Source organism: Salegentibacter maritimus (assembly GCF_016236915.1).
Lineage (GTDB): Bacteria > Bacteroidota > Bacteroidia > Flavobacteriales > Flavobacteriaceae > Salegentibacter > Salegentibacter maritimus.
The window spans coordinates 1-57,671 of the sequence record NZ_JAEHOK010000016.1; the positions used below are offsets into that span (position 1 = coordinate 1).

Below are 57,671 nucleotides of genomic sequence, written 5' to 3' on the forward strand. Positions count from 1 at the left end.
GAGAGTGTAAAATAAACTCTGTCTGAATTGAATTATTTATTAATTTCATTCATACAGAATTATGGCAACAAAAGAACAACAAGAATTCGAGAAAAAGGTGCTTGACCAGTTCATGTCAGGCAAAAGCCTTTTTGGTGCAGACGGTGCTTTTGCACCGATGCTCAAGAACGTTATTGAGAAGGCCCTTCAGGCAGAGATGGACTCTCATCTAAGTAGTGATGAACGCTCCAAAGGGAATAAACGCAATGGCAAGGGAAAGAAAAAGCTTAAAAGTGGCTTTGGCTCTTTTGACATTGAAACCCCTGAAGACCGTCAAAGTAGCTTCCAACCGGAACTGGTTAAAAAGCGACAGACGATTCTGGCTGATAATCTTTCAGAAAAAATTATCGGTCTTTATGGACTTGGAATGAGCTACCGTGACATCTCGGGTCATATCAAAGAAATGTACGATACCGATATTTCCCATACGGTTTTAAGCCAGATCACCGATCAGATCATTCCTGATATCAAAGCCTGGCAAAGTCGTCCTTTAGAACCCCTTTACTGTATTGTTTGGCTTGATGCCATGCATTATAAAGTTAAAGTGGATGGAAAGATTGCCCACAAAGCACTTTATAACATCCTGGGTATTACCAAAGAAGGGAAAAAGGAAATCCTGGGGATGTATATCTCTGAGAGCGAAGGTGCTAATTTCTGGCTACAGGTTTTAACCGACCTTCATAACCGTGGATTACAGGATATCTTAATAGCCTGTACAGATAATCTCAAAGGCTTTACACAAGCCATCTTAAGCGTTTATCCAAAGGCTCAGGTTCAGCTTTGTATTGTACACCAAATCCGTAATTCATTGAAGTATATTGCCTCTAAAGATCAAAAAGAGTTTATGAAAGACCTGAAAAAGGTCTATAGGGCTGTCACTAAAGATGTAGCCGAAGATGAGCTATTGAACCTGGAAGGGAAATGGGGTAATAAATATCCTGTAGTTATTGAAAGTTGGCAGCGTAACTGGGAACAGCTATCCCAGTATTTTGAGTATACAGAACCCATTAGGAAGATTATTTACACCACTAATGCCGTAGAGGGCTTCCATCGGCAAATCCGGAAAGTTACCAAAACCAAGGGTGCTTTCACCACTGATATGTCGCTGCTAAAGCTAGTCTACCTGGCCACACGAAACATTGAGAAGAAATGGACCGCTCCTTTGCATAATTGGAGCCTTACGATTCAGCAATTTTATATTAAATTTGGAGACCGGATACCGCTGGACATAAACGCCAATTCCTCTGGGGCTAGCCCCAGAGGAATTGAAACATCAGACAGAGTTTAATTTACAGACCCATTTTGAGATTGTAAAATTTCTATCTTTTACTCTTAAAGTAATTTTGCATCATACTTTATAAAATAAATCCTAACTAAAATTCATCCTTAATTTACAGCTAATAAACCTCAAATACCACTGGGGAAATCCCCCATTTAATACTAGAAAATAGTTTCTTTATAAAAGATTCAACCCTATAATTTTATCTCTTTTCAACCTGATTGTTTATATCATTAATATTGAGCAAAAAACCACACAAAAAATCGATTGAAACCTTTCTGAAAACCTTTTCAATTTAAAGACAAGGCTAAGCACTAAAGCCCCTTCGACTCAAAAAATTCTTCAAAAGAGCTACCTTCTTCCATATTCAGTTTTTTTCTTAACCGATGCCGGGCAACTTTTATAGAGTTTAAGGAGATCCCAAACAAAGTAGCTATTTGCTGCGAAGGAAAGTTTAATTTTATGAGGGCACACAGTCGTAACTCCCTATCGGTAAGCGAGGGATTCTCTTCTTTTAAACTTGGTATAAATCCCGGGTGCACCTGGTTAAAAATGTGGTAAAATTGTTTCCACTCGGTATCTATGGCAAGACTATCTTCTATTTTCTCGATAATATTTTTAAGAAATTCTTTATTCTGGGGGTCTTTTTTTTCTTCGGCGACAAACTTTTCTTTTATTTCTACCAATAAATTGTTTTTATGTACAGTTCTAAGTGTACTGTTGGTAAGTTCTTCGGTTTTAAAATGTAATTCATCACTAAGCCTTTTTTGTTTAAGCAGTTCATTTTGCCTTTCGGTTTCCAATAAATCAAGTTCATTTTTATAGGCTCTGTCTTTTTCTTTTTCAACTTCTTTGGTCCTAAGTGCAACTATTTTTTTAAGCTTATCTCTTTGTTTAATAATATTTCTATGACGCCATTGTGCAATAAAAAGTATTATTAATCCAATAAAAAGCACCAATAAGGCCTGTACTAAACGCCTTTGAAAAAAAGAAGGCAAAACTTTAATTTGAATATTGGCTTCTTCCTGTGATAGCTCACCTGTATCTGTTCGTGCAGCTACGTGTAATGTGTAATCTCCCGGAGCAAGATTAGAAAAAGTAAGTGATTTGCGTTTATTTAATGAATGCCATTGGTTATTGGAGCCCTCTAACTTATAGAAATATTCAGTGCCTTCCTGATCAAAGTAATTAGAACTGGAAAAATTAACAGTAAAAAGACTATAACCTGGCTTAAGCCTTAAAACGCCGGCTTCTTTATTATGTCTAAAAACGGCAGGATCAATCTCTCTTATCCCATCTTCTTCAACTATTGTAAAACTGGTGAAGAAAACCTGTGGTTTAGATATTTCATCTTCCATACTTTCAGGATTAAAATATGATAAACCCTCATTTCCAGCAAAATAAATACGGCCAGTGCTACTATAACTTGCCTGCCCTCCATGAAATGGTGGAATTCCTTCCTGTATTCCAAAATTTCTTATAACGCTATCTTTTATTCTACTTAAACCAAGATTAGTACTAAGCCATACATTTTTATGTTCATCTGTAAGAATACCTCTAACTATTTTTCCCTGTAAACCTTCTTGCTCTCCAATTCTTTCAAAGGTTTTATTTCTTCTGGAATACCTATTTAATCCGAAACCATAAGTCCCTACATAAACCGATAAGTCAGGGCCTTCATTTATGGATAGAATATGATTAGAGCTTAAACTTGTACTATCAGATTTTGAAAACTTAAATACTTGTAGATGCTCCCCCTTTGCCGATAGAAGATTAAGTCCGTTTTGTGTTCCTACCCACATTTCGCCTTTGGCATCTTTATAAATACTAATAACCGTATTGTCGCTTAAACCCTTTGAATTGGAAGTATTTATTTTTTTTAAAACCTCCAGGTCTCTATTAAAAATAAAAATACCGTTTCCAGTACCAACCCACATTCTATTCTTTGTATCTTCCTCAATTGCGTAAATAGACTTTAATTCTTTTTGTTCGGGAAAAGTTAAAAATGCTTTTTTCTTTTTATCGTAGACATTTAAACCTCCCCTAAGCGTACCTACCCATATTCTCCTTTCCTTATCTTCTTTCATAGATAAAACAATGTCTCCACTTAAATCATTCTCGTTTTCCCTATCATCTATAAAAATTTCCAGGTCTCCCGTTCTGGGGTTATATTTTCGTAATCCATTTCTTCCTGCTGATATCCAAAGCATATCTTCTGAATCTTCCAATATTCTAGATCCCTGTTTATCCTTACCGAATGCCAGTTCTTCTGGAGGAACATTATATACCTTAATCCTATCCTTAAAATAGCTAATTCCACCGTGTACTGTACCGGCCAAAACTGTATTATGTAAGCCTTTTCCGAAGCAAATAACTGAATTATCACTTAGCCCCCATTCTCCCGGTTTCTGTTTTAAATAAATAAAGTTATCCTGTTGAGGCTGGTATAAATTAATTCCTCCGCCATCGGTGCCAATATAAATTCTATGGTTTTCCCCCTTGTATAAAGCAAGTATGATATTGTTGTTTACACTCTCCCCTTCCTTTGAATTGGCTCTGTAATGCTCTAGCGTTTCAGACTTTAAATTATATTTAAAAAGTCCATTTCCGCCAGTTGCGATCCATAGCTGTGAAAGGCTGTCTAAAGCAAGATCATTTACAGCAAAAGAGTTATTCAATTTGGGTAATGGCTTTAATTCATTTTCTTTAACGTTAAAATGCCAAACTTCGCCGCTGCTAGTACCTATCCATAAATTGTTATTATCTACCTGTAATAAAGAAGTTAAAATAGTATTGGGAAAATTCTTATTAAGCTTATATGCATCAAAATGGATTATATTTTCGGTGTCCTTTACATAATAAAGCTGATCTCCACTCCCCCCAATCCAAAAATCAAGGGAATCGCTAGTTGAGATACTAAAGATTGCCTGGTTCTTTTTAATTGTACTTCCCTCTGCATCATAATATTCAAAACGATCGTCCTCCCTTTTATGGGTATAGAGCCCGCTACTGGTAGCTAACAGTATTTTGGAATTATCCACAACCTGCAAATCAAAAATTGAAATATTCTCGCCTAAAATATAGGTTCTTATTTTTTCACCATCATACCTGTTTATACCCAACCTTGTAGCTGCCCAAATAACCCCATTCCCATCCTGTACCACGCGGTTTATTCTATTATCAGAAAACCCATCGCTTATATCTAAATGTTTAAACTGTAAAACAGGTTCCTGGGCATACATCATCATTAGATTAGAAAAGAATAAGATGAGAAGCAATAAAAGTCTTAACATTTTGAAAATGTACCCTTTCAATAATATTTTTTTTAAAAGCCAAAAATCAACAAAAATCATATTAAACTTATTTACAGACACTTACAAAAATACGATAACCTAAAAGTAATATTAATGTAACCCAAATGTACTCCTGCAAAGTATAAAATTATTTAACATATTTATAATTTCGTTAAGAAATTGTTATGTACGAAAACGATCTCGTTAAAATATTTAGCATTTAGAAGCAAAAAACACCTTCAAAATCTCTTTTCTAATCTTAAAACCAGTCATTTTTTCACAAACAAAACCAGGCAAATATGTAAACAAAACTCAAGCTATTAAAACTTTACCAACTCTATAAAAAAAGAGTTAACTAACTACAAACCAATAAAAATTAAATAATGAAAAAAATTTTTACTTTTTGCATGATACTCCTATCATGCCAATCGTTTTTATTCGCGCAAGAATCCATAACAGTTAAAGGCATAGTGACCGAAACTGAAACCGGAATACCTATTCCAAGCGCCAACATTATACAAAAAGGAACCAGCAATGGGGTTATGACCAACTTTGACGGTGAATTTAGTATTGAAGTCCCTGCTAATGCAATTTTAAATATTTCTTATATTGGATATGCTACTAAAGAAGTTCCTGTAGAAGGCAGAACCAACCTAAACATACAACTGCAAACAGAAGCCGCTGCACTACAAGAAGTGGTGGTGGTAGGATACGGTACCCAGAAAAAAGCTAACCTTACCGGAGCCGTGACCACAGTTGACTCTGATGTATTACAGTCAAGACCTGTTCCAAAAGTAAGTCAGATGCTTCAGGGAGTTGTACCGGGTCTAAATTTTCAAACCTCAGGTCTTGGGGGAGAATTAAACTCCGGACTTAATTTTAATATACGAGGGGCCGGTACTATTGGTTCGGGATCTAATTCTGCTCCTTTGGTTTTAGTAGACGGGATGGAAGCATCGTTAGACGCAATTAACCCACAAAATATAGAGTCGATCACTGTTTTAAAAGACGCTGCTGCATCAGCAGTTTATGGCTCCAGGGCGGCCTTTGGTGTTATTTTAGTAACCACTAAAGAAGGGCAATCTGGTGCACCCAGAATAACCTACTCAAACAATTTCAGGTTCACTTCGCCCATACAAGTTCCAGAAATGATGGACTCTCATACATTTGCTTTATATTGGAATGAGGCTGCCGGCAATTCAGGACAGGCTCCTCCTTTTTCTCAAGAAGTTATTGACAGAATTGTTCAATATCAGGCAGGAGAAATAGATTTTGGAACAGTACCAAATGCGGCCGGAGACAGATACCAATATTATACCGGATCCAATGCTAATACAGATTGGTTTGATGAACTTTACAAAGATTTTGCCTTTTCCCAGGAACACAACTTAAGCCTTAGCGGAGGTTCTGAAAAAACAACATATTACACTTCAGCAAGATTGGTAGATCAAGGTGGTTTGTTAGCGTATGGCGAAGACAGGCTAGATGAATATGATTTTACGGGAAAATTGAGTACCGAAATATCAAAACACGTCAAGTTTAATTATAGTACTCGTTTTTCAAGAAAAAACTATAATAAACCTACCCAACAAGGTGGTCTTTTCTATCATAATATTGCCCGTAGATGGCCTACTGTTCCTGTAAGGGATCCTAATGGATATTTTACTGATTCCTCTGGAGAAATAATTCAGTTAGAAGATGGAGGAAGAACCGATAATCTCACAGATAAATCATTTATGCAGGGACAGTTCACAATTACTCCGCTTGAAGGCTGGAATATTTACGCTATTGGGAATTATAAAATCACCAATATTAATAACCATGCAGAAGTTTTACCTGCATACGGCTATGATGTTGCAGGGAATCCATATCCAGTTCCGGTAGGATGGAATTCTCCCGGGTACAGTTCTGTATACGAATACAATAGAAAAGAAGATTATTTCAGTACAAATATTTATTCAGATTACGCTTTTGATTTAAATGAAGATCATAATTTTAAAGTGATGGCCGGTTTTAACTCTGAAGTCACTAAATATAGAACCATAGGCGCATCAAGAAGTGGATTGATCACTCCCGACTTACCTACGATAAACACCGCTACAGACGAAAGTAGAGCTACAGAAGGACAGTACCAACATTGGTCTGTAGCCGGATTTTTTGGAAGGTTAAACTATAACTTTAGAGAAAAATATTTATTAGAATTAAATGCCAGGTATGACGGATCTTCAAGATTTATAAATGACAAACATTGGAACCTTTTTCCATCTATCTCTGCCGGTTGGAATGTTGCAAAAGAAGACTTTTGGAAATGGAAGAAAACCATTCAACTTTTTAAGTTAAGAGGTTCATATGGCGAATTAGGAAATCAAAACACCAATAATTGGTATCCGTTCTATCAATCTATGCCAGTAGGTACGGCCAATGGTAGCTGGTTATTAAACGGCGAAAGACCAAACACCGCAAGTGCTCCAGGCCTGGTTAGCTCTTTATTAACCTGGGAACGAGTAACAAGTTGGAATGTAGGGCTGGATATGGCACTATTAAAAAACAGGTTGAATCTAAGTGCTGAATATTTCAACAGAAAAACCATAGATATGGTAGGCCCGGCACCTGAACTACCTGCTATTCTGGGAACTGCCGTACCGCGAATTAACAATGCCGATATGGAGTCTTATGGTTTTGAATTAGAACTTAACTGGAGAGATAAGATTGGTGATTTTAATTATAGCGTTAGAGGAGTTCTTTCTGATTCTCAACAAAAAGTAGTAAGCTATCCAAACCCCACAAATAATATCTGGGATTGGTACAACGGTAGAAAAATGGGCGAAATTTGGGGTTACACCACGCTGGGAATTGCAAAAACCGATGAAGAAATGCAAAATCACTTAGCCAATACCAGCCAAAGTCAACTTGGTAGTAACTGGGAAGCCGGGGATATTATGTATGCCGATTTAAATGGAGACGGAGAAGTAAATTCTGGTAGTGGTACATTGGGGGACACAGGCGACTTAACTATTTTGGGCAATTCTACGCCTCGCTACAGGTTTGGCCTTGATTTAAATGGTGACTACAAAGGTTTTGATTTTAGAGTATTTATGGAAGGCTTCGGCAAAAGGGATTATATGCCAAACGGCCCTTACTTTTGGGGTGCCAACGGAGGAATGTGGCAGTCTGCAGGTTTCAATGAGCATCTTGATTATTTTAGAAATGAAGACTCGCAGATGGTTCAGGCTGGCTTAGCCGATGTTAACCTGGACTCATACTATCCAAGACCAATTTTTGGAAGTGGTAAAAACCAACAAACTCAATCTCGTTATATCCAGGATGCCTCTTATATAAGATTAAAAAATGTACAACTTGGTTATTCTTTTAATTCGTTTAACGACTCGAGAGTTAGAGTATATGTCTCTGGAGAAAACTTGCTTACCCTCTCTAACATGATAGATATTTTTGATCCTGAATCTGTTGGATTAGGAGGTTGGAGCGATGGAAAAACCTATCCTTACTCGCAAGTGCTTTCAGTAGGACTCAATGTTAACTTTTAATCAGTAATAAATATGAAATCAAAAAAATATATAAAATCAGTTTGTTTATTATTCGCAGTTGTTTTTATGACAAGTTGCGAAGTTGATAATTTTTTGGACAGAGAACCACTCTCTGATGTTACACCAAACGATTATTTAAACAGAGAAGCCGACCTGGCTGCTTATACCATTGCGAGGTATAATTTCCCTACTCATGGTGGTTGGAATATTGGAACTTTTGGTAGGGATAATCATACCGACAACCAGGCTACCTCTGGTTATAGTAGAATTTGGGCTCCCGGTGAGTGGCGCGTACCACAATCTGGCGGGGCCTGGAACTTTGGAAACATTCGGCAACTAAATTATTTTTTGGAAAACGCAGTACCAAAATTTGAAGCAGATGAAATTAAAGGTAATCCTGGCAATATTGCACATTACGTAGGTGAAGCCTACTTTTTAAGAGCTTATGAGTATTTTCAAAAAGTTAAAGAGGTTGGAGACTTTCCTATCGTAAAAAACACCCTTGAGGATAACTTAGAGCAGCTTATTGCTGAATCAACGCGTGATCCTAGAAATGAAGTGGCAAGGTTTATCCTTTCTGATTTAGACAAGGCCATTGAGCTATTGCAAAATGAGCCGCCACACGGTAAAAACAGAATTTCCAGACACGCAGCCTACCTCTTCAAATCCCGTGTGGCATTGCACGAAGGAAGTTGGCTTACCTATCATAAAGGCACCCCTTTTGTTCCGGGCGGTGATGGTTGGCCGGGCGCAGGACAAATTGATGGTTTTAGTATAGATATTGACGCTGAAATAGACTTTTTTCTTTCACAGGCGATGGAAGCATCAGCGAACGTAGCAGATGCTATTTCTTTAACCCCAAATATTCCGGCAGAAAACATTGCATTTAATAGCTCCAACAATCCATATTTTACCATGTTTGGATCTGAAAATCCGGGGCAATACCAGGAAGTATTATTATGGAGAGATTACGACCCAAGTATAGGTATTAATCACAACGTTAATCATTATTTAAACCAATATGGGGGTAACTCAGGATATACAAGAAGCTTTGTAGATAACTTCATAATGAGAAATGGCTTACCAATTTATGCTGATGGTTCGGGATATGCCGGCGATGATTATATTGAAGATGTAAAAGAAAATCGCGACTTAAGGCTTCAGCTTTTTATGAAAGCGCCAGGAGAACTTAGGCTTACCGATGCCACCGCCACCAATGGAGACCCTCTTCTTATACAAAAACCTGAAATAACAGACTTACAGGAAACCAAAGATGTTACCGGTTACCCAATTAAAAAAGGTTTTTCCTATCTTCAAAGTAATGTAGAAACCAATAGTGGATCTACAGGAAGTATCGTTTTTAGAGCTACTGAAGCTTACTTAAATTATATTGAAGCTTCCTATTTAAAAGAAGGTAGCCTAAATACCAAGGCAGCCGGATACTGGAAAGCTATTCGTGAAAGAGCCGGTATAGAACCAGATTTCTCGATAACCGTAGCTGCTACAGATATTTCTAAAGAAGCCGAAAATGATTTTGCCGCCTACTCTGCAGGACAATTACTAGATGACCCAGTTCTTTATAATATTAGAAAAGAGAGACGTGGTGAATTAATTGCAGAAGGAATGCGCTTATTCGATCTTAAACGATGGAGAGCCCTGGACCAACTAAAAGAAAACCCACACATTATTGAAGGGTTTAAATTGTGGGGGCCAATGCAGGAATGGTATGTAGACGACGAAGGTAATTCTACACTAATTGAACCGGGGGACCCGGGGGTTCCTAATGTTTCAAGTAGTGAAGAAAGTGATTACCTTATGCCCTACCGAATAAATTTAGGCTCGGGTAACCCTGTAAGTGACGGATATTCATGGGCCTATGCTCATTACTTACAACCCATTGCCGTTGAACACTTTTTGATAACCGAAACTTCAGGTAGTTCCGTAATTTATCAAAATCCAGGTTGGTCTTTAAATGCCGGCTCAGGTGCAGAGTTTTAAATAATAACATTAGGGATTAATCATAAGCTGTGATCTTCTTATGTACAATCTGTAAAAGAGGCTGTCTAAATTAAGTTTAGGCAGCCTCTTTTTATACCGCTACTTCTCAAAAAGCAAGACTTAAAATTTATACACTGTCAAGAAATCCTATCTCCACTTAAGAGCAATTTTTACTATTTCACAATTATCTGCCAATACCACGTCTCTTCTATAATAGAAAATTCAGGTTTTTACGCGATAATCGAGGTTTATCCCAATAGTTATCGTGACTTCTGGTATACCTCATAAATCAAAAATCTATCTATTAAACGCCTCTTTGGCTTACTACGAGTTAATTTAGTTCTTAACTCATAAAACATATTACCCATCAATATTCCACAAATATAAAATTTGAATCTCTCCAGGCATTCTAGATAGGTATCCTTCACATCTTATACATTTCTTCCCCCCGATTATAACATCAGTACAGACATTTCATCTGAGCAAGCTTTTGTCCATTCTACTTCCAAAACCACAAAAGCTATTTTTTCTTCTATACCTCCCTGACTTTAGAGTAATAAATCTAAAAAAGCAATTTACCTAATCAAATAGATGAATGTAACCTATTAACAAAGGATTTAAATAGATATCACACTCTAAACAAGCATTAAAATTTTGACTTACAACACTTTAAACAAAATTTATTAACCCAAAAGTAATATTAATGTAACCCAAAAGTACCCCCTTAAAATCTATAACATATTTAACATACTGCTATATTCGTCAAGTAATTGATCATTATTAAGAAAACGAAAACGATTTAGTGTATAAGGATTTTTAGGTTTTCTGTTCTTCTTATAAATGCTCTCAAAAAATAGAACCATTTGGTTTTAAAAAATTGATTTAATAACAAAATTTCAAAAAGTATGAAATTACAATTACCATTTAAGTTAATTATTTGTCTCGGAATTTCGGGTAGTTTCTTTCTAGCCTGTAGTAGCGACGATAAAGATTCTTCTATATCTCGAGAACCGTTCTTCAATTTTAGTACTCGTTATTTTGATGAGGGAATTCTGGAAAATAAAACCGATTCCCTTAAGATTGATATTGAAACTAATTCCTACTGGAATATAGAAAAGGAGTCTAATATGGATTGGGTATCTATTCAACCTAGCAAAGGTACCGGAAGTGGCGAGGCTACCATTCAGGTTAAAGATAACAATACGGTGGGCGATAGGTCTACATGGGTGTACCTTAATGCATTTGAATTTAAAGATAGCCTTGAAATTAAACAACGTGGAAGGGAATTGTCTATTTCTACACAGGAATTTACTGAGGTTGCTGCCGAAGCTACCGATTTGGAATTTACTCTGGAAGCTATGGAGAAATGGATTTCGAACAAAGCTGAAGACGCAAACTGGCTCAGCTTAGATCCGGAAAGTGGTGATGCCGGGGAGCACGAAATTAAATTAAGTCTTAAAGAAAACCCTACCGACACTATAAGAACCGATTCTATTTCTTTTATGCTGGCCAATGAAAATGCCATAGAAAAAGTATGGCTAAAAATTTCTCAAAAAGCAAAAGAAAAAATAGAGCCGAAACTAAGTTTAGAAAATTCTAACAAAACAGTTGAAGCGAACAAAGGAAGCCTGGAAGTATCACTTACTTCAAATATAGACTGGCAGGCTACTTCTAATATAGAAGGGGTAATATTAAATCCTTCCGAAGGAACCGGTAGTGAAGATATTCAAAAAATAACAGTAGAATATCCGGCCAATACAACAACCGAAAAACGAAATATAGAAATTAGTTTTTCAGGGAAAGAACCTAACGAAGAAGTTACGGCTAGCTATAGCATTGAACAATTAGGGCAAACCGCTTCAGAAATTGCTGTAAAGAATAACATTATAGAAATAGATGGTAAAAACCAGGTTTTTGAAATAGAGCTTACCTCATCTAATGTTGCCTGGAAAGCAGTTTCAAAAGATTCTAGATTTGTAATTATTGAAAATGAAAGCGGAATGGCTACGGCTACTCCAATAAAGATTAAGGTTAACGCAACCGAAAATATGAGTTTTGAATCTGTATCTGGTGTCATTGAAATTCAGAAAGCAGACGATCCCGAAGTAAAAACTGAAATAGCTATTAAGCAAGGTTTACACCCCATGAATGATGAGTCTTTAGTGTATAGCGTTCCTTCTAAAACCGCGGCTCAAATTGGTTTAGATCGTGGTGTAGCACATCCATCTCAGGAAAAATGGACATTTTGGAATGCCCATGAATTTACAGATAATGCTACCGGGTTTTGGAACTTTAATACCAAAGGAGGTATTCAAAATGCTGTCTTTAATGGTGATATGAAAGTAGTAAAAGATGGAACTTTAAAAATTAAAACCAGAAAATTAGCTAGTCCTACTACAAATATTCATGGGGATGTCGCAGAATATGAAACTGCACCATTATATAGTAAACGTTACGACCAGGGTGGTGTGAAATGGGTAAAGTTTACAACCAACATGCGAGTTGAAGTAAGATATAAATCTTCTGGTCACCAGGGATTTAATGAAGCTTTATGGTTTATGGGACAAAGTAACTACGATGGTCAGGGAATTCCTTGGCCAGATAACGGAGAGATAGACCTTATGGAAAGTCCATTCAAAAATCAAGCTCACTTCTCCCTGCACACTAAAAACTTCTCTGCAAAGACCGGTAATGCCGAAACTGCCAGTGTAAACTTACCAGATGAAACCAAATGGAACATTTTCTGGATGGAGGTTTTAGATGATAAAATAATTGGGGGTATTAACGGGTACCAATATTTTGAACACAAAAAAGGAGACGGTGGCAATAACGACTGGCCCTGGGACAACCCGGCCGGGATGATGATGATTATAACTCCCGGTATAGGTGGTTGGTCTGGTGAAATGCCAAATATGGCTGCCGGCGAAGAAGCCTTTATGGAGCTGGATTGGATACGGGTTTACACCAACGATAATTTTAATGCCTCGTCTCAAAACGGGCACGACGGAAAATTCTATTAATAAAAATAAATAAAGAGGCTGTCTATAATATCTAGTTTCGTCAAGCTGAACTTGTTTCAGCTCCTAAGACATTTTGATTATCAATGTTTTATACCCTGAAATAAATTCAGGATGACGATTTGAAGAACTTTTCAGACAGCCACTTTAAAACCATAAAATATTGAAGATGAATTTTAATAAAAAATTATGGCTTACCATGGCCTGTTTTTTCCTGATAGGGCTTTCCTATGCTCAAGATCAAAAAATTAAAGTTTCAGGAACAGTTACCGATAGTGAAGGAATACCATTACCCGGTGTTACCATTATACAAAAAGGAACTAATAATGGGACCAGCACCGATTTTGATGGAAATTACAACATCAATATTCCGGCTGCACAGGATGTTATGCTGGTATTTAGTTATATCTCTTTCGAAACACAATCTACACCCATAAACAGTCAAACTAATGTGGTGCAAAATATTTCCTTGAAAACATCGCAAAGCGAATTAGAGGAAGTGGTAGTAGTTGGTTTTGGCAAAAAGAAAAAGGAAAATTTAACAGGAGCTGTAAGCCAGGTTGGAGAAGAAGTATTTGAATCCAGGCCGGTATTAAATGCCGATAAGGCCTTACAAGGTGCGGTTGCCGGTTTAAACATTAGTACAGATGCCGGAGGGGAATTAGATGGAAACCTGGATATTAATATTAGAGGTATAGGTACCATTGGCGAAGGCTCCTCCGGTAGCCCACTAATACTTATTGATGGCATTGAAGGTGACCTAAATACCATTAACCCTAATGATATTAAGAATATTTCGGTCTTAAAAGATGCTGCAGCAGCTTCTATTTATGGGTCTCGTGCTCCTTTTGGAGTAATACTGGTAACTACAAAAGAGGGAAGCGAAGGCAAAACCCGTATTAACTATGCTACCAACTTTAGGTATAAAGTTCCTGTAAATATTCCGGAACGAATGAATTCTCTGGAATATGCCTATATGCTGAACGACCTTTATGTGAATACAGGTAGAAACCCCATTTATAATGAAAACAGGATAGATCTTATTAAAAGCTATAGAAATGGAGATTTAGCTTTTGGTACCGAACCAAACTCAAGTGGAACCAATTGGACACTAAACAGAGCTGCTTATGGAGATGAAGATTGGTACGATATACATTTAAAAGACTTTAGCCTGGGGCAGGAACATAACTTAAGCGTAAATGGAGGTAGTGAAAAAATAACCTATTATACCTCAGCGAACTTTTTAACACAGGAAGGGATATTCCATTATTCTGATGAAAAGTTTGACCGTTTTTCATTTAATGCCAAAATAAATGCAGAACTAAGCGATAAATTCGATTTAAGCTTAAACACAAGATTCATGCGTAAAAATCAGGATAGACCAACGGCTCAGGGGTCACGTTTTTATCATAACTTATCCAGGTCTGTTCCTACAAGCCCGCTTTTTACTCCTTATGGGGAATACATGGAAAACTCTATGGTACAACAGCTTACCGATGGCGGAAGGTTTAAAGAACAAACCGATTATTTCTACAACACGCTACAGTTAACCTACGAACCAATTAAGGATTGGAAGATTTATGGACAGGTAAATTCCAGGATAGAAAACCACGACGACACCAAACATATCGCAAAAATATCGGTAATTCAACCTACAGGAGAAAGCGAGTATATCCCGGTATTTTCTGGATATGTTCCAAATATCCAAACAAGAGATTGGGGAATAACGGCTATTACAGCACCGGGGCAAAATTACTACCAGGTAAACAACGGCCAGGTAAATTACTATGGTTTTAACTTCTATTCAGATTACGAAACTTCTCTTGGCGATCATAACTTCACCTTTCTTTTAGGAACGCAAAGTGAGCTTTATCAATCGCATTTCACCCAGTTAGGTACCGATAATATTGAGTCTGACGATACTCCTTTTATATCTCAAAACGGCGAAAAATATCTTTTCGAATCTAAAGGCACCTGGAGTAACGTTGGGGTATTTTCAAGAATAAACTACGATTATAAACAACGCTATTTGGTTGAAGCCAACTTTAGGGCAGACGGGGCTTCGCGTTTCCCATCAGACGAGCGTTGGGGTTACTTCCCCTCTTTTTCTGCAGGATGGAATATTGCAAAAGAAGCATTTTGGGGAGACTTTAAACGAAAAGTTTCAGAACTAAAGCTTAGGGGATCATGGGGTATGTTAGGAAACCAAAATACCAATAGCTTCTATCCTTATTTCCAAAATATGAGCATTCAAAATGGTAACTGGATTGTAAACGCCAATGTCCCCTCCTCTATTTACGCTCCAAGGCCTTTCAGTAGTTCTATTACCTGGGAAAAAATTATAAGTTTCAACTATGGTTTTGATATAGCTGCATTTAATAACCGCCTAACGGCCTCTGCCGATATCTTTGAAAGAAAAACCAAAGATATGGTAGGCCCTGCCCCACTTAAACCGGGAACTTTTGGAACCGTAGTACCAAGAACAAACAATGCCGAATTGGTTTCGAAAGGTTGGGAACTTTCTGTAGGATGGAAAGACAGAATTAATGAAGACTTTTCTTATAACGCCAATTTCGTACTAAGTGATGTTCAATCTGAAGTTACCGAATATAGCAACCCAGATAAGATTATTATGGTGAATGGTAGAGATCAGTTCTACAAAGGAAAAACCATTGGTGAGATATGGGGTTACGAATCGGCAGGAATCGCACAATCCGATTTGGAAATGAACGAATGGTTGGCTGGAAACAAACCTAATTTCGGATCTAATTGGGCCGGTGGCGATATGAAATATAAAGATTTAAATGGGGATAACCTTGTAGATGCTGGTGCCCGTAAACTAGACGATAGAGGCGATTTAACCAGAATTGGTAATAGTACGCCCAGATATACCTTTGGTGTTAATTTAGGTTTTCAGTACAAGGCATTCGATTTTAGGGCTTTTGTGCAGGGTGTTGGCAAGCGTGATGTGCTATTATCAGGTGGTGCTTTCTATCCTGGAATCAACCAATGGCAGGTATCTCCTTATGCTTCCCATTTAGATTACTTTAGAGCTTTTGGGGCCGATTTGGGTGAAAATCTAGATGCTTATTATCCCCGCCCCTTTATTGGCGATAAAAACTATAAGCCCCAAACCCATTTCTTACAGGATGCCTCTTACATTAGGTTAAAAAATGTGCAAATAGGATTTAACCTACCAGAGCAAATTTTAAAAAGCTGGGGGTTTCAAAATCTAAGGTTATATATCTCCGGAGAGAATATTTACACCCATACCAATTTACGCATGTTTGACCCTGAGGGCATTCAGGACCTGATTAATGGAAGTGGAAAAACATATCCTATGTCTGCTACTTTTTCAACCGGAATAAATGTGACTTTTTAAATAATGAGGAAAAAGAATCTAGCCTATGCTGGACGCAAAAAAATAGCAACGCGCAGGGAAGTTTTACCCTGTGATGAATTCCCAAATAGGGATTAAAATTATAAACAGATGAAAAGAATATTTTTTGTATTTACTGTACTTGCCACAAGTATATTAACACAAAGCTGCGAAGATTATTTAGAACGCGAACCTGAAGATTTTCTATCTGAAGAAGCTTATTTTAATAAGCCTTCAGACCTGGAACTTTTTGTTAATAAATTCTACACTTCCTTTGATGTAAACTCAGAATACGGTCGAAATTCACTCTATGCTACCGATAGGAATAGCGATGATTTAATTGGCCCTTTTGAAGAAGAGAATTTATTAAAGGATTATAAACTAGTACCTTCTTCGGCCGGAAATGGTTTAAAAGATTGGAATTTTTCAAATATTAGGGAAACCAATTATTTTATTGAAACTATAGAAAAACGTATCGCTGCAAATGCCTTAGATGATGAAAACGCCCAAGTACAGCAATATCGTGGGGAAAACTACTTTTTTAGAGCCTGGTTTTACTTTAATAAACTACAGGCATTTGGGGATTTTCCTATTATAAAGGAAGTGTTACCAGATGATTTGGAGAGCCTTATTTTAGCCAGTGAACGCCAACCCAGAAATGAAGTTGCCCGTTTTATTCTTGAAGACCTTACCAAAGCCATAGATTTACTTCAGGATGGGGTTTCAAAAAACCGAATTTCGAAATCAGCGGCCCAATTATTAGCCTCCAGAGTTGCTTTGTTTGAAGGCACCTGGTTAAAATACCACCAGGGTACAGCAAGGGTTCCCGGAGGCCCAAATTGGCCGGGATCATCTCAACATCCCAACTTTTCATATCCGGCCGGAAGTATTTCGGCTGAAGCTGATTATTTTTTGGGTAAAGCCATGGAATATGCCGATAACGTTGCCGGAAAATATAATTTGTATGAAGACTATCAGAAAATGTTTATTTCTCAAAACCTGGCAAATATAGAGGAAGTACTTTTTTATAAAAGTTATGGAATTGAAAATGTACTGGGCCACGGAGCCACGCATTATTTACAGCGTACCGGTGGCGGCGTAGGTTATACCAGATCTTTGGTAGAATCTTACCTTATGCAAAATGGATTACCTATCTATGCAGCAGGTTCTGGCTATGAAGGTGATGCCACTTTAAAAGATGTAGTTACCGACAGGGATAAAAGACTCCAGGTTTCAGTATTGACTGAAGGCGATGTTAGAAAGGAAAATTCTGATGGATCAAAAGAGTTTTTTGAGTATCCAGATTTAACCTCCGGTTCGGGTTGGCAAAGTGTAACCTCCGGATATCAATTACAAAAATGGATGAGTATAGATCCTACCCAGGCCGAATCTTCTACCTCAGGAACTACCGAAACACCTATTTTTAGGGTAGCAGAAGCATACCTAAATTATATTGAAGCTTCTTACGAAAAAGAAGGAAGCCTAAACGGAAAAGCCATTGCTTATTGGAAAAGCCTAAGGGAAAGAGCCGGAGTAGATACCGATATTCAAAAAACTATTTCCAATACTAATTTAGACAAGGAACGTGATCTTGCTAAATTTTCAGCCGGAAACAGTGTAGATGCCACACTTTACAACATAAGACGTGAGCGCAGAAACGAATTTATAGCTGAAGGTATGCGTTTACTTGATATGTACCGATGGAGCGCTTTTGATACTATGGAAAACTACATTGTTGAAGGCTTCAATCTTTGGGAAAAATATGAGGAAGATTATGGCACACAAATAGAAGAAGGCGAAAATGTATCTTATTCTCCGGAAAATGGCGGCTCAACATATTTTCAACCTTTTAGAATAAAAAGCTCTAACCGTGCTTATGAAGGCTACTCCTTTCCCGAAGCACATTATCTTAATCCGATACCTTTAGATCAGTTTACTTTAACAAACTCGATGGGGGCAGATGGAGTGTTATATCAAAATCCGGGATGGTCTAAATCGGCCGCAATTCCCGCGGAATATTAATAAGATTTTATAAAAATTATAAGTAAAATTTGAATTATATGCTCATTAACTATTAGGTTTGATTTAGTTGGAAAAGACAGGTTTATAATGAGCCTGTCTTTTATTATAAAAAACTCAAATATGAAAATTAACTCAAAAACCGGTATTTATCTCTTCTTATTAACTTTCTTGGGACTTATACCATTGAAGGCTACAAGCCAAAACAACAAAACACCCAACATTATCCTTATTTATACCGACGATCTCGGCTATGGAGATATTAGCAGTTATGGAGGTGAAATCCCAACACCTTACATTGATGATTTAGCGAAAAACGGATTAAAATTTACCAACGCCTATGCTACTGCGGCCACCTGTACCCCCTCTCGCTACGCTATGCTCACAGGGGAATATGCCTGGAGAAAAAAAGGCACCGGTGTGGCACCGGGAGATGCTACCAGTTTAATTTTACCGGGACGTACCACCTTACCCGGAGTTTTACAACAAGCCGGATACAAAACAGCCGCAATAGGAAAATGGCACCTTGGATTGGGGGATAAATCGCCCATCGACTGGAATAAAGAAATTAAACCGGGCCCCTTAGAAATAGGGTTTGATTATGCCTTTCTTCTTCCTGCAACCGGCGATAGAGTTCCTACTGTTTTTGTTGAAAATCACCGGGTAGTCAACCTGGATCCGGAAGATCCCATAAGCGTAAGCTATCGTGAAAATATTAATGATAAACCTACCGGAAGCAAAAACCCCGAACAATTAAAAATGATGTATTCTCATGGTCACAACCAGAGTATTACCAATGGAATAAGCCGAATTGGGTATATGAGTGGAGGTGAAAATGCCCTGTGGCGAGACGAAGATATAGCTGATAAATTGGTGAAAAAATCAGCTGAATTTATTGAAGAAAATAGAGACTCTCCATTTTTCCTTTACCTCTCAACGCATGATATTCATGTACCCCGCGTACCCCACGAACGTTTTGCCGGTGTTACCGGAAAAGGAGCTCGTGGTGATGTAATTGTTCAACTGGATTATACGGTAGGTGCCATCCAGAAGAAACTTCAGGAATTAAAACTAGAGGAAAATACCATGATAATTTTCACCAGCGATAACGGTCCCGTACTGGATGATGGATACGTAGATGGTGCCGCCGAAAGATTGGGTACTCATAATCCCTTTGGAGACTTTAGGGGTGGAAAATACAGCACTTTTGAAGCAGGCACAAGAGTACCATTAATCGTGCAGTGGAAAGGTAAAATAGCAGCGAACCAAACCTCAAAGGCTTTGATGAGCCAGGTAGATTTCCTAAGATCGTTTGCGACTGCAACAGGACAAAAAGTAGCAAAAACCAGTGCAATAGACAGCCAAAATCAATGGCAGGCTTTACTTGGAAATGATATTAATGGCAGAAAATCTCTTGTACAGCAAGCCATTAGAAATGTACTCTCTTATGTTGAAGGCGACTATAAATATATAGAGCCCCATTCAGGACCGGTAATGGTGCCATGGGGTGTAGATATAGAAACCGGGTTTAATAAAGAACCACAGCTTTATAACCTAAAACAAGATCCCGGAGAAACAAAAAACCTGGCTGCTGAAATGCCTGAAAAAACAGAAGAAATGAAACAAAACCTGAAAAAAATAAGGGGTTCTAAAGAATTAAGTTCACACAAATAAAAAAGAATCGGGAAATATAAATCTTAAAATACCTGTAATTAATTTTCAATATTATTTCCTCACATAAGTAAGCGAAAATCTAAATTAAGTTATATGTTAAACTACAAAACACTCCTTTGCTCGCTAGGCATAGCAGCAGCTTTATTCTCCTGTAAAAATCAGGAAACGGAAAAAACAACCGAAACCAAACGCCCCAATATTGTTTTTATGATGTCTGATGATCACGCATATCAGGCCATAAGTGCATATAGCGATAAACTAATTAACACTCCCAATATAGACAGGCTGGCACAAGAAGGTGCTCTTTTTAACAATGCCTCGGTAACCAATTCTATTTGTGCCCCTTCGCGTGCCGTAATTTTAACCGGAAAGCACAGTCATTTAAATGGCAAAATAGATAACCTGAGTAAATTTGACACTACTAATGTTACTTTTCCACAAATCTTACAGGATGCGGGTTATCAAACCGCCATGTTCGGAAAATTACATTTTGGGAACAATCCAAAAGGCTTCGATGAGTTTAAAATTTTACCCGGCCAGGGAAGTTATTACAATCCCAGGTTTATAACCAAAGATGGTGATACGGTAATAGATGGTTATGTGACCGATATTATTACAGACCTCACCATAAATTGGTTAGAAAAAGAACGCGATAAGGAAAAACCCTTCTTGTTAATGTATCTACACAAAGCGCCACACCGTGCATGGTTACCGGCAGAAAGACATTATAAAGAATTTACTAAAAAAGAATTCCCATTACCCGAAACGCTTTTTGATGATTACACCCGTATTCACCCAGAAGACCTGGAAGCCAGTTCTCCCGATGCAGCATCTAAAAAATACAATTTAGACCAGCCAAAAAGCCGTAAAAGTAGCGTTGCGAAAACCGCCGAAATGAATATTCTAACTCATATGGTACTTACCAACGATAACAAGTTAAAAGATTCTACAGTTAAAAAACTGGGAATAAAAGAACGCTACCTGGGAGATCCTACCAGCAGGATGACTAAAGAACAAAAAGCTGCCTGGGATAAAGTTTACGATCCTATTAACAAAGAGTTTGAAGAAAAATATCCCGAAATGGATGATGAAGACTTAATGAAATGGAAATACCAGCGTTATATGCAGGACTACCTGGGAACTATTGCTTCAGTAGATGAAAATGTAGGACGTGTTTTAGATTATTTAGATGAAAATGATTTATCTGATAATACTATAGTTGTCTACACCTCAGACCAGGGTTTTTACCTGGGAGAGCACGGTTGGTTTGACAAACGTTTTATGTATGAAGAATCTTTTAGAACTCCCCTACTTATTAAATGGCCCAACAAAATAGAAGCAGGTATCACCGAAGAGGAAATGGTTCAAAACCTTGATTTTGCACAAACCTTTTTAGATGCAGCTGGTGTAAATGCACCAGATGAAATGCAGGGTAAAAGTTTATTACCATTGCTAAAGGGAGAAAAGGATGCCTGGGATAGAGATGCCGTTTACTATCATTATTATGAGTATCCTGCCGAGCACGCCGTTAAACGACACTATGGAATTGCTACCAAAGAATATAAGATCATGCATTTTTATCACGATGTAGACGAATGGGAACTTTACGATCGCAAAAACGATCCGCAGGAATTGCATAACGTCTTTTACGATCCTGATTATGCTGAAGTAAGAGAGATGATGATTAAAAAATTGAAGGAAACTCGTAAAAAATATAAAGATTCAGAAGAGCTGGATAAGCAGTTTATTAAAGTTTACGAAGATAAATAAGTAAGAATCATGAGAAATAATTTTAATAAAAACTCCGGATACTTAAATCCGGAGTTTCTTTTACCAAAAAGGCAAGCATCAAACTTAGGTAGAATACCAATACCAGAGAACAGTCTAAAAAAAGGCCTGGGCAGGCTGGTTATTTTGCTATTTATATTAGGGGTACCTAATTTAATGCACTCCCAACTTATCCCTGCACCAACAAAAATGGAGCTAACTTCCGGCGCTTTTGAAGTAGATAATAATACCTCGCTTCAATTTTCTGAAAAAGACGAACTGGGGGAAATGGGTGCTTATTTTCAAAAGCAGGTAAAACGCCTAAGTGGTTTTGAACTTCCTTTGAATAAAAGTTCAGAAAAAAATATTGCCCTGAAAATAGATAAAAGCCTCGATCTAAATGAAGAAGGCTATACCTTAAAAATTTCAGAAAATACTGTAAAAATCTCTGCTCCTACTACGGCCGGCGTATTTTATGGAGTACAAAGTGTGTTGCAATATTTCCCGGGAATACGTACCAATCAAAAAATCACGCTTCCGGCGATGGAAATAACCGATGAACCTGCGTTTACGTGGCGTGGTATGATGCTAGATGTAAGCAGGCATTTTTATTCTGTAGAAGTCATTAAAGAGGTATTAGACCTAATGGCTTTTTATAAACTAAATACGTTTCATTGGCACCTTACAGATAATGAGGGCTGGCGATTGGAGATTAAAAAATATCCAAAATTAACCGGTATTGGCGCCTGGCGCGAAGAGATACCGGGAAGTGTTTTTTATAAGGTAGATTCTACTTATACTGAACCATTAACAGGGGAACCTTATACATATGGCGGATTCTATACCCAGGAACAAGCCAGGGAAGTAGTTGCTTATGCTGCTAAAAGAAACATAAAGGTAATTCCTGAAATAGAAATGCCCGGGCATTCGGCAGCAGCGCTTGCTGCTTATCCCGAATTTTCATGTGCACAGCCCCAACAGGATCCTCCCGGATCTAATTTGTGGAACAAGGTAATAGATACAGATAAGATGGCCTTTAATTATTGTGCCGGGAAAGAGGCTCCATTTATGTTTTTACAGGATGTTTTAGTAGAAGTTATGGATATTTTTCCTTCAGAATATATTCACGTGGGTGGAGATGAAGTAGATAAGTCTTATTGGGAAAGATGTGCAGCCTGTCAAAAAAGAATTAAAGAGGAAAACCTAAAAGATGAAAAAGAACTTCAAAGCTATTTTATAAAACGTATGGAGAAGTTTCTACAAGCCAATAACCGAAAACTCCTTGGTTGGGATGAAATCCTGGAAGGTGGCCTGGCCTCAAATGCCACAGTTATGAGTTGGCAGGGTGAAAAAGGCGGGATTGCGGCAGCAAAATCTGGGCACGATGTAGTGATGAGCCCCAGTGACCCGCTTTATTTTAATCGCTACCAGGCAGGCCCGGAAGGAGAACCACAAGCCGGCCCCTACTCGATTAATACCTTAGAACGCGTTTATAATTACCAACCGGTACCCGAAGCACTTACAGCCAATGAAGCAAAATATGTATTAGGCTCTCAATTTGCAATTTGGACCGAGTTTATATCCTCGGTAGAACATCTGGAATACATGTTACTACCAAGAATGGCTGCTTTTAGTGAAGCTGTTTGGAGCAAAAACAAGGACAAAAATTTTGAAGAGTTCACAGGTCGTTTAAATATGGGGCATTATACGAGATGGAAATCTAATGGAAACCGATTCCATCCTGAGTTTTTTGAAAAATCTGAATATTAAGAATATAACTTTTTAGCCCCTATGAAACAATTGACAGTTATACTTTTAATGGTTCTTGTAGCCGGATGTGGCACAGGGAAAGTCCAGGATAAGTCTCAAAAAAGATGGGATCTAATTTGGCAGGATGAATTTGACAATGAAGGTAAACCCGATACCGCTAAATGGTCTCATTCTCCTAGAAATTCGGCAGATTGGGCGCGTTTCTGTACAGACTCAGATGCTACCCGATTTGTAAAAGACGGAAAATTACATCTACGCGGTATTATTAACACCAATAAGAATGATACGGTAAAATATAACACAGGATGTATTAGAACAGCCGATAAATTTTCTTTTAAATACGGAAAAATTGAGGTAAAGGCTAAACTAGATAAAGGTAAAGGCTCCTGGCCGGCCATTTGGATGATGCCTCAAGATCCCAAATACGGTGGTTGGCCACATAGTGGCGAAATAGATATTATGGAACACCTAAATTACGATACCATCGTCTATCAAACCTTGCATACCAATTATATAGATATTCAAGAAAAAAAGGAGTATCCGCCATATTTCACTACCGTTCCATTTAAGGTAGATTCCTATAATGTGTATGCTGTGGAATGGTACCCTAATCGGTTAGATTTCTTTGTTAATGGTGAAAAGACCTTTTCTTATCCAAAAATAGAGAATGCCGATTCAAAGCAATGGCCCTTCAATCAGGAGTTTTTTATTATTCTAGATCAGGCACTTGGAGGTAACTGGGTTGGTAGCATAAAAGACGAAGACCTGCCTGTTGAAATGCTGGTAGATTGGGTGCGGGTTTATAAAGAGAAGTGATTCGGGATTCGTAAATTAATTAAAATGATTTAAAATCATATTTGTTATACATCGTACAACTTTCAAAATACATTATAAATTATACAATATGCAATATACATTAAAAAAAACCTTAGCTCTGTTATTTTTAGCAATTGGGTTTACAATGCAGGCCCAAAACCAGCCCGAGTTTTCTACAGCGGGATTTTATGAACTGGAAGGCTCCGGCCGCAACTCTTTTTCTATGAATCCTGCCTGGAGATTTTATAAAGGGAATTTACAGGGCGCAGAAAAGAAGAATTTTGATGATAAAAATTGGGCTGTAGTCAACCTTCCTAACGGAATTGAATACCTTCCCCAGGAAGCAAGTGGCGGTATAAATTACCAGGGCGAAGTATGGTATAGAAAACACTTTACGCCCGACCCTAAATTAAAAGGCAAAAAACTTTTTCTCCACTTTGAAGCCATTATGGGAAAATCTAAAATTTACGTAAACGGAAAACTGCTAAAAGAACATTTTGGTGGTTATTTACCGGCAATTGTAGATGTTTCTGATGCTTTAAATTGGGGAGAAGATAATATAATTGCAGTTTGGGCCGATAATAGTAACGACCCATCCTATCCCCCGGGAAAAGATCAGGAAGTACTGGATTTTGCTTATTTAGGAGGAATTTATCGTGATGTTTGGCTTATTTCACATAGCAATGTACATATTACAAATGCTAATTATGAAAATGAAATTGCCGGTGGTGGCATTGTGGTTGCCTACCCTGAAGTTTCTGAAAAAAAAGCAGAAATAGTACTAAAAACCCATATAAGAAATGAGAGTTCAGCCGATTTCAAAGGGAAAATAATCTATAGACTTTATGATAAAGAAGGTAAATTAAAATTAAAGACCGGTAAAAAAATTAGTCTGCAATCCAATAATGCAACCCATATTACTTCAGAAGAAAGCATTAGAAATCCGCAGCTATGGGCTCCTGAACATCCTCATCTATACAACTTAGAGGTTGAAATTAGAAACAACAAAGGGAAAGTAGTTGATGGCTACCGCAAACGTATAGGTATTCGTAGCCTGGAGTTTAAGGGAGAAGATGGGTTTTGGTTAAACGGAAAACCGTATAACAAACCTATTATTGGTGGTAATCGTCACCAGGATTTTGCCGTAGTGGGCAATGCTGTTCCCAACAATGTGCATTGGAAAGATGCTAAAAAGCTTAGGGATGCGGGAATGATTCTAATTAGAAATGCACACTACCCACAGGATCCTGCCTTTATGGATGCGGCAGATGAGCTTGGCTTATTTGTTATTGTAAATATCCCTGGCTGGCAGTTTTGGAATAAAGACCCACAGTTTGAAAAATTGGTTTACCAGGATATTCGTAACATGGTAAGAAGAGACCGTAACAGAGCCAGCCTTTTTCTGTGGGAACCTATTCTCAATGAAACCTGGTACCCCGATGCTTTTGCAAAAAATGCTAAAGATATTGTAGAAACCGAATTTCCTTATCCTAACTCGCATTCAGCTTGTGATTTGGAAGCAAAGGGAAGTGAACATTTTGATATTCTCTACACTTATCCTTTTGAAATGCTGCCGGAAGAAGAAGCAGATCCATCAAAAACTTACTTTACCCGCGAGTGGGGCGATAATGTAGATAATTGGAACTCCCATAATTCTCCCAGCAGGGTTGCCCGTGCCTGGGGTGAAAACCCTATGCTGGTACAGGCACAACATTACTCGGTTCCTCCTTATTCATACATTAGTTACGATATTTTCTATAAAACCAGTAAGCAACATATTGGTGGTGCACTTTGGCACCCATTTGATCACCAAAGAGGTTACCATCCCGATCCTTTTTACGGTGGAATAATGGATGCGTATAGGCAGCCAAAGTATTCCTACTATATGTTTGAAGCGCAAAGAAATCCCGAAAAAACCAATCTTATTGCCGAAACCGGACCTATGGTTTATATCGCTAATGAAATGACCCCATTTTCTCCAAATGATGTAACCGTGTTCTCTAATTGTGACGAAGTAAGATTAACCAAATTTGAAAACGGAGAAACTTTTATCCATAAAGTAGATAAAGATAGAGAAGGTATGCCCTTCCCTCCTATTGTATTTAAAGATGTTTATAATTTTATGGATATCAAAGAAAAGCACCGGGCAAGAAAAGCCAACGAAGTATTTTTAAAGGCTGAAGGCTTTATAGATGGGAAACTGGTCGCAACCGATACGGTAAGACCGGCACTGAGACCAGAAAAAATTATGCTTTGGTTAGATGATGAAAACCTGGATTTAAAAGCAAACGGGTCTGATTTTGTAACCCTGGTTGCTGCCGTAACCGATAAAGACGGAAATATAAAACGCCTAAATAATAGTATCCTGGAATTTGAAATTTCAGGAGAGGGAGAGATTCTGGGCAACCAGAACTTTATTGCAAATCCGCAGCAATTAAGATGGGGTACTGCACCGGTTTTGGTAAAAACCACTAATACTCCGGGAGAAATTACAGTAAAAGCTTCTTTAAGAATGAAAGGTTCCCAACGCCCAGTGTCAGGTGAAATCACTTTTAATAGTGTTGCTCCAAAAAAGGAAATGATATATAATCCTGAAGAGTTGGCGGCTTACAAGCTAAACAGAAATTCTACCGTAGAGCAAAGCAATAAAAGCCAGGCAGAGCTCGAAGCCCAGGTTGAAAAATTACAGCAAGAGCTAAATACCATAAAACTTAAAGAAGTAGAGCAACAACAGGAAGATTTTGGTGGTAAAGAAGTGAATAATTAAAATAACAGTTTTAAATTTACCCCTAAAAATAGTAAGCGGCCAATAATATTAGGCAGCAGCTGAAAGTATTAGCAATCTTATATAAAATTCTAAAAAAATAGACCTCACAGGTGATTAAAACCTGTGAGGTCTATTGTATCATAGCACTTATAAATTAAGAGAAACTTTTAAATCACCCTTAAACAATACCTATTAATTATGAATAAAATAATCCTAAAAAACAAAATGAGGCTGGTAACCGGGCTCATTCTGTTTGGGTTTTTCTTTCCCAAAACGCAAGCACAGAATATTAAGCTTATTCCCCAACCGCAGGAATTAATTTCTTCGGAAGCTGAATTTAGCCTGAAAAATAGCCAGGATCTATGGGTTAACAGCTCAAAGCATAATGATTTTGCCCTTAAGCAGTTAAAAGATGAGTTATCTGAACAAATGGGAATTTCTTCAGAGCTTGTAAAATCGCCTAAAAAGGCTTCTATTATTTTATATGCTTTGGACGATAACCCCGATTCAAAAATAAAAAAATACCTGCCCAATTCAGAAAAACTTCAGGAAATTGGAGAACAGGGATATTGGCTAAAAATTGAAAAAGATCAAATTAAACTAATCGCCAATACCGAAAAAGGTTTGTTTTATGGGGTTCAAACTTTAAGACAACTTATACAAACTGCAAAAAACAAGAGTTTACCTGCTTTAGAAATTACAGATTGGCCTGCTTTAGAATATCGGGGCTGGATGGACGATATTAGTCGGGGACCAATTCCCACTTTAGAGTTTACAAAAGATGCCATTCGCAAATTATCGGAATACAAACTCAATTTTTTAAACCTTTATACCGAACATACCCTTCGTAACGAGAAGTTTGCCGATATAGCCCCCTTAGATTCATTTACCCCTGAAGAAATTAACGAGTTGGAAGAATTTGCCGCAAAATACCATGTTGTGCTTATTGGAAACCAGCAAGCTTTTGGACATATGGAGGAAATTTTAAATAACCCTTTCTATGACGAGATAGCCGATAATAAATGGAATTTAAATCCCGGCAGCCCTGCTACTTATGAGTTTTTAGACGAGTATCTTGGTGATGCTGCCCAGGCTTACGACCATCCTTTCTTTAATATTGGTGCCGATGAAACCGACGGTTTAGGATCTGGAAAAGCGAAAGCTTTAGTCGATTCTTTAGGAATGGAAGCCGTTTATGCCATGCATATTAACAAACTGGATGAAATTCTTAAAAAACACGGGAAACGAACTATGATGTGGGGCGATATTGCCGTTAACCACCAGGAAATTATAGATAGGCTCCCAAAAGACCTTATTATTCTTTCCTGGGGCTACGATCCAAGAGATAGTTTTGATAAAGCTATTTTGCCCTTTAAAGAATCAGGTTTCGATTTTATGGTAGCCCCAGGCGTACGAAGCTGGAGTGAGATCTATCCCAACCTGGATGTTGCTGTAAAAAACATCGCCAATTATGTAAGAGACGGTAAAGAATATGGTTCCATGGGTATGATAAACACCGCCTGGGACGACGATGGGGAAACCTTATTCAATGCAAACTGGCACGGAATTGTTTGGGGTGCCGAAATGGCCTGGAACCCAATCGAAAGTCAGGAAGAAGCCCGGGCCAAAGAAGAACGAGCAAGTAGACTTTCGGCTTTCAATAAGGGATTCGATAAATTATTCTTTGAAATGCCCGATGACCAAAGTATTATGCAGTCTCTTAATAAATTTAGAGAACTAAGGCAAATTCCGGTTTTTGGAAGTATGACCAATGCATCGGTTTGGGGAAGTATTTTCGATTTCTATCCAAAAGAAGAAGTTGAGAAAGTAGCTACAACCAATAAAAATATGCTGAAACAGGCTACTGCCCTGGCCCAAGAGCTTAAAGAAAAAGCCAAACTTGCCGGCGCAGAAAAAATTGCTATTGAAGTAGCCAGAAATGCGGCAGAAAGAGCAGCTTTTGCCGCAAAGAAAAATCTATTCATCTTAGACTTACAAAAAGCTCACGCAAATCCTGAAGCAGTTTCTAAGGAAAGGATAAAGGAAACCCGGAACAAACTTTTTAAAGAGCTTCACCATTTAAAAATGGATTATATCAATATATGGAAGGCTGAAAATAGAGAGTACTGGCTTGCCGAAAATCTTAATAAATACGATGAAACTGCCCGGGAACTTCTAGACCTGGAAACGCATGTATTTATTGATGCCGGCCAGGCCCTACGTCCTGGAGAAATGGAGATTCGCTTAAGTACGCTTTATCCTGATACAGAAATCAGATATACCACCAATGGTGGGGAACCCACAAAAGAAAGTGAACTTTACGATGGTTCTTTAAGCATTACCAAAAATGCAGAAGTGAAGGCAAAAGCTTTTAAGGATGGTCAGGAAGGCCAAATTTCTGCAAAATACTTCAATGTACATAAAGCCCTGGGTGCTAAACCGCAAATTAAAGGACGGGTAAGTACAGCTAATCCTGCTTACGCTGCAGGAGGCCCCGGTGGACTCACAGATGGTTTAAAAGGTTCTGAAGATTTTGGAGATGGCAGATGGCAGGGTTATGCAGGCCAGGATATTGAAGTGGTGTTAGATTTAAAAACAAAAACTGAAATCAATGAAATTTCAGCCGATTTCTTCCAACGCTTAATTTCCTGGATTTTACTACCGGAAAGTGTTGAGTTTTATGTTTCTAATAACGGAAAAAATTTTAAAAAGGTAGCTGTTGCGCAAAATCCTATAGATCCTCAGGATCAAGGCTTGATTATTGAGAATTTTTCTTCGGGAGAATTAAAAGAAAAAGCACGCTATATAAAAGTTTTGGTAAAATCTATGGGACCTTTACCCGAGTGGCATACCGGCGCCGGGAAGTCCAGTTTTATTTTTCTTGATGAAATTATCGTAAAATAATTTCTAAGTAAACTATCTGGGGGCAAGCCTACGAGGCTTTAGATGGAACCAATTTTTAATTTCAACGCAAGCCACCGGATATTATACTCTTTGGTGGCGCCAATAAAACCGGCTGTTTTAAAACAGCTAAGTTTAGCAAATAAGCCTCACAGATTTACTGCATTTCAGTAAAACTGTGAGGTTTTTTAATAGGCGCTGAAGAATGAAGCTTTAACATTAGTAAATTACAAATATGAAGGTTTAGTTCTTTTATAAGCCCATATATTAGATACTAAAGATGAAATGTCTTTTATTTTTTGGGCAGTTAACTATCCCGGGACATTACACCCAATGGCGGTGTCAATAAAAAAGCCCTGTTCTTTTAGTAGAAAAGGGCTTTTAAAAATCTATTGAGGAGGCTAATTAAATATCGAGTTCATCCAACACTTCTCTTAATCTTGGTTCAGAAGTTCTTGGAGCATCGTAGTCTACTATATTTCCTTCAGGATCCAGGATAATAAATCTTGGAATTCCCTGGATAAAATAATCCTGTACAAATTGGGACTGGTATTCGTTATCGGCCAATAATTGGGTTCCGGTAAGTCCTTTATCCTCAATCATTTTTCGCCATTTATCCTCGTCTTTCCTGGCGTCTATAGAAATACTCACAAATTTAATATCCTTGTCTTTGTATTCTTCTTCAAGTTCCAGCAGAAAAGGGATTTCATATTTACAGGGCCCACACCAGGTTGCCCACATATCTATATAAATATATTGACCAAGAATATCTTTAAGAGACGAAGTACCGCCATCGTAATTTATATAGTCTTTAAAATTAGGAGAAGGTTTCCCTTTGCCAAGCTTTGCATTTATTTCTTTATAACGTTCAAACTCAGCATTCATTTGTTTATTAAATGTTTCCAGAGATTTTTCCTGCTTTTTTATAAACGTAGTATCCAGGTTTTCTTCATTGGTTGCCAATAACTCTTTTACATCCGCATTATATTGTTTAAGGGCTTGTTGGTATGACGCCTCCGGCTGACTGAAAAAAGATTTATAATCATCAAACAATTCAGCAGTTAGTTCATTCTTATTTTGAAGTACGTTATATGAGATACTTCCTTTGCCTGAAACTTCAGGTTTACCCACTGAATCTTTAAATTTTAAAGTTAGCTCCATGCCATTACTTAGGTATAATGGAAACATAGAACTGTAACTGGTATTAAAAAATGTTGGAGATTCTAATTTTAACGTATCGTTAAAACTCCCGTCTTCGGCTACCTCTATAAGTATTGATTTCTGATTTTCGTAATCGTACAATCTAATCTTTCTATTTTCTATAGGATTTTGAATGCTACCGGAAACAACAGCATAATCCTTCTGGACTTCTTTTTCTTCATTACATCCCATCAATGTCGTAACAGACAGGGCAATCATCAAAAATTTTCTCATAATATTATTTTATTTTTAAAACTATACCGGCTCGATTTGGTTTTTGCGCTAATACTTTTGGCAAAATACCTTGGTATCGAGACAGATTTTGTTATTTATATAAAAGAGGGAAGTAGGTTTCCCTCCTCTACATTACTAACAACTAAATCAAACATTTACTCTTAATAACCGGCATTTTGTTCCAATTGGTTATTTGCCGTTAAAACTTTTAAAGGAATAGGCTTAATAAATTGATTTTTATTGTTCAAGGTTGGTTTAATATCAAAAGCATTTATATCGCCATAATGATGGTATCTAACCAAATCGAACCAGTTTTCTCCATTTTCAAAAAACAACTCCAGTAATTTTTCCTCTCTAACTAATTCTAAAAGTTCTTCTGGAGAGTTTGTTTCTTTTGGCATTACTCCTGCTCTATTTCTAAGTGTATTTAGAGCGGCTAAAGCTGCGTTCAAATCACCTTCTTCACGAACTTCGGCTTCAGCAAAAATTAAATACATCTCTGCTAGTCTAAGATGGTAATTTGTATTAGTTTTTCCGTTTACGAAGTTTTCATTTGGGTATTTCGCGTTCCTATTATTCCCCTGAGTAGCCTCTGAATAGGCAAATAAGAACCTTGGATCGTATCCCATTCCCATTCCGGCAAGCTCTCCCTGTCCTTCTACCTGTTTGTTAGCTAAACTATCTAATTGTGCACTGGCATTAGTCTGTTTTATTTGAGACATGGCAACCCCTCCTTCCGAGCCTGAGCCAACAAATGGTGCAAAAATCACTTCGGGGGAATTCATTTGATTAGCAAAAATATTACTATAACTGTTTTCTAAACTATAGCCTTCTGCATTATTAATCACTTCCCAGGCTAAATTTGAAGCTGTTTCATAATCTTTGGCATACAATTTCACCTTTGCCAACAAAGCTTTGGAAGCTAAACTCCCGCCATAATAATGCTGAACATTTTTAGGTCCATATGCTACCGCATACTCCAAATCATCAAAGATTTGAGTATAGACTTCCTGTACAGTATTTCTTGGAGCTGCATCTACCGAATTGGAAAAATTGGTTTGCAATACAATTCCCATAGAAGAATTCATATCGTAAAACTCGCCAAAATTGCGTAGTAACTTAAAAGTAGCGAATGCCCGGTTAAATTTTGCTTCGGCGATAAGCTGCTTTTGTTTTTCTTCTGAAATATCAGCTGCTTTTCCCGCTTCGAGCTCTTCAATTAGAAAATTTGCCTGATTTATTATTTTATAGTGTGCATTATAAATTTCGGTTAAAAAAGGGTTCTCTACCGGAACCTCATTGGTATTAAAACCGGCACTTCCCGTAAGTGCAGCTATTAAGACTCCTTCATTTCCTTCAGCTCCCAAAAGGATTGGATAATAACCAAGGTTAAACTGTCGCCATCCGGAATAAACCCCGTTTAAGACCTGTTGAGCTGATTTTCCATCGCGAATAACGTTCTCGTCAGTAAGTTGGTTAATTGGTTTTACATCATCTACGCTACATCCTATTAAACCCGCTATGCATAATAGAAGAATCCCTATTTTCTTTGTATATATATTAAATTTCATCTTGCTAATTTTTTAAAATTGTAATTGAACTCCCAGTGAATAAGATTTGGCAAGTGGGTATGGGTCTTCGTTATTAGCCCCATCGGTAATAGTTCCTCTTTCCGAAAAACTTTCAGGATCAACTCCGGGCCAATCGGTTAGCGTAAATAAATTAGATCCCGAGATAAAAATTGAGAGCTTTTGCACATTTAATGCATCAAGAAAAGTCTGGTCAAAATTATAGGCTAACTGAAGGTATTTCAATCTTAAATATGAAGAATCATACACATAACGATCGTTTAATCTTGCATTTCTGGAAGGATCGGTATAAATAGCTTTTGCAAATCTGGCATCTGTATTACCAGGAGACCAGGTATTTAATGCATACTCACTTAATTTGTTTGGCCCAAGATAATTTGAAGGCTGATTGGTTATTGCACTCCACACAGACTCTGCCCCCACTGAATACTGAAAATAAGATGAAAGGCTTATATTTTTAAAACGAACCTTTGTATTAAAACCTCCAAAGAAACCTGGTTCAATAGAGCCTATTTTCACTCTATCCTCGGTCGTTATTTGCCCGTCGCCATTAGTATCTTTAAACATATAATCTCCTGCCCCAAAAGATGCCCTGTCATAAAAACCGGAAGGTGAATTGGCATTAAGCTCGTCTACTTCTTCCTGGGTTTCAATAATTTTAACTACCTCGTAACCTTTAATGGTTCCCACAGGCTCGCCCTCTATATAGTAATCTAAATTATACTGATTGATATTTGCGCCATTCAATTTTTCTAAGACATTGCGGTTATATGCCCAATTGGCGTCTAAACTCCAGGTAAAATCATTGGTTTTAATAATATCACCTCCCAAAGAAATTTCCATCCCTTCGTTAGAAACATCCATTAGATTAGAAACATAGGTATTTGGCCCCAATTCATAAGGTATTGGTGTGGGTGCCAAAGCTCCTTCTGTTTCTCTTTTGTAAATATCAAAACTTCCGCGTAGGCGATAATTAAAGAAATCAAAGTCTAAACCAAGGTTCACTTCTTTGGTTGTCTCCCAACCTACATTTCTATTAGGCAAAGTGTTAGAAGCTACTATAGCTGTACTCCCTCCATATAAATCGCTAGAATTGGTTGAGAAAAACTGTAGATATGCAAAGTTTGAGATATTAGCCGAACCTACTTTACCAAGACTTGCTCTTAATTTAAGGTTATTTATTGCTTTACTATCATTTAGAAAGGCTTCATTCGAAATATTCCAGGCAGCAGAAACAGATGGGAAATATCCTCTTTGATTCTCAGGACCAAATTTTGAGGAAGCATCAGTTCTAAAGTTTATTGTTGCGGTATATCTATTTTTATAATCATAACTTAACCTGCTAAAAAAGGAGTTAATCCCGTTTTCTGAATCTGAATTGCCATAGCCTAACACCTGTTCGGCAGAGCCCGGATTAATTAAAATATCCTCATCGGGAAAGCCTAGAAAGAAATAGTTTTCTGAACTTATTTGAGTTCTATCCCAGGCATAACCACCCAAAAGATCAAAATTATGTTCCTTCAATGAAAACCTATAGTTAGCTGTTAAATTGGTAGTAAGGTTAGTAGACCTACTTTTTGAAGTGGTTAAATATGAGGAATTAGGAAATCCAAAATTGGTTTGAGCAGAGCCCGGCGTAAAAATGGAATTATCCCTATCAAATAAAGCAGCGTTTATTTCAGCTTTAAGGTTAAGGTTTTTTAAAGCTTCTACTTCTAAAAAACCATTTCCTATAAAGTTATAATTTTCAGAATTATTTTTATGCTGTAACCTTGCTATTGGACTGGGCTCAAAGGTTGGGAAACCATATTGAAAATCTGGTAATGGAATAAGGTTAGCATCGTCTCCACGATACGGAAAATCTGGACGCGCAACAATATTGGCAGTATTGACATTGTATTGGCCGTCTTGTGAACCTTCTCCAGATTCTGCTTTATTATAGCCAAGATTTAAGGACACACCGGTACTAATCCTTTCGGTAATTTTGGTATTAACGGCTGCCCGGGTGTTATAAAGTTTAAACTCATCATTAATTATCAATCCTTCCTGATCACTTCCGGAAATCCCAAAAGTATAGTTCGTATTTTCACTACCTCCACTAATTCCAAAATTCAATTGATTAGTAAGGGCAAAATCCCGATAAACTTCATCGTTATAATTAATATCGGCATCTCCAAATTGCGCATCTATAAGTCCGTTATAAGAGAAACCTCCAGTAGTGGGATCAAAAGGCACATCGGCCAAATTCCCCAGGTCGAAACCATAAAAGAATGGTACACGGCCCTGGTTTACCGCTTCAACACTATTAGAAATTAGTTGGTCGTAAAAGTTTTTATATTGTGTAGCATTTAATGAGGTTAAGGTATTTATAGGTTTTGCGATGGTTGTATTGTAACTAAAATCAATTTGAGGCTTTTGGTTATTTTCGGCCGATTTTGTTTTTACAATCACCACCCCATTGGCTCCTCTGGAACCATAAATAGCCGTGGCAGCAGCATCTTTTAAAATATCGATACTTTCAATATTATCTGGACTAATAGCCAATAAAGGGTTGCTGGTTCCTCCGGTAAAAGTGCCCGGCAAGGCATCTATATTAAAAGGTACTCCATCTATTACATATAATGGTTGGTTTAAGCTTCCGGATAAGGGAGAAGTATAACCTCTCACATTTAAACGAATAGGTGCACCGGGGCGACCTGTATTTTGAGATACCTGTACCCCCTTTGCCAAACCACCCAGGGCACGATCAAAACCTATGGTACCGGTTGAAGTATTCTCTATATCTCCCGAATTAATAGAAGAAACAGCCCCGGAAACTGAGCTGCGTTTTTGTTTTCCATACCCAATTAATACCACCTGGTTTAGCTCGCCTAAGTCTGGCTTTAACTGCATATTTAAAGTAGTACTTCCGTTAAGTGCTACTTCTACTTTTTGAAAGCCCAGGTAAGAAAAAATTAATGTTTGCTCAAGATCCTGGACTCTTAAACGGTATTCACCGTTTTCATTGGTGGCAGTACCCATATTAGAAGCTTTTTCAATAACGGCCACACCATATAACGGTGAACCGGCTTCATCTGTCACTTTACCCGTCACCACAAACTCCTGTGCCTTAATTGTGGAGTCTTCAGTTTGTGACTGAGCCCTGGAAATAATAATTTGATTTTCAAAAACCTGATAAGAATTACTTGTGCCTTGAAATAAATACTTTAAAACTGCACTAAGTTTTTCTTTATCTACATCTAACGTAAGTCTTCTTGCCGGGTTTAGTTCTTCCTGATTGTAAAAAAACCTGTAGTTGGTTTGGTTTTCAATAGCATTAAAAACCTCTAGCATACTAGCGTTGGTAAGGTGAATATCTACATTCACATCTTGAGCATAGGTACCGGCTTTAATTTGAAAGAAACAAAAAATAAATAGAAAATAGGTGAGCTTCATCTTTAAATCGGGTTTCAGCAATACATGAGGAAATCCCTTTAAATTAAATGGTTTTTTCATAATTTTGATAAGATTTAGTTAGTCAATTTCTAGGTTAGTTAAATCGTTTTTAAAGGGATGTTGGCGCATCCCTTTTTTATAAGAATATTTACATACACTATTTAAGGTTTGGTTATTACAATCTTGTTTTCAATCTTCTTGTAATTAAAAGCTTTATACTTTTGAAAAGTTTGTAAGACCTGGTCTATACTTTCAGTCTCAAAACTTCCACTAATTTTTATATCATTAAGAGCTTCATATCTATTATCAATAACTACATTAAACTTTCTTTCCAACTTATTCTTTATCACTTCAAAAGAATCGTTTATAAAAATAATATTGCCATCTATCCAGGCCAGGTATTTATCAGGGTTCACATTAGAAACCTTCATTTTCCCACCGGTTATCTCGGCAAGTTGATTAGGACGTAATATCACCGATTCTTCTGATAATGTTGGAACTGCCGAAACCTTTCCCGAAACAAGCAATGCTTTGGTTTTCTGATCGTTTTCGTATGCAGTAACATTAAATTGCGTACCCAAAACTTCTATTTGCATTTGACTTGTAGAAACTAAAAAAGGCCTAAGACTATCGTGGGCAACTTTAAAATAAGCCTCTCCTTTTAAGAATACCTCTCTATTACCTTCATCAAGAAATGCTACCGGATATTTTAACTCTGTGCCCGCATTAAGAATTATTTCTGAACCATCGGTTAACGGTAGCTCAAAAGTTTTCCCAAAAGGAACTCTTAAAGTATTATACTGTAACTCGTTGGCCGTACTTATGGTGTTATCTTTATACACCAGTTTATGTTTTTCGTCTTTAACAATCCTTGATTTTCCCGAAGAAAAAATCTCTTTATCACCATCTATCACCTCCAGAGTACCATCTTCTAACTCTAAGGTAATCTGGTTAGACTGCCTAACATTATTAACTCCATTGGTGCTATAATAGATAAAGAGTGCACCCAGTATAATGGCTGCGAACACAGCTGCATATTTTAAGAAAGAAAAATTTCTTTTTACGGATTTTTGCTTTTTAATACCACCTATAACCTGGGGTGCTTTATTTTGCTGTGGAGCAAAGTTTCGATCTATTAAATATTGTGTTTTCACGAAAGACTTATAGGTATTCCTATTTTTTTCATCTTCCAACCACTTGTTGAGCTTTTCAATTTCCATTGAAGAAGCTTCATTATTCAAATATTTTATTATGATCTTTTCCATATCTATAGCTATGATGATTTTTATCTTATTTACCCTTAACTTTTTTTTAATTATTTTTTAATATACATATCTTGCCCTAAATTTTAACCTTATAAATGAACAATAGAGATTTCTCACAAGCACTTAAAGATGGTGATGCACTTGCTTATGGCCGCTTGTTCGAGAAACACTACCAACCGCTGTGTGCCTATATTAAATCCTACACCCAGGATTGGGATACAGCACAAGAGATTGTTCAATCTACATTTATTGTTATATGGCAAAAAAGGGAAACATTAGATATTAATATTTCTCTTAAAAGTTATTTATACAAAACTGCATATAATTCTTTTCTGCAAATGCAGCGCGTCAATAAAAAGCAAGACAAATTATCGCAAAGGCTAAAAGAAGAAGCACTAAGAGAAGAAATATCTGTAGATGAAGAATTACAAGAAAGAAAAATTAAAAAACTTAGAGAAGTTATTGAAAAACTTCCTAGCCGATGCAAACAGGTTTTAGAACTAAAACAGCAAGGCTATAAGTACAAAGAAATTGCTGAAAAATTGGAGCTATCAGTTAAATCGGTGGAATCTCAAATGCGAATTGCCTATCAAAAAATAAGAGAAGAGTTTAAAGAAGACCCCTTATTCCTTATCATCATACTTAAAACACTTCAGTTTTCAGATCCCCTATAAACTCATTTATCTTTTCTAATTAGGTTTTCTCCAAAATTTTAGATTAAACCTAAAACAATAACGACAATTCTAAAGCTAATATTGCTTTTTTTATATCCCAAAGCTTTCAAATAGAATACATTTTACACAAAACTTCTAAGATTTAAAGCACCACAACACACTTTCACAACACATTCATTTAAAGACTTTTAAATTCATATAGGATAAATAAAATCTGATTTTCAAATATCACATTTATTGTTTTAACAATATATTAACATTTATTTCACAATGGTTTTTAGGTGTTCTAGCCTCATAGGGCTGTAATACAGGTTTAGAAATAAATGGACCATGGTATTTATTTCACCTGAAATTAAATATTTCCTTATCACCCCTAAAACTTTAAAATATGAAGCAAGGTTTTTTTAGAATTTGCACTTACATCTTTCTTTTTAGCTTTTTTACCAGCTATGCGCAAGAGAGCAAATTCCAACACCTAAAGTCTCTTGGAGGCATAGAAGAATACAATTATAAACCTAACGATCTACAGGTTTTACTATACCAGGATCCAAGCTGCTCCTGTAGTAACGGTTCAAATCACCTACCATGTGGGGTCTAAACACGAAGTTCCCGGCAATACCGGCTCTACCCACTTATTAGAACATTTAATGTTTAAAGGAACTCCCAAATACAACCCCAAAACCATAACAGTAACCAATGTTTTACAAAATATTGGCGCTAATCTTAATGCTACCACCTGGAATGACAGAACCAATTATTACGAAACCATTCCAAGCGATTATTTAGAGCTGGCTATTGAAGTAGAGGCCGATCGCATGCGAAATGCTTTATTACTACCAGAAGATAAAGAAGCAGAAATGACGGTAGTGAGAAACGAATTTGAGCAGGGAGAAAACAATCCTAATAGTATTCTTTCCAAAGAAATATGGGCTACAGCGTTTATGGCGCATCCTTATCATCATTCTACGATTGGCTGGAAATCTGACATTGAAAACGCGCCAAACGAAAAATTAAGAGAGTTCTACGACACTTATTATTGGCCAAATAACGCAACACTTTCTATTATTGGCGATTTCGAGAAAGAAGAAGTTTTTGAACTAGTTGATAAATATTTTGGTCCAATAGCTAAAGCTCCACATGAATTTCCGCAGCCCTATACTGAAGAGCCAGAACAAACAGGTCCAAGACAAATAACGGTTAAAAAACCGAGACAAACCGGTGTAGTGATGACAGCCTTTAAGGTTCCGGGAAGAATGCACGAAGATCACGCTGCTTTGGGCGTGTTGAATATGGTTCTTACCAATGGAGCTTCTGCTATTTTAAACAAAAAATTTACAGACAACGGCAAAGCCCTTTATGCTTACAGCCAGCTTAGTAATTTTAAAGATCACAACTTAATGTCTATCGGGTTAGGCTTAGCCCCCGATTTTGGTCACGAGGAAGCAAAAAAGGAAATTCGTTCACTTGTTGACAGCATTAAAACAAATAGCGTGGCCCAGGAAGCTATTAACCGGGTAGTATCGGCAACCGTAGCCAATAACAAAATGAGCAGAGATGGCTCTTTTGCAATTGCAGGAGCATTAAATGAAGCCATTGCCGTAGGCGACTGGACCGACTATATTAACAGGGTTAAAAAATTAAAGCAAGTAACTCCTGAAGATGTAAAAAGAGTTGCCAACAAATATCTAAACATAGACCAAAGCACTACCGGGTTCTTTATTCCGAAAAATAAAACAGCTGGTAATGAGCAAGCAGAAAATAAAGCTGAGGCTTTCCAGGAAGATTACAACAATCATTTATACTACAGAAACCCAAAAACAGCTCAAAAGGAGCAAACAAACGCAACTAACCTGGATTTTACGCCAGGCAAAAAGAAAGAGGCGTTTAAATACAAAAGGCAACAAGTTAAGGGAATTGACCTGGTAACGGTAAAGACTGCCGTTAATGATTTTATTACCGTAACCGGAAGTTTTAATGCAGGTGAAGCATCAACCGAAAAAAGTAACCTTGCATCTATCACCGCTGCTATGCTATCAAAAGGGACTGCAACCAAAGACAAATACGAGTTTTCGGCAGCTCTTGAAAAAATGGGAACCAATATCAGTTTCTATTCAGGAGATTTTAAAACCGGGTTCTATTTTAAAACACTTAATTCCAATGCAAATTCGGTTATCCAATTACTTGCAGAGGCCTTATACGAGCCCGCATTTAAAGAAGATGAACTGGAGTTGCTAAAGAAGCAATATGTTGGTAATTTAAAAAACAGATTGGACGATCCCGGCACCCTGGCACAAATTGAATTGGTGCAAACTATTTATCCTGAAAATCATCCAAATTATTCCAAATCTCTTGAAGCACAAATAAAGGATATAGAAAGCATCACATTAAAAGATGTTAAGGCTTTTCATAAAGCAAATTATATAGACACGCCAATTCAAATGGTAATTGTGGGAGATGTTAACGAAACCGAAACCATTAGTGCTTTAAAAGAAAGTTTTCCGGCATCGGCCAAAAAAGGTACTGCCCTAAACTATCCTGCCAAAGCGGTAAAAAACAAGAAAGAAATCACAAAAACCATTCAGGTACCCGAAAAGCCAAGTGCTACATTAACTATTGCACAATATACCGGCCTTACTAAAAATGATCCCGATTATTTAGCGATGAAATTAGGCACCTATGCTTTAGGAGGAGGTTTTGCCGGCCGACTAATGCAGGAAGTAAGAGATAAAGAAGGTCTTACCTACGGTATTTACGCCAACCAGTCCAGTAATACTTTTACAGATGGTTATTGGCTGGTAAATGCTTCTTTTAACCCAGGCTTGATAGAAAAAGGAGAGGAATCAAGCTTTAGGGAAATAAATAAGTGGATTAAAAATGGGATTACCAAAGAAGAACTTCAGAATAAAAAAACAAATATAATTGGTTCTTTTAAAGTTTCCCTTTCCACAACCGGAGGTATGGCGAATACTATTTTAACATACCTACAGGAAGGAAAAGACCCTTCTTATATTGCTACCTACCCAAAAGAGATTGAAAAATTAAGCTTAAAAGAGGTGAATAAGGCAATTAAAAAATACATTAAGCCAGAACAGTTTATTATTATCAAATCTGGCTCTTTTAAAGAATAAATAAATTATGATTCTTAAACTTAGCAACAGGTTTTTCAAAAGAGGTGTAAAGTATTTACTATTTCTCATTTTACTTATATCAGCAAAAGTAGATGCCCAAATCTATGATCCGGTTAATTGGTCTACAAGCGTAGAAAAAATATCGGAGACCGAGTTTGAATTAGTCATCAATGCTCAAATAGAACCGGGCTGGCATTTGTATTCTCAGCAAGTGCCAGAAAATGGGCCCATTCCAACAAGCTTTAGTTATGAGCCGGATGCGGGTTATGAGCTAGTAGGAAACACCCTGGAAGAGGAAGGTCGCACCATAAACGATCCTGTCTTTAACATGGTAATCACCTTTTTTGAAAACCAGGCTGAGTTTAGACAAAGAATCAAATTAACAAACAAAAGTTTAAAAAGTATACAGGGGGAAGTAGCCTTTATGGTATGTGATGATGAACGCTGCCTCCCTCCTACTTATGTAGACCTGGAGTTTAATCTTTCTAAGAGTGTTCCTCTTACCTTGAATACCGGTAATGAAATAACAAAAGAACAGGAAAGTCAGGTTTCCAAACCTAAAAAATCTTCAGAAACTGCCATTGCAGATACCAGAAAACAAAAGAAAAAGGGTTTATGGACCATTTTTATTATCGCTTTCTTTTCAGGTTTTGCAGCTTTGCTTACCCCCTGTGTTTTTCCTATGATCCCCATGACGGTTAGTTTTTTTACAAAACAAAGTAGAACCCGGGCCAAAGGCATAAAAAATGCTCTTATCTATGGTGTTTCTATCATTGTAATTTACCTTTTTTTAGGTGGAATTGTTACCTGGATTTTTGGTGCAAGTGCTTTAAATGCCTTATCCACTAACGTTTGGTTTAACCTCATCTTTTTTATCATTCTTGTTATTTTTGCCATCTCCTTTTTAGGAGCTTTTGAAATTATGTTACCTAATTCCTGGGCGAATAAAGTAGATAAACAAGCCGATAAAGGCGGAATTATAGGCATTTTCTTTATGGGCTTAGCCCTGGCTATCGTATCATTTTCCTGTACAGGGCCCATTGTAGGAACCCTTTTGGTAGAAGCTGCCTCTAAAGGCGGAATTGCACCTTTTGTAGGTATGTTTGGTTTTTCACTTGCCCTGGCATTGCCATTTGCCCTATTTGCTGCTTTTCCCGGCTGGTTAAATTCCCTTCCAAAATCGGGAGGCTGGCTCAATACGGTAAAAGTAGTACTGGGATTCCTGGAACTCGCGCTAGCATTTAAATTTCTTTCTAATGCCGATTTGGTGTTACAATTACACTGGTTGGAACGTGAGATTTTTCTTGCCATTTGGATTACTATTTTTGGTGCTATGGCTTTTTACCTGTTCGGAAAAATTAAATTACCGCATGACTCTCCTCTAGACCACATTTCAGTAGGAAGACTTAGTTTAGGTTTGCTGGTTATGGCCTTTACCATTTACATGATCCCGGGCTTATGGGGTGCACCTTTACAATTAATTAGCGGATTTCTGCCGGCAATGAATTATAGTGAATCTCCTTATGGTGTTGGATATACCAAATTAGGTAGTGGAGCAACAGGAGTTACAGAAAAAGATTTCCCCGATGGTGCCCATTTAGGACCGCATGATATTCTATCTTTTACAGACTATGAAAAAGGATTGGCCTATGCCAAACAAGTAAATAAACCGGTAATGATAGATTTTACAGGACATGCCTGTGTAAATTGCCGAAAAATGGAAGAACGTGTATGGAGCGATCCTGCAATTCTACAAATTCTAAAAAATGATATTGTACTCATTTCGCTTTATGTAGATGACAAACGAAAATTACCGGAAGACGAAAATATTATTTCAGAAATAAGTGGAAAAAAATTAAAGTATATTGGCCAGAAATGGAGTGAATTTCAAACCCTAAGATATAAAGCAAATGCACAACCTTTTTATGTGCTTATGGATTTAGAAGAACGTAACTTACTGGATCCCGTTGGGTACACTCCAGATATTGAGGAATACCTAAATTGGCTAAAAAAAGGAGTTAAAAAATTTCAAGAAAAATAGTTCAGCATGGAATCAACAGTTAATGTTATTAAAAACAGTAAACTGGAACAACAATTCGCAGAGTTTCGCAATAACACCATAGGTAACGATTGCAGCTTTTATACAGATTACGGAAAACAAAACCTGCTTTATGCCGATTGGATTGCCAGTGGCCGCTTATACCAACCTATTGAAGATATTATTTGTAATAAAGTTGGCCCCATGATGGCCAACACCCACTCTTTCTCTAGCGAAAGCGGAAAAAACACAACTTATCTTTATCATGAAGCTCGTAAAATTATAAAAACGCATGTAAATGCGAACAATGAAGATATATTGGTCACCACAGGCACAGGAATGACCGGTGCCCTAAGAAAATTACAACGCATTTTATCTTTGGATAAAACCCCGGAAACGCAGGCAGAAAAAGATCGCCCTGTAGTTTTTATAAGTCATATGGAGCATCATTCAAATCAGGTATGCTGGTATGAAACCAATGCAGAGGTGGTTATTATTCCGCCCGGAAAAAATAATCTTATTGATCCAAAAATTTTAGAACTTGAATTAGAGAAATATAAAAACCGAAAACTAAAAATAGGCTCCTTTACAGCCTGTTCTAACGTTACCGGTGTCATTACTCCCTACCACGAATTAGCAAAAATTATGCATCGCTATAATGGCTATTGCTTTGTAGATTTTGCTGCTTCGGCGCCTTATGTAGCGATAGACATGCACCCTGAAGCAAAAGAAGAAAAATTGGACGCTATTTTCTTTTCTCCTCATAAATTTCTTGGAGGGCCTGGGGCTTGTGGAGTGCTTATTTATAATGAAAACTTACAGCAAAACAGCATTCCCGATAATCCGGGAGGTGGTAATGTAAAATGGACCAATCCCTGGGGAAAATATGCTTATTCCCAAGAACTGGAGGTTCGGGAAGATGGAGGCACCCCAGGAATTTTGCAGGTAATGCGGGCCGCATTAGCCATAAGCTTAAAAGAGAAAATGAATACGCAACGTATGAAACTTCGGGAAAAAGAACTTTTAGAGCTTTTTTACGATAATGTTGCTAACATTCCCCAAGTGCTTCTTTTGGGTAATAAAGAAAATGATCAAATTGGTTGTGTTTCTTTAAACCTCGAAGGTTTTCATTATAACCTGGTTGTTCGCTTACTAAACGATAGATTTGGGATTCAGGTTCGTGGAGGTTGGTCTTGTGCCAGTACTTATGCTCATTATTTATTTGAAATAGATAAAAATCATTCAAAAAAAATTAGCACGGGAATAGCCCAAAAAAATCTAGAAGAAAAACCGGGCTGGGTACGTATTTCACTCCATCCAATTATGACCAATGAAGAAGTTCTATATATTGTAGATGCCCTAAAAAAAGTTATTACAAATAAAACTGTTTGGGAGAAAGACTATAGATACAATCCCGCAACAAATGAGTTTGACCGCATCGAGAAATCGAACATAGAACTACCCGATTTCAATAAAATTCTAAGCTTATAAGTTAAGTTAGTACGTAAAGAAAATGGCTGTCTGAAAAGTTCTTCAGATCGTCATCCTGAATTTATTTCAGGATATAAAAGAATGATAATCTAAACATCTTAGAAGCTGAAACAAGTTCAGCTCGACGAAACTAGACATTTCAAACAGCCTCTTTTTTTGAATTTATTTCGTGGTACAATTTTCTCCAGGTGGTACTATTCACCCCATTTCAAATTACTTCGCAAACAGCAACAAAACACACAAAACACTAAAAACAAAACACTTAGCATTATTCATTAAAACTAATTGCAATAACAGGTATAAGGTTTGAGGGCTTTAATTCAGTTTTCTAATGAAATACTATATGCAACTAAAAAAAATTAAAATTCTCACGCTTTTCATACTTCTTGCATTTGGATCTTCATTATACTTGCACAAGAGTTTTTATTATTCCCTGTGGGTAGAAAACCAAATTACCATTTTATTTCTACTTTCTATTTTTATTCTATTAGCTGTGCTAGTTGTTAGATTTAGAAAACTATAAAAGTGCAATTTTTACTAAATAATCGAAATTTAATATTACAAGTTTTGCCAAGAGAAATTTATTTTTCTTTTCTATTTTATTAAAAGCTTTAATCTAAGGTTTGTTCTCCCCCTCCATTTACAAACAACACCTGACCGCTAGTCCAACTAGATATAGGTGCGGCAAAATACAATACCGCCCCGGCAATATCTTCTGGCTCTCCTAATCGTTTAATAGGGGTACGCGCTAACATTCTTTTCTCTATTTCGGGAGTAAGTACCGTACTAAGCGCATGGGTGCGCACTGCACCGGGACCAATAGCATTAATGCGAATTTCATCAGGACCATAATCAAAAGCCAAATTTCTGGTCATATGGTTAATAGCGGCTTTAGAGGATGCGTATGCACTAATAGCCGGACTTTTATTTATAGAAGCCATGGAAGACATATTGATAATACTCCCATAACCAGCTTCCTTCATATGTGGTGCCACCAGTTGGCAAAGTCGCCACATACTAAAAACGTTCATTTCATATACCTTTATAAATTGTTCCACTTCTATATCATACGGGCTTTCCCTTCCGGCGCCTCCACCCCCTACGTTATTTACAAGAATATGTATCCCGCCAAACTTTTCAATGGTCTTATTTACCAAATTTAGCAAAGCTTCATCTTTGGTCACATCGCAATCTATGGCAATAGCTTCCCCTCCTGCCTCATTTATTTCATTTACCGCTTCTTTGGCCGCTTCCAGGTTATAATCTGAAACTACCACTTTAGTCCCGTGAGCAGCCAGTATTTTACAACTTGCTTTTCCAATTCCATTGGCACCACCGGTTACAATAGCTGTTTTTCCTTCTAAATCGAATAATTTTGATGTATTCATAATTATATTTTTTATTGGCATCGCCAAAGGATATAATACCCCAAGGCTTGCCTCGAAATTAAAAATTTGTTTACAAAATGTCTCGTAGGCTTGCCCCGAGGTAGTTTTCTATTTATTACTTAAATATTTTGCTACTGCCTTATAAGCTGGCAAAGAGGTAGCATCGTTGGCGGCATTACCCGCTATGGGGTGGGAAGCAAGGCGAACAATTACCATTTCGGCTGCAGGATCTATATAGATAGTTTGCCCGTGAACTCCGCGTGCTGTAAATGCAGTATTCTCATTTTCTGTTATCCACCACATATTCCTATAAGACCAACCTTTAAGGTTTGAATGATTAGATTTTGCAAAAGCCTCTTTACTGCCTCCTTTCATGATATCGTTAACAACCGCTTTCGGAAAGATTTGTTTATCCTTCCAGTTTCCTTTGTTTCTAATTAGTTCCCCAAAGCGCGCTAAATCCCGTAAACCGGCGTTTAAGCCTCCTCCGGCAAAAGCTATCCCTTTACTATCTACCTGATAGTAGGCATCCTGCTCCATTCCTATTTTACTCCATATTTTTTCTGATAAGAGACGGGTTACCGATTTTCCAGTTGCTCTTGAGATTATCCAGCCCAGCGCATCTGAATTTACGGTTTTATAGCCAAAAACCTCACCATGTTCACCTTGTTTTTCTACAGTTTCAAGATATTCATAATAACCTACGGGCCCCTTATAATTTTTAGGTTTGGGCAATGGGTTACCCGCGGCAGAAAACTCCCAAATATCTGCTTTAGGATTGGCATAATCTTCACTGTAATTAAGGGCTGTGGTCATATCCATTACCTGGCGTACGGTAGCATCACCATAAGCCGATTTTTCCAACTCGGGTACATAGAAAGATGCCAATTTCGTGTCGTCAAGAGAACCTTCAGCAACAAGAATTGAAGCTAAAGTACCTGTAAAAGATTTTGTTAAGGACATTACGGCATGAACATCAGATTCGGTTAACCCGGCAAAATAGCGTTCATAAACAACTTTTCCCTTGTGCAAAATAATCATACCATCGGTGTAATTTTCCCAAAGTGAAGCTTCCCAGGTCATAGGCTTTGTAGCATTCCACGGTATAAAACTTAAAGAATCAATATAGGGATCCAGGTTATACTGAAATGGCTCTGGAGCCCCTAATCCCCTTGATACATTTTGCGTAGGCAACATTTCCCGCATATGTACAACACTCCATCTTAATGCCGGAAACTTAAAAAACGAACCGTCCCAGGTATGAAGCACTTTATCTTCAGCCGGAGGAAAGCCCTGCATCCAACCAAAATTGCTGGGTTCACTTTCTTTTGCTGTGAGAAATTGTTCTTTATCTTGCGCTACGGTATTTATACTAAATAAAAATATTACTAGCAATAGCTTTAAAGAGGCGCCGTTTTTATGACTTTGATTTGCATTCATATTTCTTATGATTTCGTAATTATCTTTCCGTTTCAATAAAATTATTTTGATATTAGAACATATTGATCTCTTTTTATCTTTTACGCTTAAATTTCACAAATTTTATACACACAATTTCTATTATAGCTATTATGCATTTAGACTTTAAAAGTGTTTGATTTCTTCATAGTAAAAAAGATAAAAGATCACAAAAACACACTGAATACCAATTACATAAGATAATTAAAAATCTCATCAATAAATAATCGCCCTCCGATTTTTTTAAAATATCTTGCTCTAAATCTAAGTCCAAAGCAAGGGGTATGGATTATGGCTATTCCAAATAAAACCTCTTAAAATAATGGGTATTGGCTGTAGTCGTATACTTTTTTACTTCATCTTTAAATTAGGCATACATAGGATATGTGGATATTACTGCCCAAAAATGTTTAGTAAAACGCCTTTTTGAAAACCAGGGGCATTAAATAGAAAGGCTTTTGATTTGGAGGAAAGATTTGAAGCCCCAGCAGATATAGGGGTAAATCTAGATAACGAAGTGAATTTAATAAGACATTGAATAAAACATGATATAACCATGTTACCCCAATCTAAATTTCCAGATTTACATCTGGAAATTTAGAACGCTACTAAAAACGATTATGAGGCTTTTTTAATGAAAATAAACTGCTTCAAAAACAGCTAAAGGTGCTCGCCTTCCAATATTTAAATTTAAAACATCTCCTTTAATAGTATAATTATTTGCCAGCTCAAAAACCTTTAAAAACTCAGATTCGTTTATGGTAAGATTAGAACAGGCCTTTAAGGTAGCTGCCATTTGAGAGAAATTAATTCTATTGCCTTCTTCTAAAGCATAGGTACCATTAAATGTATTACAACCGGCAAAACCTTTAATTCTATTGGTATTTGACTCCAATATAAAATAAATTTCCCTTTCCTGGTTTTCGCTCATTTTCACCTCCTGGCCCCCAAGGCTTTTAAGTTTCCAATACTTTTCTACAACTTCAGGAGTAGATTTCTTAAAAACAGCTAAAGGACTTCGCCTACCTACATTAAGCATTAACAAATTATCTTTAATGGTATAATTATCAGCCAGTTCAAAAACTTTTAAAACTTCGCTTTCTGCAACAGGAGTATCAAAACAGGCCATCCGGGTAGAAGCCAGCTTAGAAAATCTAATTCTGTTATTCTCATTCAGGTTATACTCTCCCATAAAAGTATTACATCCGGAAAATCCCTGTATCCTATTCTCATTTGCATTTAAAGTAAAATAAACGTGGTTATCTTTATTGCCAGTTATTTCCTGGCCTTCTAATTCTGTAAGAATCCATTTTTCTTTAGTAATTAATTCTTTATCTGAAAAGTTAGTAACAACATTATCTGCAGGTTCCTGTGTTTTTTTTGAGGTATTACAAGCTATGGTTGTTAAAAGTATAAGGGTCAATCCAATTATATTCTTTTTCATCTTAGTTATTTTTATGGTATTTTAATTGTAAATCTCTAATTTCTTCTAGAAGTTCTCCTTCATAAGGACCTCTAATACTGGTATTCTTAATAATTTTTTCGGCCGAAATAAAATTAAGAGGAGCAGGTTTGGCCTTCACTTCTGCCAACCAGGTACCCAATTGGGCTGCTGAACTTAAATAAACGATTTCTCCCAATCCTACCCAGGCGTGGGCTGCAGCACACATAGGGCAATGCTCACCGCTGGTATACATAGTAGTAGTGCTTCTCTCTTCATTAGAAAGATTTTTTGCGGCCCAATGGGCCAATTCAATTTCAGGATGGGCCAGGTTATTAATTTCATTAACCCTATTTCGGGCCGTGGCGATTACCTGTTTGTTTTTATTGACTAAAATAGAACCGAAAGGTTCATCGCCGGCCTCAAAAGCCTCTTTAGCCAAAGCAAGGCAGTGTTTTAAATGTTCTACATCATTTTGTGTAAAATTAGCTTGAGCTTTTCTCATATTTTCTTTGGTTTCTAATTTATGAATATTGAAAGCTGCCGGTATTAGTTTCTATTTTCAGGCATTTACCACTAACCCCTGTTAACTCCAAAGCAAGAATTAAATTATACTTTTTAAGTACAGAAAACCTATAAGATATACTTTCTATTTCTTCAGGTAACTCTTAGTTAAGAAGGGCTTTTACCTCTATACACTAAGTATACCAAAAGTAGGGCAAGAGACAAAAGAATTCCTAAAATGGAAACTCCGTTCCATCTAAAATGTTCCCAGGCTATGGCACCCAGGCTGGTACCTAGCGCTCCACCAATAAAAAAACTTACCATATAAATTGTATTTACCCGGTTGCGTGCCTCTGGGTTCTTTGAAAAGATAATATTTTGATTCGTAATATGTAAAGCCTGTAGACCAAGATCTACTAATGTAACCCCAATTACTAAACCTATTAAAGACTTTGCTGAAAACAAGAAAACACCCCAGGACAGGATAAGTAAAATAATTGAATATAGAATAATCTTATTTTTATCAACCTTATCATTTATTTTACCTACTACAGTAGCCGCCAGGGCTCCTAAAATCCCAAAAAGACCAAAAGCTCCCGTAGCATCACTGCCGTAGCCAAAAGAATCTTCCATTAAGAAAACCAGGGTAGTCCAAAAAGCACTTAATCCTGCAAAAGCCAATCCTCCCCTAAGTGCGGCCAACCTTAGAGCAGGTTCCGTTTTTAAATAAAACCAAAGAGATTTCATTAAAGTGGTATAACTACCTTTATAGCTGGGTTTTATTGCCGGTAATTTAAGTTGGAGCAATATATAGAGTGCTAACATAATTAACGCAGCGGCATAATACATGGCTCTCCAACCAAATTGTTCCCCTACCAATCCACTTATTACCCGACTTCCTAAAATACCAATAAGCAAACCACTCATTACAATTCCTATGGCACGACCACGGCCTTTATCATTGGACAACTCGGCTGCCATGGGAACAAAAAGTTGCGGAATAGCCGATGTAAAACCTATAAAAAAACTACTAATAACAAGTAACAACAAAGAATTTGAGACTGCCGTAGCTATTAATGCCAAAATCATTAAAAAGAAATCAACGTGTAAAATCTTTTTATTAGATACCTTATCACCTAGTGGAATAATGATTAATAAACCAAGGGCATAACCCAACTGCGTAGCAAGAGCTACATTACTTACAGCCGATTCTTTTACAGAAAAGCTTACAGCTATTTGGTGAAGCAGCGGCTGATTGTAATACAAGTTTGCCACTACCAGGCCGGCTGCAATACTCATTAGGTACAATACTGAATTACTTAGCTGTTTCATTTAAAAGTACTACTAAAATATAAACAAGCATTGGCAAGGGGGCATAAACCTATAATTACTGTAGGGTCTATACTAATAATTGTAAAGTAACTACGGTTTTGCCCCTGCCAATTTTAAAAGTATTATTTAACTTCCCCTATAGGTGGAATAACCAAATGCAGAAAGTGTAATGGGCACGTGATAATGTTTTTCATCTTTAATTTCAAACACTACTTCTATGAATGGATAAAAAGTTTCTTTGCCCTTTTCTTTATAATATTCATTTACAAAAAAGGTGAACTTATAAACTCCATTATTATTCTGGCCTGCAGGAAGAAAGTCATTAACCCGGCCATTTTCGGCGGTTAAATTTTCGGAAACATAGTCCCAGGATTCCGTTTTATTATTTCTTTTTTCAAGTTTAATAGCAACATTTGCTGCCGGAGCGCCTTCTGAGATATCTAAAATATGCGTAGACAACTGGTAACTATCTTCTTGAGCAAATCCCAATGAAGTTAATAGGAACAAGCCAAAAGTTAAAACTACTCTTTTCATTTTCTTTTTTTTACAAAAATAAAAAGGCTTTTACCCTTAAACGTTGACATAAGTCAAGAAATTTAGAGCTTAGCTTTAACCCGGCTTAAAGTAGAAGGAGAAATCCCCAAATAGGAAGCTGCCATTTTATTGGAAATTCTTAAAAGGATTCTTGGTTGGTTTTCTATGGTCCATTTTACTTTTTCAAGGGCATTAAATCCCTGGAAGCCATAAATTCGTTTTTGAGAAGTAATAAACCCAAGTTCCAAAATCTTTCGGTAAACCCGATCTAGCTCCGGGAATTGCTTAATTAATTTATAGAAGTCTTGCCGTTTACACACCAATAATTCAGATTTCTCCAGGCATTGAAGATATTCGCCTGCGGGTTTTTGATCAATAAAACTCGGTAAAGCTGTACAAAACATTTCTTCAAAAGCAAAAAACCGGGAAGTTTCTATACCCTCTGAATTTAAGGTATAAATACGCATCATTCCTGTGTTGATAAAGTAAAAGTCGGTACAAACCTGGGCACAATCTACCAATATTTCATTTCGTTTTGCAGTTTTTAAACTAAAGAAACCGGCAATATAATCAATATCGGTTTCCTTTAAGGAAGTTATGTTTTGTAGGTATTCTTTAAATTTCTGATACATCTTATTTTACTTACCTTAAAATTATAAAATTGCTCACGTCTTATACTTGCCTAAAGATGGTTTTACAAATAAAGGTTTTTAATTTTTAATAAATTAACTAGCACCAAATAAACTACCTCGGGGTATGATATCCTTTGGCGGTACCAATCAATAGGGTATAAAATAGATTTATTTGTATTAAAAGCCAACCTAGGATTATTAAGTCTTGGGTATCGAAATAACCTCAGCGTTTCCTAACAATTTAAAATTGAAAAATCCAGAAAAATGGGCTGACTATAACTACAGGTATTTTTATTAAATCGGATTAAATTTTAGATTTAGAATAATTTAACTAATTAAAAGGTTTTTTAAACATTCCTTAATTTTTTATACAGAAAAATATTGTAAATTGCGAGTTAATATTTTCACTTTTAGTGTTATAGCTATGAATCAGGCTTTCTTAAAACTCAAGATCATCTTTCCGACTTTACAAGCACGGGCGAGTGTGCTTTTTTAACCTGTTTTTCCTTTATTAATTATTTTACAGTCCCTAATTTGGGAGTATAACTCGCTATATAAAGGTTTTAGTATACAGGTTCGTTCTTTTGAAAAATTGTGTTGAATATTAATTTATTTGTCATGGCAAAACGAGGTTCTAATCTAAAAACTTCTAAAAAAGATTTAAAAGCAAGAAGGCAGGAAAAAGCTGCTCGTAAGTTGGAAGAAAAAAAGTTGAAAGGACGCAAATCAAGAGTTTCGTAGTAAAAATTAAATAATAAAACCAAGTATAAAAAAGAGTTCTTTTTACCAAATATGGACGAAAAGAACTCTTTTAATTAAATCTATAATAGTATTAATTCTATAAAATATGCAAAGTAGATTGTCTTTAGGCAATAGAATTTTGAGTCAGTATTTTGAAAACTCAATTATACCGCAACTATTTGTTGACGTAAATCTATTTATAAGGGAGTTAACCCCTGCCACCGAAGAACATTTTGGAATAAACAGAGATTGTATTGGGCAGAAATTACATTCAATTAAAAATAAACTTTGTCATAAAGCTTTTATAGAAAATGTACGAGGAGTTTTAATCACCGAACGTGTGGTACAAAAAGAAATAGAGTTAAGTGATGGACGCTTATACCAATTATGCATACAACCCTATTTTACCGATTATGAAGAAGAAATTGATGGTGTGATTCTTACTTATATTCAAATAAACGATTCTGTTACACTCAAAGAAGAAAACAAGGAATTACGTTTAGAAAATAAGAAACTTAAGAGTTTACTAATAAGGGAACTAAATGTTTCCTAACCGCATTGTAAATTATTTCGATTATGGAGTAAAAAGACCATTGTTTCCGTTATAAATCATTTTTAAAATGCTAACGGAAACTGTGGTCTTCTTTTAAAACTCAAAGTTGCTAAAATCTAAAGTTCAGCCAGGCTATTTTTAATTAAATGACCTTTTAGATCCTCTACATTTTCACAACATAATTGGTCCATTACTTGTTTAAACTGTGTTTTTAGCATAGTTATAGTATGATCTCCTCCTTTATTTCCTAAGGCTGCAGCACCATACATAAAAGACCTTCCCATAAAGGTAAATTTTGCTCCGGCTGCCATAGTACGGGCAATATCTGGTCCAGATCTAAGACCGCTATCCATCATTATTTCAATTTTATCACCATATTTTTCAGCTATATTAGGTAAAGTTGAAATCGTTGATTGCGCAGCATCCAACTGCCTACCACCATGATTGGATAAAATTACCCCATCAAATCCCATTTTTATGGCATCTTCCACATCGCGTGGCGCCGAAACTCCTTTAAGAACTAGCTTTCCCTTCCATTTATCCCGAATAGGTTTAATTTTTTCAGCGTTTAATTTTCCGGAAAAGGTTTTATCCATAAACTTTCCTAATTGTTTCAGGTTTAATCCTTCGGGCGTATAGGGTTTTAAGGTTTCAAAAGTGGGCACGCCATGCTTAAGTGTATTTAAGGCCCAGGCGGGTTTTCCTAAGATTTGCAAGATGTTTTTCACCGACATTTTTGGGGGTAAGGCCAGCCCATTTCTAATATCTCTGGGTCTATAACCAAAAGTGGGCACGTCACATAAAAGCACTAAAACGGGGCAGGCGGCCGCTTCGGCCCTTTTTAAGATATCATTTCTAACCTCATCCTCTACAGGATTATATAACTGAAACCAGGCATTGCCCTGTGTAAGTTCACTGGCGCGCTCAATACTCATAGTGGTAACCGTACTTAAAATAAAGGGTATATTATGCTCAAAAGCTGCTTTGGCGAGTATTTCAGGAGAGTTTGGCCACATTAAGCCCTGTAATCCTACCGGCGAAATTCCAAAAGGTGCACTATATTCTTTTCCGAACAGTTTAGTAGTTGTAGTTGCCGTATGGTAATTTTGAAGGTATCTGGGCTCTAACTGGATTTTTCGAATATCAGAAGTATTCTTATAAAGATTTATATCTTCATTACATCCACCATCTAAATATTCAAATGCAAAATTGGGGGTTCTCTTTTTAGCTTTTGCCCTAAGATCCTCTATAGAGGGATATTGAGCATTGAAGTAATTTGCCATATTTTCTATGTATTTGCTAGATCAAAAATTTTATCCATTAAGGTCCACTTCTCACCTGGCTTTGCCCATGGGACTGCCTGTTGGTACTGCCCCATTAGGTTTTCCCATTCCTGAACTTTAGGATTTTGTTCATCGGCTTTAGACTTTCGTTCAAATGAAAAATCTGGTTGGGTTTCCATAACCATAACCAGGCGGTTTCCCGTTCTAAAAATTTCCATATTTAAAATACCAACGTTTCGTATACTATTAATAATCTCGTGCCATACCTCACGGTGATAGTCTTCATACTTTTTGATTAAGGCTACATCATCCTTTAAATCACAAGCTAATACGTATTTTTTAGTTTTCATGCGTTGTTTCTTTTATAAATATAATACCCATAGATGCCAACAATTATAAAGCATAGTACAGGTAAAAAGAAGGAAAAATTAACTTCTGGCACACCCAGGATACTAGTATCTTTATAGCCGGCACCGCCAATATCCAATATCATACCTTGAAAAGTGGGCATTAAAGCTCCACCTACAATGGCCATTACTAAAAACGCTGCTCCAAATTTTGCATCGTTTCCCTGACCTTCTAAAGCAATTCCATAGATTGTTGGAAACATTATAGACATAAAAAAAGAAACAGCTACCAAAGAATATAAGCCAATTAACCCCAGACTAAAAATACAGATCAGGCAAGTAATTAATGCGCCTAAGGCAAATAACATCAATAACTTCCCTGAAGTTATATAACGTAACAAAAAAGTCCCTATCCAGCGTCCTATAAGAAATATTAATAAAGCAGCAATTCCATAATTTACGGCACTTTTATTATCTATTCCTATAGATTCGGCATATTGATAAAGGTAGGTCCAACACATAATTTGTGCCCCTACATAAAAGGCTTGCGTTACTACTCCGCCAACAAACTTTCTATTGCCAAAAAGTCTTTTTATAGCCGGTAATACGTCTACCCTGGTCTCTTTCTTTCTATTTTCAGGCATTTTTATTAAAAGAATAACCAGGAAGAATAGTATAACTACCAGCCCTAATAATACATAAGGAGTACTTATCACTTCCAAATCTGAATCTCTTATAGTTGCCTTGGCAGATTCAGAAAGGCTTCCATAAATAGGGTTTCCGTTGCTATCTAAATCATCAGATTCAAGCGCTCCTAAAATAAAGTGTTGTGCAACGATTAAACCACCTAAAGCCCCCATAGGATTAAAAGCCTGGGCTAGGTTTAAACGCCTTGTAGCAGTTACTTCACTGCCCATTGCTAAAATATAAGGATTGGCGGTAGTCTCTAAAAATGCCAGTCCGAATGTTAGGATATATAAAGCCAATAAAAAGAAGATATATTCCTGAAAAATTGCAGCAGGATAAAATAATAAAGCTCCCAGAGCGTAGAGCGCCAGCCCCATTAGCACTCCTTTTTTATAAGAAAACCTATTAACAAAAAGTGCTGCCGGCAAGGCCATTGTAAAGTACCCTCCATAAAATGCAAGTTGTACCAATGAAGCCTGAAAATTATTAAGCTCTAAAACCTTTTTAAAGGCCGAAACCATAGGGTTGGTAATATCATTGGCAAAACCCCATAATGCGAATAAAGCTGTTATTAAAATAAACGGCAGCAATACTTTCTTTGAAACTAAAGATTCCTGAGACATAGTATTTAGGTTAAAGATCGGTCTAAATGTACATAACCACCATCTGGAGAAAACCATTGCGCGGTGGTATGCCCAGATTTTTCAGATATAATAAACGCAGCCAAATCGGCTATCTCGGTATCAGAGGTCATTCTTTGCTCCAGTGGAATATTTTGGGTTATATTTTTTAGTTTTTGTTCAGGATCATCAAAAGAATCCAACCAACTTTTATAAAGCGGTGTCATTACCTCTGCCGGTAAGATGGCGTTCACCCTAATATTATAAGGCAATAATTCGGCTGCCCATTCCCGTGTTAAAGCCAGTTGCGCTCCCTTTGATGCTGCATATCCAGAGGTTCCTCCCTGGCCTACCAGGGCAACTTTAGAACTAATATTTAGAATATTACCTTTAGATTCTTTAAGTGCAGGCAGACAATAATGTGCCATCTCATAATAATGATTCAAATTATTAAAAACCGAGTTGGCAAACTTCTTAGGATTACCGGCTTCTAAACCTATACTATCATTTGCCCCTGCATTATTAACCAGGGCATCAATTTTTCCGAAGACCTGTAGAACTTCTTCCACAATTCTTTTAGACTCTCCTTCTTCATTTAAATTAGCTTGGATAAAACGAGCTTTTTTTCCACTGGCTTTCAAGGTTTCAAGCATTTTATTACCGCTGGCTTCCCCTCTACCAATAAATACGGGAATTGCATTTTCCCGGGCAACCGCTTTACTGATAGCCCCACCTATGCCTTTGGTTCCGCCGGTTATTAAAATCACTTTATCCTTTAATCCTAAATCCATATCTAAATTTTTTCTTTAAACCTGTTTTTAATTCTTCTTCCT

General features: G+C 36.9%; 34 protein-coding genes. 18 read left to right on the forward strand and 16 right to left on the reverse strand.

Translation table 11 applies throughout. The features are described from left to right. The first annotated feature begins 61 nt into the window (after nucleotides 1–61). On the forward strand, nucleotides 62–1,327 hold the full coding sequence (locus I6U49_RS12375; RefSeq protein ID WP_262894938.1) for an IS256 family transposase: 1,266 nt from the start codon (nucleotides 62–64) through the stop codon (nucleotides 1,325–1,327). A gap of 305 nt (nucleotides 1,328–1,632) precedes the next feature. Here the strand turns inward: I6U49_RS12375 and I6U49_RS12380 are convergent, their stop codons facing one another. Next, nucleotides 1,633–4,632, reverse strand: coding sequence for a ligand-binding sensor domain-containing protein (locus I6U49_RS12380; protein ID WP_198629029.1), 3,000 nt, complete (start codon nucleotides 4,630–4,632; stop codon nucleotides 1,633–1,635). A gap of 386 nt (nucleotides 4,633–5,018) precedes the next feature. On the opposite strand from I6U49_RS12380, the gene I6U49_RS12385 reads away from it, so the two are divergent. The 11 genes from I6U49_RS12385 (at nucleotide 5,019) to I6U49_RS12435 (ending at nucleotide 30,267) form a co-directional block, all read left to right on the forward strand. Then, complete coding sequence (locus I6U49_RS12385; RefSeq protein WP_232804710.1) at nucleotides 5,019–8,156, forward strand: SusC/RagA family TonB-linked outer membrane protein; 3,138 nt, start codon at nucleotides 5,019–5,021, stop codon at nucleotides 8,154–8,156. 12 nt (nucleotides 8,157–8,168) lie between these two features. Further along, nucleotides 8,169–10,154, forward strand: a complete 1,986-nt coding sequence (locus I6U49_RS12390) for a RagB/SusD family nutrient uptake outer membrane protein (protein WP_232804711.1) — start codon at nucleotides 8,169–8,171, stop codon at nucleotides 10,152–10,154. 905 nt (nucleotides 10,155–11,059) lie between these two features. Continuing rightward, entirely contained in the window at nucleotides 11,060–13,174 is a 2,115-nt protein-coding gene (locus I6U49_RS12395) for a BACON domain-containing protein (RefSeq protein WP_198629031.1), read from the forward strand. A 166-nt stretch (nucleotides 13,175–13,340) separates the two neighbouring features. After that, nucleotides 13,341–16,553, forward strand: a complete 3,213-nt coding sequence (locus I6U49_RS12400) for a SusC/RagA family TonB-linked outer membrane protein (protein WP_198629033.1) — start codon at nucleotides 13,341–13,343, stop codon at nucleotides 16,551–16,553. A gap of 108 nt (nucleotides 16,554–16,661) precedes the next feature. Continuing rightward, entirely contained in the window at nucleotides 16,662–18,572 is a 1,911-nt protein-coding gene (locus I6U49_RS12405) for a RagB/SusD family nutrient uptake outer membrane protein (RefSeq protein ID WP_198629035.1), read from the forward strand. Nucleotides 18,573–18,692: 120 nt separating this feature from the next. Then, a complete protein-coding gene (locus I6U49_RS12410; RefSeq protein ID WP_198629037.1) occupies nucleotides 18,693–20,243 on the forward strand; it encodes a sulfatase family protein in 1,551 nt (516 codons plus the stop codon). A gap of 93 nt (nucleotides 20,244–20,336) precedes the next feature. After that, nucleotides 20,337–22,013, forward strand: a complete 1,677-nt coding sequence (locus I6U49_RS12415) for a sulfatase family protein (RefSeq protein WP_198629039.1) — start codon at nucleotides 20,337–20,339, stop codon at nucleotides 22,011–22,013. A 9-nt stretch (nucleotides 22,014–22,022) separates the two neighbouring features. Further along, the gene (locus I6U49_RS12420; RefSeq protein WP_198629041.1) at nucleotides 22,023–23,780 is read left to right on the forward strand and encodes a beta-N-acetylhexosaminidase; all 1,758 of its coding nucleotides are present in this window, start codon (nucleotides 22,023–22,025) and stop codon (nucleotides 23,778–23,780) included. Nucleotides 23,781–23,801: 21 nt separating this feature from the next. Then, nucleotides 23,802–24,596 carry a glycoside hydrolase family 16 protein gene (locus tag I6U49_RS12425; RefSeq protein WP_198629044.1) on the forward strand — a complete coding sequence of 265 codons (795 nt, stop codon included), beginning with the start codon at nucleotides 23,802–23,804 and terminating at the stop codon, nucleotides 24,594–24,596. A gap of 88 nt (nucleotides 24,597–24,684) precedes the next feature. Continuing rightward, nucleotides 24,685–27,363 carry a glycoside hydrolase family 2 TIM barrel-domain containing protein gene (locus tag I6U49_RS12430; protein WP_198629045.1) on the forward strand — a complete coding sequence of 893 codons (2,679 nt, stop codon included), beginning with the start codon at nucleotides 24,685–24,687 and terminating at the stop codon, nucleotides 27,361–27,363. Between the two features lie 198 nt (nucleotides 27,364–27,561). Continuing rightward, entirely contained in the window at nucleotides 27,562–30,267 is a 2,706-nt protein-coding gene (locus I6U49_RS12435) for a glycoside hydrolase family 20 zincin-like fold domain-containing protein (RefSeq protein WP_198629046.1), read from the forward strand. A gap of 402 nt (nucleotides 30,268–30,669) precedes the next feature. Here I6U49_RS12435 and I6U49_RS12440 read toward each other — a convergent pair whose 3' ends face one another. The 4 genes from I6U49_RS12440 to I6U49_RS12455 all read right to left on the reverse strand — a co-directional run bounded on the left by I6U49_RS12440 (nucleotide 30,670) and on the right by I6U49_RS12455 (nucleotide 37,987). Further along, nucleotides 30,670–31,698: a TlpA family protein disulfide reductase gene (locus I6U49_RS12440; protein ID WP_232804712.1), complete on the reverse strand. Its 1,029-nt coding sequence runs from the start codon at nucleotides 31,696–31,698 to the stop codon at nucleotides 30,670–30,672. 161 nt (nucleotides 31,699–31,859) lie between these two features. Next, complete coding sequence (locus I6U49_RS12445) at nucleotides 31,860–33,269, reverse strand: RagB/SusD family nutrient uptake outer membrane protein (RefSeq protein ID WP_198629047.1); 1,410 nt, start codon at nucleotides 33,267–33,269, stop codon at nucleotides 31,860–31,862. Nucleotides 33,270–33,281: 12 nt separating this feature from the next. Continuing rightward, nucleotides 33,282–36,782, reverse strand: a complete 3,501-nt coding sequence (locus tag I6U49_RS12450) for a TonB-dependent receptor (RefSeq protein WP_198629048.1) — start codon at nucleotides 36,780–36,782, stop codon at nucleotides 33,282–33,284. Between the two features lie 101 nt (nucleotides 36,783–36,883). Beyond that, entirely contained in the window at nucleotides 36,884–37,987 is a 1,104-nt protein-coding gene (locus I6U49_RS12455) for a FecR family protein (RefSeq protein ID WP_198629049.1), read from the reverse strand. 95 nt (nucleotides 37,988–38,082) lie between these two features. Between I6U49_RS12455 and I6U49_RS12460 the strand changes: the two genes are divergently transcribed. The 4 genes from I6U49_RS12460 (at nucleotide 38,083) to I6U49_RS12475 (ending at nucleotide 45,318) form a co-directional block, all read left to right on the forward strand. Further along, the gene (locus I6U49_RS12460) at nucleotides 38,083–38,661 is read left to right on the forward strand and encodes an RNA polymerase sigma factor (protein ID WP_193710725.1); all 579 of its coding nucleotides are present in this window, start codon (nucleotides 38,083–38,085) and stop codon (nucleotides 38,659–38,661) included. A 587-nt stretch (nucleotides 38,662–39,248) separates the two neighbouring features. Continuing rightward, the gene (locus I6U49_RS17210) at nucleotides 39,249–41,789 is read left to right on the forward strand and encodes a M16 family metallopeptidase (protein ID WP_198629050.1); all 2,541 of its coding nucleotides are present in this window, start codon (nucleotides 39,249–39,251) and stop codon (nucleotides 41,787–41,789) included. A gap of 7 nt (nucleotides 41,790–41,796) precedes the next feature. Next, the gene (locus I6U49_RS12470; protein WP_198629051.1) at nucleotides 41,797–43,830 is read left to right on the forward strand and encodes a protein-disulfide reductase DsbD family protein; all 2,034 of its coding nucleotides are present in this window, start codon (nucleotides 41,797–41,799) and stop codon (nucleotides 43,828–43,830) included. Between the two features lie 6 nt (nucleotides 43,831–43,836). Continuing rightward, complete coding sequence (locus I6U49_RS12475; RefSeq protein ID WP_198629052.1) at nucleotides 43,837–45,318, forward strand: aminotransferase class V-fold PLP-dependent enzyme; 1,482 nt, start codon at nucleotides 43,837–43,839, stop codon at nucleotides 45,316–45,318. A 611-nt stretch (nucleotides 45,319–45,929) separates the two neighbouring features. Here the strand turns inward: I6U49_RS12475 and I6U49_RS12480 are convergent. The 7 genes from I6U49_RS12480 to I6U49_RS12510 form a co-directional block, all read right to left on the reverse strand. Beyond that, nucleotides 45,930–46,706 carry a glucose 1-dehydrogenase gene (locus I6U49_RS12480; protein ID WP_198629053.1) on the reverse strand — a complete coding sequence of 259 codons (777 nt, stop codon included), beginning with the start codon at nucleotides 46,704–46,706 and terminating at the stop codon, nucleotides 45,930–45,932. Between the two features lie 108 nt (nucleotides 46,707–46,814). Continuing rightward, complete coding sequence (locus I6U49_RS12485; RefSeq protein ID WP_232804713.1) at nucleotides 46,815–48,182, reverse strand: serine hydrolase domain-containing protein; 1,368 nt, start codon at nucleotides 48,180–48,182, stop codon at nucleotides 46,815–46,817. Nucleotides 48,183–48,795: 613 nt separating this feature from the next. Further along, nucleotides 48,796–49,608 carry an META domain-containing protein gene (locus I6U49_RS12490; RefSeq protein WP_198629054.1) on the reverse strand — a complete coding sequence of 271 codons (813 nt, stop codon included), beginning with the start codon at nucleotides 49,606–49,608 and terminating at the stop codon, nucleotides 48,796–48,798. A gap of 1 nt (nucleotide 49,609) precedes the next feature. Beyond that, complete coding sequence (locus tag I6U49_RS12495) at nucleotides 49,610–50,110, reverse strand: nucleoside deaminase (RefSeq protein WP_198629055.1); 501 nt, start codon at nucleotides 50,108–50,110, stop codon at nucleotides 49,610–49,612. A gap of 167 nt (nucleotides 50,111–50,277) precedes the next feature. Then, nucleotides 50,278–51,441 carry an MFS transporter gene (locus tag I6U49_RS12500; RefSeq protein WP_198629056.1) on the reverse strand — a complete coding sequence of 388 codons (1,164 nt, stop codon included), beginning with the start codon at nucleotides 51,439–51,441 and terminating at the stop codon, nucleotides 50,278–50,280. 126 nt (nucleotides 51,442–51,567) lie between these two features. Next, entirely contained in the window at nucleotides 51,568–51,975 is a 408-nt protein-coding gene (gene uraH, locus I6U49_RS12505) for a hydroxyisourate hydrolase (protein WP_198629057.1), read from the reverse strand. A 62-nt stretch (nucleotides 51,976–52,037) separates the two neighbouring features. Beyond that, nucleotides 52,038–52,607 carry a Crp/Fnr family transcriptional regulator gene (locus tag I6U49_RS12510; RefSeq protein ID WP_193710716.1) on the reverse strand — a complete coding sequence of 190 codons (570 nt, stop codon included), beginning with the start codon at nucleotides 52,605–52,607 and terminating at the stop codon, nucleotides 52,038–52,040. A 618-nt stretch (nucleotides 52,608–53,225) separates the two neighbouring features. Between I6U49_RS12510 and I6U49_RS17115 the strand changes: the two genes are divergently transcribed. Continuing rightward, nucleotides 53,226–53,348: a hypothetical protein gene (locus I6U49_RS17115; RefSeq protein ID WP_262894968.1), complete on the forward strand. Its 123-nt coding sequence runs from the start codon at nucleotides 53,226–53,228 to the stop codon at nucleotides 53,346–53,348. Between the two features lie 106 nt (nucleotides 53,349–53,454). Then, nucleotides 53,455–53,901, forward strand: coding sequence for a PAS domain-containing protein (locus I6U49_RS12515; protein WP_193710715.1), 447 nt, complete (start codon nucleotides 53,455–53,457; stop codon nucleotides 53,899–53,901). Nucleotides 53,902–54,017: 116 nt separating this feature from the next. Here the strand turns inward: I6U49_RS12515 and I6U49_RS12520 are convergent, their stop codons facing one another. Genes I6U49_RS12520 through I6U49_RS12535 form a run of 4 tightly spaced genes read right to left on the reverse strand, consistent with a single transcriptional unit; the run spans nucleotide 54,018 to nucleotide 57,629 of the window. Next, on the reverse strand, nucleotides 54,018–55,184 hold the full coding sequence (locus I6U49_RS12520; RefSeq protein WP_193710714.1) for an alpha-hydroxy acid oxidase: 1,167 nt from the start codon (nucleotides 55,182–55,184) through the stop codon (nucleotides 54,018–54,020). Nucleotides 55,185–55,189: 5 nt separating this feature from the next. Beyond that, on the reverse strand, nucleotides 55,190–55,534 hold the full coding sequence (locus I6U49_RS12525; protein ID WP_198629058.1) for an L-rhamnose mutarotase: 345 nt from the start codon (nucleotides 55,532–55,534) through the stop codon (nucleotides 55,190–55,192). Then, complete coding sequence (gene fucP, locus I6U49_RS12530) at nucleotides 55,531–56,841, reverse strand: L-fucose:H+ symporter permease (protein ID WP_198629059.1); 1,311 nt, start codon at nucleotides 56,839–56,841, stop codon at nucleotides 55,531–55,533. The genes I6U49_RS12525 and fucP overlap by 4 nt, the downstream gene beginning before the upstream one ends. A gap of 5 nt (nucleotides 56,842–56,846) precedes the next feature. Continuing rightward, on the reverse strand, nucleotides 56,847–57,629 hold the full coding sequence (locus I6U49_RS12535; RefSeq protein ID WP_198629060.1) for an L-fucose dehydrogenase: 783 nt from the start codon (nucleotides 57,627–57,629) through the stop codon (nucleotides 56,847–56,849). Nucleotides 57,630–57,671 lie beyond the last annotated feature (42 nt).

Coding starts and splice junctions, on each gene's coding strand:
- I6U49_RS12510 (WP_193710716.1), bottom strand. CDS start 52,607: ATGTATCAGAAATTTAAAGAATACCTACAAAACATAACTTCCTTAAAG.
- I6U49_RS12390 (WP_232804711.1), top strand. CDS start 8,169: ATGAAATCAAAAAAATATATAAAATCAGTTTGTTTATTATTCGCAGTT.
- I6U49_RS12400 (WP_198629033.1), top strand. CDS start 13,341: ATGAATTTTAATAAAAAATTATGGCTTACCATGGCCTGTTTTTTCCTG.
- I6U49_RS12410 (WP_198629037.1), top strand. CDS start 18,693: ATGAAAATTAACTCAAAAACCGGTATTTATCTCTTCTTATTAACTTTC.
- I6U49_RS12475 (WP_198629052.1), top strand. CDS start 43,837: ATGGAATCAACAGTTAATGTTATTAAAAACAGTAAACTGGAACAACAA.
- I6U49_RS12525 (WP_198629058.1), bottom strand. CDS start 55,534: ATGAAAACTAAAAAATACGTATTAGCTTGTGATTTAAAGGATGATGTA.
- I6U49_RS12455 (WP_198629049.1), bottom strand. CDS start 37,987: ATGGAAAAGATCATAATAAAATATTTGAATAATGAAGCTTCTTCAATG.
- fucP (WP_198629059.1), bottom strand. CDS start 56,841: ATGTCTCAGGAATCTTTAGTTTCAAAGAAAGTATTGCTGCCGTTTATT.
- I6U49_RS12535 (WP_198629060.1), bottom strand. CDS start 57,629: ATGGATTTAGGATTAAAGGATAAAGTGATTTTAATAACCGGCGGAACC.
- I6U49_RS12470 (WP_198629051.1), top strand. CDS start 41,797: ATGATTCTTAAACTTAGCAACAGGTTTTTCAAAAGAGGTGTAAAGTAT.
- I6U49_RS12430 (WP_198629045.1), top strand. CDS start 24,685: ATGCAATATACATTAAAAAAAACCTTAGCTCTGTTATTTTTAGCAATT.
- I6U49_RS12395 (WP_198629031.1), top strand. CDS start 11,060: ATGAAATTACAATTACCATTTAAGTTAATTATTTGTCTCGGAATTTCG.
- I6U49_RS17115 (WP_262894968.1), top strand. CDS start 53,226: ATGGCAAAACGAGGTTCTAATCTAAAAACTTCTAAAAAAGATTTAAAA.
- I6U49_RS12515 (WP_193710715.1), top strand. CDS start 53,455: ATGCAAAGTAGATTGTCTTTAGGCAATAGAATTTTGAGTCAGTATTTT.
- uraH (WP_198629057.1), bottom strand. CDS start 51,975: ATGAAAAGAGTAGTTTTAACTTTTGGCTTGTTCCTATTAACTTCATTG.
- I6U49_RS12435 (WP_198629046.1), top strand. CDS start 27,562: ATGAATAAAATAATCCTAAAAAACAAAATGAGGCTGGTAACCGGGCTC.
- I6U49_RS12480 (WP_198629053.1), bottom strand. CDS start 46,706: ATGAATACATCAAAATTATTCGATTTAGAAGGAAAAACAGCTATTGTA.
- I6U49_RS12460 (WP_193710725.1), top strand. CDS start 38,083: ATGAACAATAGAGATTTCTCACAAGCACTTAAAGATGGTGATGCACTT.
- I6U49_RS12520 (WP_193710714.1), bottom strand. CDS start 55,184: ATGGCAAATTACTTCAATGCTCAATATCCCTCTATAGAGGATCTTAGG.
- I6U49_RS12420 (WP_198629041.1), top strand. CDS start 22,023: ATGAGAAATAATTTTAATAAAAACTCCGGATACTTAAATCCGGAGTTT.
- I6U49_RS12495 (WP_198629055.1), bottom strand. CDS start 50,110: ATGAGAAAAGCTCAAGCTAATTTTACACAAAATGATGTAGAACATTTA.
- I6U49_RS12490 (WP_198629054.1), bottom strand. CDS start 49,608: ATGAAAAAGAATATAATTGGATTGACCCTTATACTTTTAACAACCATA.
- I6U49_RS12405 (WP_198629035.1), top strand. CDS start 16,662: ATGAAAAGAATATTTTTTGTATTTACTGTACTTGCCACAAGTATATTA.
- I6U49_RS12445 (WP_198629047.1), bottom strand. CDS start 33,269: ATGAAATTTAATATATATACAAAGAAAATAGGGATTCTTCTATTATGC.
- I6U49_RS12440 (WP_232804712.1), bottom strand. CDS start 31,698: ATGAGAAAATTTTTGATGATTGCCCTGTCTGTTACGACATTGATGGGA.
- I6U49_RS12385 (WP_232804710.1), top strand. CDS start 5,019: ATGATACTCCTATCATGCCAATCGTTTTTATTCGCGCAAGAATCCATA.
- I6U49_RS12500 (WP_198629056.1), bottom strand. CDS start 51,441: ATGAAACAGCTAAGTAATTCAGTATTGTACCTAATGAGTATTGCAGCC.
- I6U49_RS12415 (WP_198629039.1), top strand. CDS start 20,337: ATGTTAAACTACAAAACACTCCTTTGCTCGCTAGGCATAGCAGCAGCT.
- I6U49_RS12425 (WP_198629044.1), top strand. CDS start 23,802: ATGAAACAATTGACAGTTATACTTTTAATGGTTCTTGTAGCCGGATGT.
- I6U49_RS12450 (WP_198629048.1), bottom strand. CDS start 36,782: ATGAAAAAACCATTTAATTTAAAGGGATTTCCTCATGTATTGCTGAAA.
- I6U49_RS12375 (WP_262894938.1), top strand. CDS start 62: ATGGCAACAAAAGAACAACAAGAATTCGAGAAAAAGGTGCTTGACCAG.